This window comes from Spirosoma pomorum (assembly GCF_054776615.1).
Map to the genome: position 1 here is coordinate 1,325,850 of NZ_BAAHBP010000001.1, position 57,671 is coordinate 1,383,520.

48 protein-coding genes and 2 tRNA genes (2 of these 50 cut by a window edge) are annotated in these 57,671 nt (G+C 47.0%); 21 read left to right on the forward strand and 29 right to left on the reverse strand.

Annotation, left to right across the window (positions count from 1 at the left end):
- Both tatC and ACYVAD_RS05480 read right to left on the reverse strand, forming a co-directional pair.
- On the reverse strand, positions 1-250 hold the beginning of the coding sequence (tatC, locus tag ACYVAD_RS05475) for a twin-arginine translocase subunit TatC (protein WP_461138445.1). Its footprint begins 605 nt before the window's first position; the window shows 250 of its 855 coding nt (coding positions 1-250); it begins with the start codon at positions 248-250; its stop codon lies off the left edge, out of view.
- A 109-nt stretch (positions 251-359) separates the two neighbouring features.
- Positions 360-1,652, reverse strand: a complete 1,293-nt coding sequence (locus ACYVAD_RS05480) for a serine hydroxymethyltransferase (protein ID WP_461138446.1) — start codon at positions 1,650-1,652, stop codon at positions 360-362.
- Between the two features lie 211 nt (positions 1,653-1,863).
- On the opposite strand from ACYVAD_RS05480, the gene ACYVAD_RS05485 reads away from it, so the two are divergent.
- A complete protein-coding gene (locus tag ACYVAD_RS05485; protein WP_461138447.1) occupies positions 1,864-3,972 on the forward strand; it encodes a protein-disulfide reductase DsbD family protein in 2,109 nt (702 codons plus the stop codon).
- 78 nt (positions 3,973-4,050) lie between these two features.
- Here the strand turns inward: ACYVAD_RS05485 and ACYVAD_RS05490 are convergent, their stop codons facing one another.
- Positions 4,051-5,103: a cellulase family glycosylhydrolase gene (locus tag ACYVAD_RS05490; protein ID WP_461138448.1), complete on the reverse strand. Its 1,053-nt coding sequence runs from the start codon at positions 5,101-5,103 to the stop codon at positions 4,051-4,053.
- A gap of 570 nt (positions 5,104-5,673) precedes the next feature.
- Here ACYVAD_RS05490 and ACYVAD_RS05495 point away from each other — a divergent pair.
- Complete coding sequence (locus ACYVAD_RS05495; RefSeq protein ID WP_461138449.1) at positions 5,674-7,407, forward strand: hypothetical protein; 1,734 nt, start codon at positions 5,674-5,676, stop codon at positions 7,405-7,407.
- Between the two features lie 33 nt (positions 7,408-7,440).
- Here the strand turns inward: ACYVAD_RS05495 and ACYVAD_RS05500 are convergent, their stop codons facing one another.
- Complete coding sequence (locus tag ACYVAD_RS05500) at positions 7,441-8,160, reverse strand: class I SAM-dependent methyltransferase (protein ID WP_461138450.1); 720 nt, start codon at positions 8,158-8,160, stop codon at positions 7,441-7,443.
- A 521-nt stretch (positions 8,161-8,681) separates the two neighbouring features.
- Between ACYVAD_RS05500 and ACYVAD_RS05505 the strand changes: the two genes are divergently transcribed.
- Positions 8,682-10,013 carry a tyrosine-type recombinase/integrase gene (locus ACYVAD_RS05505; RefSeq protein WP_461138451.1) on the forward strand — a complete coding sequence of 444 codons (1,332 nt, stop codon included), beginning with the start codon at positions 8,682-8,684 and terminating at the stop codon, positions 10,011-10,013.
- Positions 10,014-10,029: 16 nt separating this feature from the next.
- On the forward strand, positions 10,030-12,567 hold the full coding sequence (locus ACYVAD_RS05510) for a COR domain-containing protein (protein WP_461138452.1): 2,538 nt from the start codon (positions 10,030-10,032) through the stop codon (positions 12,565-12,567).
- Positions 12,568-12,876: 309 nt separating this feature from the next.
- On the opposite strand, the gene ACYVAD_RS05515 is transcribed toward ACYVAD_RS05510, so the two are convergent.
- Together ACYVAD_RS05515 and ACYVAD_RS05520 are read right to left on the reverse strand one after the other, a co-directional pair.
- Complete coding sequence (locus tag ACYVAD_RS05515; protein WP_461138453.1) at positions 12,877-13,683, reverse strand: hypothetical protein; 807 nt, start codon at positions 13,681-13,683, stop codon at positions 12,877-12,879.
- A gap of 238 nt (positions 13,684-13,921) precedes the next feature.
- Positions 13,922-14,470, reverse strand: coding sequence for a hypothetical protein (locus ACYVAD_RS05520; RefSeq protein ID WP_461138454.1), 549 nt, complete (start codon positions 14,468-14,470; stop codon positions 13,922-13,924).
- A 243-nt stretch (positions 14,471-14,713) separates the two neighbouring features.
- Between ACYVAD_RS05520 and ACYVAD_RS05525 the strand changes: the two genes are divergently transcribed.
- Positions 14,714-14,932 carry a helix-turn-helix domain-containing protein gene (locus tag ACYVAD_RS05525; protein ID WP_461138455.1) on the forward strand — a complete coding sequence of 73 codons (219 nt, stop codon included), beginning with the start codon at positions 14,714-14,716 and terminating at the stop codon, positions 14,930-14,932.
- Positions 14,933-15,015: 83 nt separating this feature from the next.
- On the opposite strand, the gene ACYVAD_RS05530 is transcribed toward ACYVAD_RS05525, so the two are convergent.
- The 7 genes from ACYVAD_RS05530 to ACYVAD_RS05560 all read right to left on the reverse strand — a co-directional run bounded on the left by ACYVAD_RS05530 (position 15,016) and on the right by ACYVAD_RS05560 (position 21,998).
- Positions 15,016-15,954: a phage/plasmid replication domain-containing protein gene (locus ACYVAD_RS05530; RefSeq protein WP_461138456.1), complete on the reverse strand. Its 939-nt coding sequence runs from the start codon at positions 15,952-15,954 to the stop codon at positions 15,016-15,018.
- A 56-nt stretch (positions 15,955-16,010) separates the two neighbouring features.
- Positions 16,011-16,322: a helix-turn-helix transcriptional regulator gene (locus ACYVAD_RS05535; RefSeq protein WP_461138457.1), complete on the reverse strand. Its 312-nt coding sequence runs from the start codon at positions 16,320-16,322 to the stop codon at positions 16,011-16,013.
- 458 nt (positions 16,323-16,780) lie between these two features.
- Positions 16,781-16,864 (reverse strand) — tRNA-Leu (locus tag ACYVAD_RS05540).
- An 81-nt stretch (positions 16,865-16,945) separates the two neighbouring features.
- Complete coding sequence (locus tag ACYVAD_RS05545; RefSeq protein ID WP_461138458.1) at positions 16,946-18,283, reverse strand: dihydroorotase; 1,338 nt, start codon at positions 18,281-18,283, stop codon at positions 16,946-16,948.
- Positions 18,280-19,251, reverse strand: coding sequence for a porphobilinogen synthase (gene hemB / locus ACYVAD_RS05550; RefSeq protein WP_461138459.1), 972 nt, complete (start codon positions 19,249-19,251; stop codon positions 18,280-18,282). Before hemB ends, ACYVAD_RS05545 begins: the two co-directional genes overlap by 4 nt.
- Positions 19,252-19,326: 75 nt before the next feature.
- Positions 19,327-20,025, reverse strand: coding sequence for a response regulator transcription factor (locus ACYVAD_RS05555; protein WP_461138525.1), 699 nt, complete (start codon positions 20,023-20,025; stop codon positions 19,327-19,329).
- A 71-nt stretch (positions 20,026-20,096) separates the two neighbouring features.
- Positions 20,097-21,998: a sensor histidine kinase gene (locus ACYVAD_RS05560; protein ID WP_461138460.1), complete on the reverse strand. Its 1,902-nt coding sequence runs from the start codon at positions 21,996-21,998 to the stop codon at positions 20,097-20,099.
- A 177-nt stretch (positions 21,999-22,175) separates the two neighbouring features.
- Here ACYVAD_RS05560 and ACYVAD_RS05565 point away from each other — a divergent pair, with 177 nt between their 5' ends.
- The 9 genes from ACYVAD_RS05565 to ACYVAD_RS05605 all read left to right on the forward strand — a co-directional run bounded on the left by ACYVAD_RS05565 (position 22,176) and on the right by ACYVAD_RS05605 (position 33,876).
- Positions 22,176-22,985 carry a T9SS type A sorting domain-containing protein gene (locus ACYVAD_RS05565; protein WP_461138461.1) on the forward strand — a complete coding sequence of 270 codons (810 nt, stop codon included), beginning with the start codon at positions 22,176-22,178 and terminating at the stop codon, positions 22,983-22,985.
- Between the two features lie 125 nt (positions 22,986-23,110).
- Positions 23,111-23,356 carry a hypothetical protein gene (locus tag ACYVAD_RS05570; protein ID WP_461138462.1) on the forward strand — a complete coding sequence of 82 codons (246 nt, stop codon included), beginning with the start codon at positions 23,111-23,113 and terminating at the stop codon, positions 23,354-23,356.
- Between the two features lie 310 nt (positions 23,357-23,666).
- Positions 23,667-26,756 (forward strand): glycoside hydrolase family 3 N-terminal domain-containing protein, encoded by a 3,090-nt coding sequence (locus ACYVAD_RS05575; RefSeq protein WP_461138463.1) that lies wholly within the window; start codon positions 23,667-23,669, stop codon positions 26,754-26,756.
- A gap of 160 nt (positions 26,757-26,916) precedes the next feature.
- Positions 26,917-30,807: an Ig-like domain-containing protein gene (locus tag ACYVAD_RS05580; protein ID WP_461138464.1), complete on the forward strand. Its 3,891-nt coding sequence runs from the start codon at positions 26,917-26,919 to the stop codon at positions 30,805-30,807.
- A 48-nt stretch (positions 30,808-30,855) separates the two neighbouring features.
- Positions 30,856-31,293, forward strand: coding sequence for a nucleoside deaminase (locus ACYVAD_RS05585; RefSeq protein WP_461138526.1), 438 nt, complete (start codon positions 30,856-30,858; stop codon positions 31,291-31,293).
- 56 nt (positions 31,294-31,349) lie between these two features.
- Complete coding sequence (locus ACYVAD_RS05590; protein ID WP_461138465.1) at positions 31,350-31,970, forward strand: superoxide dismutase; 621 nt, start codon at positions 31,350-31,352, stop codon at positions 31,968-31,970.
- Positions 31,971-32,085: 115 nt separating this feature from the next.
- Positions 32,086-32,161: transfer RNA gene (locus tag ACYVAD_RS05595), tRNA-His, on the forward strand.
- Between the two features lie 75 nt (positions 32,162-32,236).
- Entirely contained in the window at positions 32,237-32,896 is a 660-nt protein-coding gene (locus ACYVAD_RS05600) for a carotenoid biosynthesis protein (RefSeq protein ID WP_461138466.1), read from the forward strand.
- Positions 32,897-33,000: 104 nt separating this feature from the next.
- Positions 33,001-33,876, forward strand: a complete 876-nt coding sequence (locus ACYVAD_RS05605) for a MerR family transcriptional regulator (protein WP_461138467.1) — start codon at positions 33,001-33,003, stop codon at positions 33,874-33,876.
- Between the two features lie 6 nt (positions 33,877-33,882).
- Here ACYVAD_RS05605 and ACYVAD_RS05610 read toward each other — a convergent pair whose 3' ends face one another.
- Positions 33,883-34,839 carry a D-2-hydroxyacid dehydrogenase gene (locus ACYVAD_RS05610; RefSeq protein ID WP_461138468.1) on the reverse strand — a complete coding sequence of 319 codons (957 nt, stop codon included), beginning with the start codon at positions 34,837-34,839 and terminating at the stop codon, positions 33,883-33,885.
- 4 nt (positions 34,840-34,843) lie between these two features.
- Positions 34,844-35,815, reverse strand: coding sequence for a YheT family hydrolase (locus ACYVAD_RS05615; protein ID WP_461138469.1), 972 nt, complete (start codon positions 35,813-35,815; stop codon positions 34,844-34,846).
- Between the two features lie 51 nt (positions 35,816-35,866).
- On the opposite strand from ACYVAD_RS05615, the gene ACYVAD_RS05620 reads away from it, so the two are divergent.
- Positions 35,867-36,313, forward strand: a complete 447-nt coding sequence (locus ACYVAD_RS05620; protein WP_461138470.1) for a hypothetical protein — start codon at positions 35,867-35,869, stop codon at positions 36,311-36,313.
- Here the strand turns inward: ACYVAD_RS05620 and ACYVAD_RS05625 are convergent.
- From ACYVAD_RS05625 to ACYVAD_RS05660, 8 genes are all read right to left on the reverse strand, one after another.
- Positions 36,310-37,080, reverse strand: a complete 771-nt coding sequence (locus tag ACYVAD_RS05625; RefSeq protein WP_461138471.1) for a glycosyltransferase family 2 protein — start codon at positions 37,078-37,080, stop codon at positions 36,310-36,312. The two genes, ACYVAD_RS05620 and ACYVAD_RS05625, sit on opposite strands and share 4 nt — an antisense overlap.
- 32 nt (positions 37,081-37,112) lie before the next feature.
- Positions 37,113-38,069 (reverse strand): glycosyltransferase family 2 protein, encoded by a 957-nt coding sequence (locus tag ACYVAD_RS05630; protein ID WP_461138472.1) that lies wholly within the window; start codon positions 38,067-38,069, stop codon positions 37,113-37,115.
- Between the two features lie 115 nt (positions 38,070-38,184).
- Positions 38,185-39,045 (reverse strand): hypothetical protein, encoded by an 861-nt coding sequence (locus ACYVAD_RS05635; protein ID WP_461138473.1) that lies wholly within the window; start codon positions 39,043-39,045, stop codon positions 38,185-38,187.
- Positions 39,046-39,169: 124 nt separating this feature from the next.
- Positions 39,170-40,123, reverse strand: a complete 954-nt coding sequence (locus tag ACYVAD_RS05640) for a glycoside hydrolase family protein (RefSeq protein ID WP_461138474.1) — start codon at positions 40,121-40,123, stop codon at positions 39,170-39,172.
- Positions 40,124-40,148: 25 nt separating this feature from the next.
- Positions 40,149-41,804, reverse strand: coding sequence for a hypothetical protein (locus ACYVAD_RS05645; protein ID WP_461138475.1), 1,656 nt, complete (start codon positions 41,802-41,804; stop codon positions 40,149-40,151).
- Positions 41,805-41,891: 87 nt separating this feature from the next.
- Positions 41,892-42,965 carry an NAD-dependent epimerase/dehydratase family protein gene (locus tag ACYVAD_RS05650; protein WP_461138476.1) on the reverse strand — a complete coding sequence of 358 codons (1,074 nt, stop codon included), beginning with the start codon at positions 42,963-42,965 and terminating at the stop codon, positions 41,892-41,894.
- Between the two features lie 189 nt (positions 42,966-43,154).
- Positions 43,155-43,433, reverse strand: a complete 279-nt coding sequence (locus tag ACYVAD_RS05655; RefSeq protein ID WP_461138477.1) for a hypothetical protein — start codon at positions 43,431-43,433, stop codon at positions 43,155-43,157.
- Between the two features lie 90 nt (positions 43,434-43,523).
- The gene (locus tag ACYVAD_RS05660; protein WP_461138478.1) at positions 43,524-45,257 is read right to left on the reverse strand and encodes a M3 family oligoendopeptidase; all 1,734 of its coding nucleotides are present in this window, start codon (positions 45,255-45,257) and stop codon (positions 43,524-43,526) included.
- Positions 45,258-45,470: 213 nt separating this feature from the next.
- Between ACYVAD_RS05660 and ACYVAD_RS05665 the strand changes: the two genes are divergently transcribed.
- Entirely contained in the window at positions 45,471-45,848 is a 378-nt protein-coding gene (locus ACYVAD_RS05665; protein ID WP_461138479.1) for a BlaI/MecI/CopY family transcriptional regulator, read from the forward strand.
- Positions 45,835-48,090, forward strand: coding sequence for a M56 family metallopeptidase (locus ACYVAD_RS05670; protein WP_461138480.1), 2,256 nt, complete (start codon positions 45,835-45,837; stop codon positions 48,088-48,090). Before ACYVAD_RS05665 ends, ACYVAD_RS05670 begins: the two co-directional genes overlap by 14 nt.
- 107 nt (positions 48,091-48,197) lie before the next feature.
- On the opposite strand, the gene ACYVAD_RS05675 is transcribed toward ACYVAD_RS05670, so the two are convergent.
- The 3 genes from ACYVAD_RS05675 to ACYVAD_RS05685 form a co-directional block, all read right to left on the reverse strand.
- Complete coding sequence (locus tag ACYVAD_RS05675) at positions 48,198-49,268, reverse strand: 2Fe-2S iron-sulfur cluster-binding protein (RefSeq protein WP_461138481.1); 1,071 nt, start codon at positions 49,266-49,268, stop codon at positions 48,198-48,200.
- 145 nt (positions 49,269-49,413) lie between these two features.
- The gene (locus ACYVAD_RS05680) at positions 49,414-50,259 is read right to left on the reverse strand and encodes an N-acetylglucosamine kinase (RefSeq protein ID WP_461138482.1); all 846 of its coding nucleotides are present in this window, start codon (positions 50,257-50,259) and stop codon (positions 49,414-49,416) included.
- Positions 50,260-50,264: 5 nt separating this feature from the next.
- Positions 50,265-50,519, reverse strand: a complete 255-nt coding sequence (locus ACYVAD_RS05685) for a cytochrome b5 domain-containing protein (protein ID WP_461138483.1) — start codon at positions 50,517-50,519, stop codon at positions 50,265-50,267.
- A gap of 96 nt (positions 50,520-50,615) precedes the next feature.
- On the opposite strand from ACYVAD_RS05685, the gene ACYVAD_RS05690 reads away from it, so the two are divergent.
- From ACYVAD_RS05690 to prfA, 3 genes are all read left to right on the forward strand, one after another.
- Positions 50,616-51,065 carry a hypothetical protein gene (locus tag ACYVAD_RS05690; RefSeq protein WP_461138484.1) on the forward strand — a complete coding sequence of 150 codons (450 nt, stop codon included), beginning with the start codon at positions 50,616-50,618 and terminating at the stop codon, positions 51,063-51,065.
- Between the two features lie 72 nt (positions 51,066-51,137).
- Positions 51,138-52,175 (forward strand): thiamine-phosphate kinase, encoded by a 1,038-nt coding sequence (thiL, locus tag ACYVAD_RS05695; RefSeq protein ID WP_461138485.1) that lies wholly within the window; start codon positions 51,138-51,140, stop codon positions 52,173-52,175.
- Positions 52,176-52,292: 117 nt separating this feature from the next.
- Positions 52,293-53,366, forward strand: coding sequence for a peptide chain release factor 1 (prfA, locus tag ACYVAD_RS05700; protein WP_461138486.1), 1,074 nt, complete (start codon positions 52,293-52,295; stop codon positions 53,364-53,366).
- A gap of 72 nt (positions 53,367-53,438) precedes the next feature.
- Here the strand turns inward: prfA and ACYVAD_RS05705 are convergent, their stop codons facing one another.
- The 3 genes from ACYVAD_RS05705 to ACYVAD_RS05715 all read right to left on the reverse strand — a co-directional run bounded on the left by ACYVAD_RS05705 (position 53,439) and on the right by ACYVAD_RS05715 (position 57,004).
- Complete coding sequence (locus tag ACYVAD_RS05705) at positions 53,439-54,197, reverse strand: succinate dehydrogenase/fumarate reductase iron-sulfur subunit (protein WP_461138487.1); 759 nt, start codon at positions 54,195-54,197, stop codon at positions 53,439-53,441.
- 95 nt (positions 54,198-54,292) lie between these two features.
- Positions 54,293-56,230, reverse strand: coding sequence for a fumarate reductase/succinate dehydrogenase flavoprotein subunit (locus tag ACYVAD_RS05710; protein ID WP_461138488.1), 1,938 nt, complete (start codon positions 56,228-56,230; stop codon positions 54,293-54,295).
- Between the two features lie 78 nt (positions 56,231-56,308).
- Complete coding sequence (locus ACYVAD_RS05715) at positions 56,309-57,004, reverse strand: succinate dehydrogenase cytochrome b subunit (RefSeq protein ID WP_461138489.1); 696 nt, start codon at positions 57,002-57,004, stop codon at positions 56,309-56,311.
- 368 nt (positions 57,005-57,372) lie between these two features.
- Between ACYVAD_RS05715 and fabD the strand changes: the two genes are divergently transcribed.
- Positions 57,373-57,671 carry the 5' portion of an ACP S-malonyltransferase gene (gene fabD, locus ACYVAD_RS05720; protein ID WP_461138490.1) on the forward strand. 598 nt of this gene lie beyond the right edge of the window, so the window shows 299 of its 897 coding nt (coding positions 1-299); its start codon is at positions 57,373-57,375; its stop codon lies off the right edge, out of view.

A 57,671-nucleotide genomic window follows, 5' to 3' on the forward strand; every position in this document is an offset into this window, starting at 1 on the left:
ACAAATCGGCATAGCCCGTATAATCCGCCAGTTTACACATCTGCTGGTAGGTCCAGAAGTTGGTCTTAGCGGGGGCCAGCAGAATGTTATCAAAAATCTCTTCGATGTAGACAAAGGCAGCAAGCATGAACACCAGGATGGCCCCGGCGGCTCGTACAATGTGCCAGCGAAGTTCTTCGAGGTGATCAAGAAAGGACATCTCTTTGCCTTCTTGGTCAATTTCTTCGTCGGTCAATTGGTCTAGTGGCATCGGTTTAATGAATGAGTGAATGAGTAATTGAGTGAATGAGTGAATAGGCTGACGCAAGTACTAGGCTGCCGGAAGGTATTCGCTCATTCACTCATTCGCTCATTCAAAATTAACTTTTATAGAGCGGGAATGCTTTCATCCACTCGTTGATTTCCTCTTTTACGGTCGAAAGGGTAGCCTCGTCGTCGTGGTTCATCAACACGCGGTCAATATATACGACAATCTGCTCCATATCCGATTCTTTCAAACCGCGAGTAGTCATCGCTGCCGTTCCCACGCGCATCCCCGACGTAACCATTGGCGACTTGTCGTCGAACGGCACCATGTTCTTGTTGATCGTGATATCGGCTTTGATCAGCGTGTTTTCAGCCAGTTTACCCGTCAGCCCTTTCGAGCGTAGATCGATCAGCATCAGGTGATTGTCTGTACCGCCCGAAATAATTTTATACCCGCGGCTCGTAAAGGCATTGGCCATTGCCTGCGCGTTGGCTTTCACCTGCACAGCATAATCGTAAAAATCGTCGGTTAGAGCCTCACCAAACGCAATTGCTTTAGCAGCAATAATATGTTCTAATGGTCCACCCTGCGTACCGGGGAACACGCCTGAATCCAGCAGTGACGACATCAGACGAGTTTCACCTTTCGGCGTTTTGATGCCGAATGGGTTTTCGAAATCATTCCGCATCATGATCATACCGCCCCGCGTACCACGCAGCGTTTTGTGCGTCGTTGTCGTTACTATGTGCGCGTACGCCAGCGGATCGTTCAATAGCCCCTTGGCAATCAAGCCGGCGGGGTGCGATACGTCGGCCAGCAGGATGGCTCCTACTTCGTCGGCAATGGTACGCAGCCGGGCGTAATCCCAGTCGCGGCTATATGCCGAAGCGCCACAAATCAACATTTTGGGTTTTTCCCGCTTGGCAGTTTCTTCGACGACGTCGTAGTTGATCGTACCGGTTTCCTCTTCAACCCCGTAGAAGGTTGGGCGGAAGTATTTACCCGAAATATTTACGGGAGAACCATGCGTCAGGTGACCACCGTGCGACAGGTTGAATCCCAGAATAGTATCACCGGGTTGGAGACAGGCCAGAAAAACGGCCGTATTCGCCTGGGCACCCGAGTGAGGCTGTACGTTTGCCCACGTAGCGCCAAACAGTTCTTTCGCACGATCAATAGCAATCTGCTCAATCTGATCGACCACTTCACAGCCGCCGTAATACCGTTTACCAGGAAGACCTTCGGCATATTTGTTTGTCAGGACACTGCCTGCCGCTTCCATCACCTGAGGTGACACGAAGTTTTCGGAGGCAATCAGTTCAATTCCCGACTCTTGCCGGTGTTGTTCTTTGGCAATCAGATCAAAAATCTGGGTATCGCGGGCCGATGTTGTAGCGGTTGTCATAGTCAATTGGCTAAAAGCAATTTTGGCTATACAAAAGTACAGCTTATTCAAATACACTGAATGAATTTTTGGACGTGGCAGCATACAGGCATGTCTCCTAACGCATTAATTTCGTGCGTCCTTATCGGTCCCCCAACAGGATACGCTAGTTTTGGAAATGTTTTTGCCCGAAACTTGTTGTTCTACCAAATCAACACTTACCCAAAGCGGTATGAAATCATTTTTTGCGTTTGTTGTAGGACTGCTAATCAGCGTTGCAGCAACTGCTCAGATCCTTAAACCAGCCAGTTGGACTTACGCACCCGCCAAATCGTCAGCAAAAGTCGGCGACATTGTCGATCTGAAGTTTACGGCCACTATCAAAAGCGGCTATCACATTTACTCATCGCAGGTAAACCCCAAGATTGACGGACCACTACCTACCGTTATCAGCTTCACCAAGAATGATACGTATGAACTGGTGGGTGGTGTTAAACCAACCAGTAAGGTAGAAACGAAATTCGAGGAGGTTTTCGAAGGCGATGTGTACCTGATGCATGGCCCCGCGCAGTTTGTGCAGCGGGTGAAGATCCTGAAAGAGAAACCGATTATTGCCGGAAACATTGACTACCAGGTTTGTACGGATAGTGATGGCCAGTGTATACCCGGCAATGATGATTTTACGATTGCGGGCCTAACCGTAACGGCTGGTCCAGCCAGCACCACCACGGCGGCCGTAGCTTCGGCCCCTAAAGCAACGTCTGCTGTTACAGAGCCGGTGTCGCAAACCGTTGTAGCGGCTAACACGACCAACGCTCCTGCACTAACTGCGACAGAGGGAGATACAACACCTACGGTCCAGGCAGCCGCTCAGGCACCAACAGCGACGCTCGACGCCGTAGCAGCCGCCGACACCCAGCCAACCGATGACTCGATGACGGGTTTTATCGTAGCGGCTTTCCTGTCAGGTCTGGTGGCGTTACTGACGCCCTGCGTGTTCCCGATCATTCCAATGACGGTGAGCTTTTTTACCAACCAGCAGGGCGGTCGCTGGAAAGCCTTATTATTTGGTGCATCCATCATTGGAATTTACGTTCTCGTCGGTACAGTCGTTTCTCGAATCAACGGCCCCGCCTTCGCCAACTTCGTGAGTACGCACTGGCTGCCGAACGTGTTGTTCTTCGTTATTTTTGTCTTTTTTGCCCTTTCTTTCCTCGGCTTGTTTGAGATTGTTCTGCCCAGTTCAATTGTCAACGGTGCTGATGCCCGTGCCGAGCGCGGTGGTCTGGGTGGCGTTTTCTTCATGGCTTTTACGTTAGTACTGGTCTCGTTTTCCTGCACCGGTCCCATTGTGGGAAGTCTGCTGGTCGCTTCGGCTGGTGGAGAGGTCATTAAACCTATTATCGGCATGACGGCTTTTTCGTCGGCCTTTGCGATTCCATTTACCCTGTTTGCTGCCTTTCCACAATGGCTCAAAAGCATGCCTAAGTCGGGGGGCTGGCTCAACTCTGTAAAAGTTATTCTTGGCTTCCTGGAGCTGGCGCTGGCGCTCAAGTTCCTCAGTATTGCCGATCAGGTCTACCATTGGGGCCTACTCGATCGGGAGGTGTTTCTCTCGTTCTGGATCGTGATTTTCGCGCTGATCGGTTTTTATTTCCTTGGCAAAGTAAAGCTGCCGCACGATAGTCCGATGGCGTCTATCAGTGTTCCCCGGCTGCTGATGGCCATCGTTACGTTCGCCTTTGTCGTGTACATGGTTCCTGGTCTGTGGGGGGCTCCGCTAAAAGCACTGGCGGGTTATCTCCCCCCGGCAACGTCGCAGGACTTCAATCTGACAAACCAGCAAACGGCTGGAGCAGAGCCAGTCAATCAACTCGGAGAAACGCCCAAATACGCTGATCTTTTCGAATTGCCACACGGCCTTCAAGGTTTCTTTGATTACAAGCAGGCGCTGGCTTACGCGAAGAAAAATAACAAGCCAGTCTTCATCGATTTTACAGGTCATGGCTGTGTAAACTGCCGCGAAATGGAACAACGAGTCTGGTCTGATCCGGCGGTATTGTCCCGTCTGAAAAATGATTTTGTCGTTGTAGCGCTCTACGTCGACGACAAAACTGAATTGCCCGAAAGCGATTGGTACACGTCGACCTACGACGGAAAAGTTAAAAAAACCATTGGCGCGCAAAACGCCGATCTCCAAATCACGAAGTACAACAACAACGCTCAGCCGCACTATTGCCTGGTCAACAGCGAGGGAAAGCTTTTAGTAGCCCCCAAGAATTATGATCGGAGTATCCAGCAGTTTATTACATTTCTGGATTCGGGTAAGGCAAAGAGCTAATTGTTACGTATTTACAAACACAAAAGGGCAATGGATATCCATTGCCCTTTTGTGTTTGTAAATACGTCGGTACGCACCTTACTTTTTCCCTGTCAACGCTTTTATTTTTTCGATCTCGTCCTGGCTGAAAGGCGTTTTATCCTGTCGATAAATGTCATGAAACCACAATTCCGGCTCTTTACCGTCCGGCATTGGCATATTCCAGGCGAAAATGGTGTTAGTTTTCCCCGATACAAAGCCCCAGTTGATGGCGCCAATGTTCTCCTGTTTCAACATCGGCATAATTGTCTGAAACAAACTACCATTCCGGCGAGCCATGTATTCAGTACAGATCAGCGGCCGGTTGTAAGCCCGGAATTCATTAATACGTTCTTTGTGCTTATCGATGTACTGATATTGGTGATACGTAACGACGTCCGAGTTTTCGAGCTGAAATTTATTGAGATCTTTGAAGCCGGCGTCCCAGTTCCAGACACCCGCACTGATCGGCTGCGACGGATTGACCTGACGGGCCCAGCCAAACACAGCTTTCAACAGGGGAAGGCTTTTGTTTAGGTAACCGCTATTACCCGGTTCGTTATACAGATCCCAAAGCAGAATGCGGTTGTCGTTCTTGAAGGTCGTCATGACGTCTTTTACGTATTGTTCCAGCACGCCCAGACTGTCGGGATGATTCAGCAGCATCGAGCCCGGATCACGAACCCATCCACTGTTGTGCACCCCTGGTTTTGGGGCAGGTTGCTTACCAGGACGGTATTCATCATTCCAGCAATCGTCAAAAAATACCAGAATTGTCTTAATGCCGTGCTTGTTCGCAATTTGAAGGTACTGGTCCAGACGCTTCTTAAAACCAGCTTTATCACTAGACCAGGCAACATGGTGCAGATACACCCGCATGGCGTTCAGTCCTAGTTCCTCAGCCCAGCCGAGTTCTTTGTCAATCGTTTGCGGATCAAACGTAGCGGCCTGGAACATTTCGAGCTGGTTGATAGCAGTACTAGGTTGAAAGTTACTCCCCCTCACCCAGCCCTGTTTCTTGTACCAGTCGTTGGCTTTCTGCGTGCTCCATTGGTTTTGTGCGTGTAGTTGCGTACCCAGCAGTATCAGGTAGATCCAGAGAATGTATTTCATACGTAAGAGGTAAACGGAATTGGCTAAAATGGATTGGTTTAACGCTGTTTTCGCAGTACTACTCGTGCTGGCAAGCGTAAGTAATACGCCCTAGAAAGACGTCTTCATCCGAAAAATTACTTGATCTTTTCTTTCAGATTGATGTGATCCTGTTTGTTCAAGCCAAGCAATCGACTCGTTCCTTTTGTTTTACTGTACCGATGCTCACTCATGGAGACAATATGACGGCATTATATACTCTCTTCCAAAAATTGATCTTGTTTTACCGGGTGAAGGCGAAACAAGGCTTGAGAAGTAAAACCTCGTACTTGATGCTACCGTCATTGCAGAGCGTCTATAAATTCTCAACAATCAGCTCAGATATAGATCAGTTACCTTGTATTGAATGACAGGATCTATAGGCCAACCAGTAACTTAGCCTATGGATATACCGCTGATTATCAGATACTTTTCATATTCGTTTCTTACAGATCGATTCGTGTTATCTGTCTTTAAAGGGACTCTGCTAGCTATTTATTGGAAAGCTCGTGCGAATTTTACCGCTTTGACCAACCGACGCTGTCGCCCCGTATGAATCGATTGTATACGTTGCTAGCTCGGCGCCCGCTGACGCTAGTGCTGTTGTTTCTGCCCATTTGCGTATTTTTTGTTTACTTCTTTGCCCTTCGCTACAACATACCCTGGTTTGACGAGTACGAGAGTATTTCTTTTTTCCTGAACAATTTTCTAACTGCCGATTCCATAGGTGGTAAATTGGACGCTCTGTTCCGTCCCAATAATGAGCACCGGCTGGTCTACGCCCGGTTAGTTGTCCTCAGTCAGTATCTGCTCACGGGTGGGTTGAATTTTTCGAATCTGATGCTTTGGGGCAATCTAGGTCTGGTTCTTATTTTCTGGCTGGCTTATAAAGCGCTCCGCCATGCCGACGATTTCTCCAGTACAGCTTTAACTCCCCGGGCCTTGGGCGACAAAGCTATAATAGGCATGCTTCCCCTGCCACTTCTACTATTTACCGCACAAGATTACCTGCTGACCTTTACGGCACTCTACACATTGCAGTACCTGGCCATCATTACCCTGTCCATGATCACGTTTTACATATTAGCTACGGATCGTCCAACAAACTTTGGTTTGGCACTGACCGCAGGGCTCTTCTCGACGTTTAGCATGGGAAATGGGCTGTTGATATGGCCGGCCGGCGCAGGTATGTTATTTATTCAGCGTCGGTGGATGGCGCTCGGGATCTGGATAGTAGTTGGCTCAGTAGGCGGATACCTATACTTCCTTGGCTATCCTGTTCAGCAGGGAAATGCCAGTGGCCTCGATTATGTACTCCAACATCCGCTTCAGACGATTGCTGGTTTTCTGGTTTTTGCCGGCAGTGTATTCGATTTGTTACCAATGCTCCCTGTTGCGCAGCGTAGCTACCTACCTTTTATGGGAGGGTTAATTCTGGTGCTGGGACTAGCCTATTGGTTTATCAAGATTCTTCTCCAATCGCCCAAAAGAAAACTTTCCTTCTTCGAAGTCTTCGTGGCAGGCTGTTTTCTATTCCTGCTCGCTAACATTGGTTTGATCGCTGTTTTCCGGATTCGGTTCTATTTCGGCATGGTTTTACACAGCTCTTACCGTGTCTATGCCTTAGTTCTGTGGGCGCTAGCCTGTTCATTACTTTTCAGCCAATTACACGAATCAAGACGGATGCAGATGTGGCCTGCAGTATGGTTACTTTTCTTGGTAGTGAGCATAATCACCTATATCACTTACGTCCCTGAAGCTGTCGAACGCCGAAAACATATGCAGGGAATGACCTTTAATCAGCGCTACAGCGATATTGGCCTGGGGGGCTCCTGGAACACGCCCCTAGCCGATTACATCAGCGGGCTCACGAAACTAATGCATGATAAAGGATGGTATGACATTCCGGATCCTACGATTACGCCCGATGAGAAAAAACTAATGGCAGCCGCAACAGCAGTCGACTCAAGCATAAATCTGCAAATTACCCAACGGTCGGATTACGTCGTCGTCGATAGTCAGGAGTCGGACTACCATATTGGCATGAACGAGGCAACTTATCTGGCTCTCAAGTCTGACAGCCACACTTTCCTGGTGCTCGCCAACCGCAATCGGCCTAAAGGACGGCGGTTCTGGCAGGCAGCTCCCGGTTTTTCAGCGGCTATGCCTACTGAGCTGGTTAAACCAGGTACGTACCGCATCGGTCTATTCCGTACATATCCCGATCACAGTCAAATTCAGTATACCAAATACGTTGTAAACATAGCCGAACGGCCAGGTAGGTAACGGCTAATGATAGCCCAAAAGCCGTAGGGTATGCTACGGCTTTTGGGCTATCATTAGAAGCGATTTTCCCAGCGAACGATTCAATATGGGATCGAGAGCGGTCGATACGGGGACTAAGAGCGAATCCCACGTACTAATTTGGGACGCGGTTGGTTGAGATTGGCGGAGCATTAGCTTATTGGCCGAAGATGCCAACAGGCCAACGCTATCCAGATAATGAAACCGTACGTGTTTCAATTCTGGAGGCATCACCTGCAATAGTCGAGACTTATTGTAGCGCCGGTAATGTCCAATAGCAGCATCAAACGGACTGAACAGCCACTGATGAGCTGGTACCAAAATAATAAGGTGGCCTCCGGGCCGCAGCAACGTAGCAGCTCGTTTCAGCTCAGCTCCATCATCTTCGATGTGTTCGATTACGTCAATGTAGAGCAAGCTTGAGTAAATACCTTGAGGAGGTAGATCATCGGTAGTACCAAGTTGTGTTTTGCACACAGCAGGGATTAGTCCCCGCTCCTGCTGTCCATTTAGTTGAGTAAGTAGTTCACTATCTGGCTCCAGACATGTCCATTGGCCTTTAAACGCAGGTGTACACAATTGCCGCGTAGTACCTCCCAGACCGGCCCCTACTTCAAGAACATTATCTCCCAGATAAGGAGTTACGAAAGATGACCAATACCGTTTCCAGTTAACGGCTTTTTCAAAGAGTGTTAATTCCTCCCCGATATACGTGGAAGTGGTTGGTTGTTGCATTCAGAATACGCTAGCGTAGTATGGTCCCTCTAAACGAAAAAGCACGAATCAGCTATTTCAATAGCCAAGTAACTCAATGGATTACTTCGTTATGTATCTTCCATTTGACTTAAGTCGGCAAGAATACGCATTTTTTATAATCAGAGTAACACGAAACATTCTGTCTTTGTCTTTTTCTAGTGACTAGACAGTATTTCTAGTTTCTAGTCACTGATTGTAACTGTAGTGTCAGGTTTCTATGTGATATCAGATTAATGGCCGTAAATGACAAAAGCCGCAACTGATTAAATCAGTTGCGGCTTTTCTGTGTGCCGAAGGCGAGACTCGAACCTACTTAATTCTCTTTCTTCTATACTCTGTACTTGAATGTCAAAAACCGGCCTTCTTTGCAATTGAAAGGCATTATTACCTAAATTATAGATAAAACATAATTAAGTAAGATTAAGATAAATAAACCAATACCGTACACCATTCCGTACACCAATTCAACATTATATTTGTATAATAATCATTCTCATACTATGCCACGTACATCTATCTCCCCGGTTACATACATTCTAAGAGATAAAAGAGCAAAAGGATTTACGCCTATAACCTGCATCATACGTTTCAATAATCAACGAATGAACATAGGTACAGGATACAAAGTAATGGTTAGCCAATGGAGTCTTTCTAAGCAACGTGTTAAGAATGTTGTTAATGCCGTTAATGGGGATTCAATCAACTACTTCCTTGACAAGCTGGAAAGTACAATCAAAGAATATATAGATGAAGCTAGAGCTAACCGTGTTCAACTAACAAAAGAGGCTTTGAAAAAGCAAATTGATGGCTACTTACATCCAGTAGTACAGAATGAAAAGCCAAAAACATTGATCGATTTTGTAAATTGGTATATTGAAACCTGTCCTAACCGCTTAGTCCGTGGGTCAAAAGCTAGGACAGGTAGATTTATATCTACGGACACTGTCCGGCGTTATAAGACAACCTTAAACGGTTTAATAGCATTCAGTACAACATACAAATACCCTTTATCTTTTGAAAATATAGATATCAATTTTTATAATAGTTTTACCGCATGGCTGATAGAAAAGAACTATGCTACTAATAATGTAAGCAAATATATTGAAAACGTAAAAGGATTTATGAGCGCAGCAGTTGATGAAGGACTTACGACAAACTTAGCCTATCGTAAATTCTCTAATCTAAGAGAAGATGTTGAAAATATATATTTAACAGAAGCAGAACTTCAACGCATATACGAATTAGACCTATCTAAGAATGTGCGATTAGATAAAGTACGTGATTCTTTTCTCTTTGCTTCTTGGACAGGGCTAAGATTTTCTGACTTTTCAAACTTACAAAAAGAACACATAAAAATAGATGAAAACGGAAACAAACATCTTGACTTAAAACAGCACAAAACGGGAATTAAAATTTATATACCTATTGTCAACGAAATTATCATTGAAATTCTTGATAAGTACAATAACTGTTTACCCGAAAGTATTTCTAACCAGAAGACTAACGATTATTTGAAAGAAATTTGTGCTATGGCGTCAATAAACGAAAGAATTCTAAAGCATACTACAAAAGGTGGTAAATCGGTAATAAAAACAGTTGACGGATGGGATACCAAATCTGATGGAGTTGAAAAATGGATGCTAGTTACAACACACACTGCGCGTAGATCGTTTGCAACTAACATGTTTAAAAGAGGAATGAAAACAATACTAATAATGAAACTAACTGGACACAAAAAAGAGAGTGAATTTTTAAAATACATAAAAATAGATACTCAGGAAACTTTGTCATTAATCAGTCAATATCTTACAAAGAACGCTCCCGTTCAATAACAGCGGACCTATACGTATGAACTTTCAGGATAACCAAGTCAATGATATAATAGCAAAAGCTAAATCATCTAAATCACAGTATCTAGATTTAAGCTGGTTGCATCTCAGGGATTTGCCTGATGAATTAGGAGAACTAGACTTTATTACTGAACTAGATCTGAGCCACAATAGCTTCTCTCATATTCCTAGTGTTCTCTATAAGTTACATAACTTACAAAAGCTAAATGTAAGTCATAATTATTTAACTATAGCTAGTGGCTTAGGCTTTCCAAATCCATGCTTACTACCTATCAGAGAAATTAATATTTCAAACAATAATTTCACAGAAATCCCAGACGATTTGTTTAATCTAAATGATTTGGAATATGTCGAACTAGGAGAACTCATATATGGAATACCTGATGTAATTTTAGAAGAAGGAATTTCGGCGTTAAAAAATTACACACAAGAAGTACGTTTATCAAAAACAACCGATAAAATATTTGAAGCAAAAATGATATTTGTCGGACAAGGAGAGGTCGGAAAGACTTCATTGATGAGAAAGCTATTAAATAAACACTACAAACTTGTTGAAGGAAAAGAGCCTACCACACATGGAATAAATATAAATAAATGGAACGTAGATATATCTTATTCTGACGATGAAATTTATGATAACTATTATTCATATGGAGAAGGCGTAAATGTCTTAAATGATGATTATTTATTTGATGATTATGATAATGCGTATAAGACGGCTACTATTAACATATGGGATTTTGGAGGGCAAGAAATATATTATTCAACACATCAGTTCTTTCTAACAAAAAGATCAATTTATATTTTTGTCTGGGATGCAAGAAGAGAAGAAGAATATAGAAGCTTTGAATATTGGTTTAACACAATAAATATTCTCAGCGAATCTAGTCCAGTTATAATTGTGATGAATAAATCAGATGTCAGAACTAAACATATAGATGAAAAATCCCTCCAAAAGAGATTTCCTAATATAAAAGGCTTTTACCAAGTAAGCTGTCTAGATGACAGTGGTTTAAATAAATTAAGTATTGGTATCGCAGATACTTTTAAAGAATTACCCCATTTAGGAGATAGACTACCTAAAGTTTGGGTTGATATTAGACAAGAACTAGTTTCCCAAGATAGTAACTATATAACTTATGATGAATATGCCACGATCTGCTTGATAAAAGGTATTAATAAAAATAGAGCAAAGTACTTAGCAGAATATTTTCACGACTTGGGTGACATATTACATTATGAACACGACCAAGTATTAAAAAACTTGGTCATATTAAATCCAGATTGGGCCACTAACGCTTTTTACAAATTAATTGATAGCAAGAAGATACAAAGAAATGATGGTCAGTTTTCATTAGAAGATTTGGAGGAGGTATGGGATAAAAAACAATACCCTCCAGCAAAGCACATCGAATTAATAAGATTGATGGAACGGTTTGAAATATGCTTTAATCTACTGGGTACGTTTAAATATATAATTCCAGAATTATTACCAACAGAAAATGACTTTGATATAAATAAAATAACAAAAAAAACAGAATTAAAATTTGATTATGAATTCAAATTTATGCCTGCTGGATTGATTCCAAAATTTATCTGTAGAAACTTTGCTTCTATTGAAAAAGGTAAACTCTGGAAAAATGGGGTTGTACTAAGGTTTGAAGAATCTACTGCATTAATAATTGGCAATCAAATAGACAGAAAAATAAAAATATTTGTGTATGGTGACGATAAAGAAAGTTTACTTGGAATAATAAGACGAGAATTTTCAATAGTTTTATCCTCAATTAAATTAATCAGAGATGTTGATTACTTTGAAATGGTACCTTGCATTTGTAAAATCTGCAAAAATGATGAGCATCCATACTTTTATAAGTTTAGTGTTTTGAAATTATTTCAGAAGAATAAAAGAGTAACTATAGACTGTCATCAAAGTGCGTTAGAAATACCTGTTGTTAAACTATTGAGAGGGTACGATAGCATTCGCGAAGGTGATAGAACCTTTGAACACTTAATGATTGCTTGTTCTCAATTACAAGGAAACTATAAAATAGTTGATAAAAAAGAGGATAGTAGAAATAGTTTTATTAGCAATGTACTTTCTAACAGAGGTCTTAAAGTAAAGGATCAAACAAGATGGGGTAGTTCTCCTTCGGGATTATCCCAGGGAGAAATTGATATAAAAGTTGAGGACGATAATGGCATTGCACTAAGTATTATTGAAGGATTAAATCTGTATAGTTTAGACACGAACAAAATAACTTCACATGTAAATAAAATATTCGATTACGACCCTAATGGTTTAGAAAATAACTATATAATATCTTACGTAGAATCAAAAAACTTTGTTGATATTTGGGGGAAATATATTGATGTTATTTTAAATATAAACTACAAATATCCTTTAAATAGAGGTTTTGTAGATTTGTCTGATACATATAGCTATGGGAGCCATTTAAAAATTGGGCTAACCTCTTATAATATTAACGAAAACACAAACAATATATATCATATATTTATAAAAATGATACACTGATATTTATTGTTTCTAACTATTTCTATTTTTCATTCAAAACACATAACAATTAAGCAGAAAATTATATCGTTTTCATTTTAACTAATAAATTACAAATACTTATTATTTTTATATACTTAGTGAAAAATATGACTTCTAATTTCAAATTAATTAATATAAGGAGATAGAATTTATATAATACAAACATAAACTACTATTGTTGCACAAGCGCTTTTATCTAGAAAAAGTAAACTTGTTACTATCTTATTATAGCGTTACTTTTTTTAATATATTCTTTTATATGGTTACTTACTTTCAGAAGTTTTATACTTACTCTGATCTATAGAAAGTATATTTTCCTAATAAGTAATCTCCAACTAGCGTATTATTATCTTTAAATGAAAGAAGCATTGGTAAACTACCTTCTAACGGTTTAATATATATCATCTCCTCTTCAATACTATAAGTAGTTGGAACTCTTACGCCCATAGTTGAGATTACTACTATTGTTTTACTTTTGAAATCTAATTCCATCCCAAACATATTATTACTTATAAATTTGCTTCCATTCAATAAAGACTTTATTAAATATTCTTTTTTCTTAGAAGGAGAAAGTGAGTGATACTCTGCTGTCAGTTTCAGTAGATTTTTCATTCGATCACTCGAAGTAAAGTTCGGATGTTCGGCATTTACGTAGGCAAGTAGGCCCATCGAATTCTTAGTTTGTTCAGCTTTATAAGCTCTCACATTTTCTACACTATCTATAGTAATGCTTTTTATTTTATTATTCTTAAATCTATATGAATTATGGACTATTAGCTTTATTTTAACATCAAGTAACGAATCTATAGCCGATGTCCATTGTTCAGTCGTTTTAATGACAGAATCAGATTTGCTAATACTAAATAATACTATCTTACCTCCTGTGTATTGAAAATCTGCTAAGTTCAAATTTTGATTCTCGCTCACAGGATTATTATAAATCATAAAGCTATCATCAATACTTTTTTTCACACTAGTAGTGTCGTATGAATTACTATATCGTAGATAATCTTCTACAATTTTTTTTTGATCCCGTTTACAGGATAGACTTGTACAAGCTAATACAAGAATGAGTAGTTGTAAACCTTTGTTCATGTTCTGTAAAATGTATATCGCAAGGAAGGCATTTATTTATGAAAACCTACAATATGTCCCAAACTTGAAAGAAATTGTCCCAAATAGAAATATATAACTATCACAATAACATATTTTCATATTATGAAAATTAAATAACAATAAGTAGCATAGAGAAGTATGTATGTTACATGAGTATATTACGGTAACTATTAATACATCTACTTTATTAGTACTTATTCAAATCACAGATAATGAGTTAGTGGGTATCATCCTCAGGAACATCCATTGGAAACATCGTATATGTAGTCTTTTTACCGTATACAGAATTTTCGCTTCTTACATTTATAACAAAATGTTTTTTCGTTGCACTATTAAGAAACGTTTTAACTAAAGCTCCATCTTTTGTAATAGTGCCATCATTTTTAAAGCCAATTAATGGTAAACGGTTTACTGCAATTCGATAAATTTCATTATTATCATGTTGATACGCTATAACTTTATCTTGAGTATTCGTTTCATCAAAAATATAAGATACTTGATAGTAGGCAGCATTATTTGATATTAGATTATGTACAAATATAATTTCTGTTCTTCCATCATCTCTTTGAGAAGTATTTAAATACTGCCAATTCCGAGCAGTTAAATATTCTTCAAATTTATTTAAATCACACGCTTGTAATAGTACTAATTGGTCTACAGTTAGGCTATGCTGTATTTTCAATTTTTCGTTTTTTGCTTTGATAGCTTGCAACTGATTTAGTGTCTCAGAATAACTATTCTGCTTATTTTTTCGGACTTGCGCCATGGAAGTAAAACCATATATAATTACTAAGGAAAATGTGAATGTAATTTTAAAATAGTACATTCTGCTTGAAGTTTATTGTTTAAAAATATACATATGCCTATAGATTTCCCTTTATCTTTTCAGACAGCAAACATTCATAGATTTCCATAAACACACAAATATATCGCAATATCAATATGTCAACAGATTCGATGACAAGTTTTTTTTATATGGTTACCAATTTGCCGAAGCTACGCTCTGGCAATGGAAAAGTATACCTTTTTAAAACTATTAGGCGACAAGATCGTAAGACTACGCTCAGATAAGAACTGGAGTCAGTCCGACTTAGCACGAGCTTGTGAAAAAGATAGACAGAGTATAGAAAGGTTAGAAAATGGAAAAGTAAATCCTTCAGTATTTTACCTTAAACAGGTTGCAGATGCCTTAGAACTTCCAATTTCAGAGTTATTCAAAACGGAATAGTACAAAATATTAACAAATTAATAATATTTTATAAAGTCTTGATTAATAAAAAGGAGGAAGTGTTATCTTCCCCTTTTGCTTATCTATCTTGTTCTTACTTGATTATACCACGCTAGTACCTTTTCATCTAGTTCGTTCATTAAATCCTCTTCTTCATATTTGTCTCGCAATTCATCAAAGGCATTTTTCACAGATTTGGCATATCTAGCTTTACTCTGCTTACTTATTAGTCCTATATTGTAACTGTGATTAATTGTATACATACAGTCATCGAAACCCGCCTTTGTTATGGTATAGTTCAATAAATCCTGTTTAGTTACAATTGGCTTAGTACTTATGCTATATTCTTTGTTCAGCTTGATGTACTCTTGATACCATATTTCTGGTAACAAATCTATATGCTCAATAATATCGCTTACAGTTGGCAGATTTGAGCCAAAATGCTTTTGAAACACATGACGTGCTTTTAGTTTTGCCTCCAATCGTAACAACTTATCAGGAATCTCTACGCTTTGTTTGTTTTTCTTTGATTTCTGTTTGGCCTCAGCGGTCTTATCGTATATTATCATTCCTCTTGAGCCATTACTAGTATCTATGGTTTGATCATTAAACCGTGTAGCATTTTTAGAATTGTTGCTGTGAATTTTGCTTATATATTCTGAGCATTTGTATTTCATTGGAAGATTTGTCCCAATCTCCATTTTTAGTACAAATGCTTTTCTAATGTCAATTAGTTGAACTAAGGCGCTATTAATTGAATCAAAAGCTTTAGGAATATCCTTTGTTAGTAATACCTGCACATTATTGCCCAAATAAAATCTATTTAGACTACCAGTTATATATATATAATCTACATTCATATATATTTTTAGGTTGTTGATTTCGGCACGATAAGATTTTATTCCTTCTGCATTTATTTCTTCTTTGTAATGAGAAGGATACTTACACTTCAAATGTCTTGCTAATTCTACTATATCAGTATCATAGCCTACATTATATCTCATTGCTATTTTATCTATCATATGATTATTTTATCAATCTTTGATATGTTTTTCTGCTTGTTATAGGAGTTTACTATCTATTTGTTCTTATTGTAACGCTTGATGGGAACAAGTGCATTTCGCACTTCGCCTTCTATATACCTTACTTTATTACCACCAAGGCGGTAAGACTGTAGAATGCCTCTGTTAGTCCAGTCAGTGAGTGTAGGTAGCGAAATTTTCAGCAATTCAGCAGTTTCTTCCCTCGTCAATATGTTATCACCATTTTCTGTCTTCGGTGCAACTGTATAGTACTGTGCTATAAACTCCTTTACGGATTGAAATTCGTCAAAGATTGTCTTGGCATCTAGTCCATCAACTGTAATTTGTCGGCTAATCTGTGTCATCATACGCTATTCGTTTAAAGTGAAAATTTGTTTTGTTCACACCGTCAACTAAAGCGAAATGTCTAAAGGTTCCAACCAATCAGAACTAAAATCAAGTAATCTAAAAATTATTTGATTATTTTAGAGGTAAATATAATATTTTCAAAATATTATTCTGTTTGTCTTTTAGGGGCAAATTGGTCATTTACATTTTATTTTGTTAAAGTGTTAAAAAAATTTTCCACTTTTTTTTGTGAGTTCAAAATAAATACTGTTATTTAGAATTAAATAAATTAATATGTATTCATATAAATACTCTTTAAATACTTGACTAAGCAAATTTTTTAGATTCGTACAAGTTGAGAATAGGTTATAGTAGCATTTTATATCAAAAAAAATGCTTTCCGTACACCATTCCGTACACGAGTAAAAAGGAAAAAGCCGCAACCACTTGATTAACAAATGATTGCGGCTTTTCTGTGTGCCGAAGGCGAGACTCGAACTCGCATGTCCGTAAAGACACACGCCCCTGAAACGTGCGTGTCTACCAATTTCACCACTTCGGCAACTCGTTCCCCTTACTATTGGGACTGCAAAGGTAGTATATGATAGAGCCTTCGCGCAAGTCTTTCCCGAAAAAATTTTTGCTACCGAGCAAAGGCTAACCGCTCTCCCGCCCGATCAGCCAAGAATTGGCCCTGCTGATACACCAATTGTCCAGATACCAGCGTATGCGTCACGGTCGAGCCGAAAGTATGCCCCAGCAGGGGCGACCAGCCACATTGGTATAAGATATTCTGCTTCGTTACGGTAGTTGATTGTTGTGGATCAACTAGAACCAGGTCAGCCCAATACCCCTCTCGTACGTACCCCCGCCGGTCAATCTGAAAGCAGTCAGCAGGCGCATGGCTCATTTTTCGAACGACGGTTTCAATCGTCAGCTTTCCCTGCGCCACAAAATCCAGCATCAGCAACAAAGGATGCTGCACCAGCGGTAAACCCGATGGCGCCTGCCAATAGGATTGCTGCTTCTCCGCCCAGGTATGGGGCGCGTGATCGGTGGCAATAATATCCAGTCGGTCATCCAGCAGCGCTGCCAGCAACGCTTCTTTATGATGAGCAGCTTTGATCGCCGGATTACATTTGATCTGGTTACCCAACGTCAGGTAATCGCGACTATCAAACCATAGGTGATGCACACATACTTCAGCAGTGATACGTTTCTCCGACAGCGGAATGTCATTGCGAAACAGCGCCAGTTCGTCGGCTGTGGTGATGTGCAGGATGTGTAGCCGGGCGTCGTGACGCTTAGCCAGTTCGACCGCCAACGAGGACGATAGCAAACAAGCCTCTTCCGAACGAATCAGTGGATGGATAGCTGCTGGGGCAGCATCGCCATACAGATTTCGGTAGCGTTCCGTGTTGGCTCGTATCATTGCTTCGTCTTCGCAATGAGTAGCAACGAGCATGGGGCTCTGTCGGAATAAGTCTTCCAGCACCTGCTCTTTATCGACCAGCATGTTGCCCGTTGACGATCCCATAAAGACTTTGATACCACAGACGGATTTAGGATCGGTCCGAAGCACTTCATCGAGATTGTCATTCGATGCTCCCATGAAGAAGGAGTAGTTTGCCATCGACGTTCCGGCTGCGATAGCGTATTTATCAGCCAGCAACTCCTGCGTCAGCGCGTTAGGAACGGTATTGGGCATTTCCATGAACGTAGTAACGCCCCCCGCTACCGCTGCCCGGGACTCCGATTGGATCGTAGCTTTGTGGGTTAATCCCGGCTCCCGAAAATGAACCTGATCATCAATAACACCAGGCAATAAGTACTGTCCCTTAGCATCAATCACCTGAGCGATTCCCTCATCTGACAATCCGGACTTAATCTGAGCAATAAAACCGTCTTCAATCAGGACATCGGTTTCGGTAATCTGGTTCTCGTTAACTAAGCGGGTATTTCTGATTAAAATTTTGTTCATATAAGACGGGCAGCTTCCTTCGCAAAGTACGTTAGAATTGACGTCGCACCGGCCCGTTTGATCGATAGTAAGGCTTCCATCATAGCCCGGTCGCCGTCGAGCCATCCCCGTTGTGCAGCCGCTTTAATCATGGCATACTCGCCACTCACGTTGTAGGCTGTAATAGGCAGATGGAAGTTATCTTTCAGGAGTTTGATGATATCGAGGTACGCCAGCGCGGGCTTTACCATCAAGAAATCAGCCCCTTCGGCAAAATCGAGCTGAGCTTCGATCAGAGCTTCGCGACTGTTAGCCGGGTTCATCTGATACGTTTTCTTGTCGCCAAACTTAGGCGCCGAATCCAATGCATCACGGAATGGGCCATAAAACGCACTGGCGTATTTAGCCGTATAGGCCATAATGGCTACATCATGGAAATTATTATCGTCCAGGATTTGACGTATATATCCTACGCGACCATCCATCATGTCTGATGGACCAACAATATCGGCTCCCGCCTGCGCCTGGGCCAGCGCCATTTTACCCAACACTTCCAAGGTCGGGTCGTTCAGAATTCTACCGTTTTCGACAATCCCATCGTGTCCGTCGGAACTGTAAGGGTCCATCGCTACGTCGGTCATGACCACCGCATCCGGGAAACGATCTTTGATCGCACGGATAGCATTCAAATACAGGCCATCTGAGTTATGGCTCTCGGTCGCGTACTTGTCTTTTTTCGATTCGGCAATATTGGGAAACAGATCAAACGACTTCACGCCCAGGTCCATACATTCCTGAATTTCCTCCAGCAGTAAGTCAAGCGACAACCGGTGAATACCGGGCATGGATGAGACTTCGGTACGTACGTTTTGCCCGTCGACAATAAATACTGGCAAGATGAAATCGGTGACAGACAGGCGCGTTTCCTGCACCATGTCGCGAATAGCAGCCGACTGGCGATTCCGGCGCGGACGACGAATAATATTCATAATTGATCGGGCAGCAGACAAAACGTTACGTATCTGCCACCACAAAACTAACGCCCGATAGCCGATGTCTGTTCCTTAACTGATGAGTTTAAACCCTTCGCCGTGCACATTGACGAGCTGGACAGCCGCGTCGTTCTTCAGATATTTCCGTAGTTTGGTGATGTACACATCCATACTACGCGCGTTGAAATATGAATCGTCGCCCCAGACCATTTTGAGCGCAAAGCTCCGACTAACGGGCTGGTTTAGATTCTGCGCCAGGAGTTTAAGCAGTTCTGACTCTTTACTGGTTAGCTTTTGGGGTTGGGGGTCTTCACCCGTTACGGTCTGGGTAAGTAGCTGATGCGGATAGTCGAACGAGAACGAGCCAATTTGATACGTTGTCGGCTCTACGCTATCCGAAGCAGTTCGCTGGTACCGACGTAAAATGGCCTGAATCCGTAACAACAGCTCCTCCATACTGAACGGCTTTGTCACGTAATCATCGCCCCCCACCTTGAACCCCTGAATGGTATCTTCCTGCATCGACTTGGCCGTCAGAAAGATGATGGGAACGTCGCGGTTAGACATGCGAACCTCCTTCGCCAGCGTGAAGCCATCTTTCTTAGGCATCATCACGTCGAAGATGCAGAGGTCATACGAGTGCGACATAAATTGTTGCAGCCCCTGGTTACCATCCGTCACGCGGTCGGTAGGGTATCCTTTCATTTCCAGATATTCCTCAACTAATTGCCCCAGGTTGGGGTCGTCTTCGACGAGTAGAATGGTCGGCATAGGTTCAAAGAGCGAAAGGGTGAACGAGTGAATGAGCGAAAGGCTGACGCGTGCTTCGCTCTTTCGCTCATTCACTCGTTCGCATGTTTATATGGTAAGATTACTTCGAATGAACTCCCTTTTCCTGGCTGGCTTTCTACACGAATCTGGCCGTTATGCTCTTCGACCATTTTCCGAACGTAACTTAATCCAAGACCAAAACCTTTAACATCGTGTCGGTTACCTGTTGGCACCCGATAGAATTTCTCAAAAATTCGGTTCGTTTGCTCCTTAGTCATCCCCAATCCTTTATCAGTTACCTTGATGCTGATACCATCGGGCAGATTTCGGGTTTGTAACGTAATGTGTAGCTGATCGGGAGAATATTTGATAGCGTTATCCAGCAGGTTGTACACGATGTTAGTCAGGTGAACGTCATCGGCTTCGATGATCTCATTTTCTGCTTCGAAATCCAGATCCACTTCCCCCTGGCGCTGTTCGATCTGTAAACCAATTGTGTTTAGGGCTCGCTCAATTACGTCATGGATATTGACCTGGGACAATTTTAATCGGATCTCCCCTCGGTCGAGCAGAGCCATTTGCAATACCTTTTCTACGTGCGATCCTAACCGACGCGTTTCATCACGGATGATCCCCATGTAGCGCGTCAATCGATCCGGCTCAGGAACAGCTGCCTTATTAGCGCCCCCGTACTGGTCTTGTACCATCTCCACGGCCAGCGAGATCGTCGAAATCGGCGTTTTGAACTCGTGGGTCATGTTATTAATGAAATCGTTCTTGATATCGGCCAGCTTCTTCTGCTGCACGATGGTACTGATCGCGATATAGAAACAAGCCAGAATGACCAGGATTAACACAACCGACGCGCCGAACGTAAAGCCTAGCCGATCCAGAATGAAAGCCTGCTGGGTCGGAAAATAAACGTACAAATAGTTACCCGTCTCGACCAAGTTCGTTGGGAATAAAGCTGCCTTGTAGCCATTGGTATTCAACTGCTCTGGCTCCGCCATGAGCGAGGTGAACAGAAAATTGGGCTGCTGGCGCGTTCGTACCCCATACGAAAACGGAATCGTGATACCCCGCTCAATCAGCGTTTGCCGAAGCAACGTATCAAGTGCCAGCCGGTTAACCCGTTCGGCAACGGGGCGATCGGACATAAGCAGTCCTTTCAGCATCCCCTTGATCATATCCGTATTCGCTTCAGCCTTAGCCTGGCTCATGTTAGCAGGACGGTTCACCTGCACCAGGCGAGCCGATGCCTTTTCAATCGAATCTTTCCGACGGGCTTTGTTTACCTGCGCGATACGCCGGAGCCGCTCCTTCGTCGCTTGTGCATCAGCCTTCTGCTTAACTGTTTTAGCGGCTACCTCCTCGTTAATCCGATGTAGCTCGTCGTTCATGATGTGCTCAAGCCAACGATCAAACTGCTGCTGTTGAGCCAGACGGGTCTGCCAGTCGCCCAGAGCCATCAGCTCATCCTGCTGCCGAAAAAACTCTTCGACAATCATCATCTGTTCGGCCGTCAAGGGGCGAACTGTTGGGTGAAGCACATCCGACTGCACAACCATAGCTCCAGCGGGCGCTATACTCGCGGATGACTGCCCCATCTGGCGGTCTGACAAAGAATTACCCGACCTTGAGTAGGCTGAACTGGTTGCCGGTTTTTCCCGCTGAGCCATTGCCATTGTTTCTGATCCAGACTCCTTTTCCGGAGTCTTCTTTTCTTCTTTCTTAGCAATGGCCATCAGGCGCTCTTGCTGCTCCTGACTGTGAATTTGCTGTTTCGTCTGGTACAAAATTTCCTGACGCTCCAGCGTACGTACTACTTCCTGGAGAGCATCGGTTACTTTATACGCAAACTGTTCCTGCTGGAGTCGCAGCGCACTGGCTATCCAGTAAAGCTGCAGCCCAACCAGGCCCAAAAGCCCGACGGTCATTAGCGCGACGATCCATCGTATCCGTTGTTTTGACATTTTTTCTCCTACGCATGCAACCTTCCTTTCTTTTTCTCATCTATGGAGAAAGTGGCTGGAACGGTCAGTAAAAATACAAATGCTCAGACGAATCGACTGGGCGTTAACAAACTTTAACAGGCTGATCGATACCTTCCTTACCGCCCATTTATTTCTTTGCTTATTCCATTTCTTACCATGAAAAAAACAGCTTTTGTCTGGACTCGGTTCGTTCCGGTCCTCCTGCTTACCGGTAGTCTCAGTGGAGTGGCCATAGCGCAGAAAGCCAAATCAACCACGCCAAAGTCTTCAGAAAGCGAGATGAACGTTCGGGTTATTGAACGTAACGGCAACGAGGTTCGCGAAATTGAACGCACGTATCGCATCGATGGTTTGTCAGATCCTGAACGTGATAAACTGGTAATGAAATTGGTGGACTCCTTGAAAGCAGCGCACAAAGGAGAGCGCAATCGACAAATGACGATCATCGTCGATGATAGCAACGGCGATCGAATTGTAACTCGGGAACGTAATCGGGTGCCGGGCGATGCATTGGCCCAGCGCAACTGGCAACCCCGAACGAACAACGGACCGTTTGGCGATAATCGCACCTGGCGGTACGAACTTCGGCGGGGAGCTGATTCGCTCGCTCTCAATCTGGATCGGCTACAATTTCAGTTTAAGGACCTGGATCGGCAATTCGTTCGCCCATTCGAAGATTGGAATCGGAATATGAATAGCAAGCCGTCGACCATTCGTGGTTTGGATGCCTACCCTAACAATCCGGATCACAATCAATTAAATCTTCGCTTCACGGCTCCCGCCAAAGGCGACGTCAATATCACTGTAACTAATACGAAGGGCAAAGAAATCGCCCGTCGGGAGCTCAAAGATTTCTCGGGTGAGTTTATCGGCCAAATTGACCTTGGCAAAAATTCACAGGGGACGTACTTCGTCACTGTTACACAGAATGAAGACGGAGCCGTCAAGCGAATAGTTGTCGACTAAAAATGCTTTTGGGGAAGGGCTACCCGTGTCCTTTCCCAAAATTTTAACAAAAATATAGTACTATGTATTGCAAGATACCAAACAAAGCCTATATCTTTGTGTTATCAAATTAACAGGCCAGAGATATGAAGAAGTTGCTCATCATCGGAACAGTACTGATTGGGATCAGCGGGGAAGCTCTTAGCATGGGCCACCCTCATAATCTTTTTGCCGCTCGCAAGGCCATGCGAGTAAAGTCTTCGGCTACGGTCCGTAAAAAATCTGACCTGTTGGAAGCTTGCAACTGGCAGCCTACCATTTGCGTTGACAAAGCAACATTCAGCAAGCGGCTGTTGGCTGCACTGGCGGAATTGAGTCCGCTCAACTCCTGATTTGTTTTCGTATTAACTTCTCATACACAGGTAGTTGTTTACGTCTATACATGTGCACCTACTCCCGGGCACTTCTGCCATCATTTTCCGAATAGTTTTCTCGTCTTAATGAATCTGCTCCCGGAAAATAGAATTATTACCTACTTGATCTTCATTTATTGTTACAACAGGGCTTGTAAATTGAACTATTTACAGTAAAAATTCTATATTTTAGATAGAATCAATGGTATCCAAGGCTAGTTGGCTAATTTTATCATCCAGCCTTACACCGTCTGAAACTGACTGTATTTAATTTACCTGTTGAGTACCCATGCGTAACAACGTTGTCCGGTCGCTGCTTGTCGTCGGTCTGCTGTCCATCAGCTTGTTAACCACCTTTGGTCTAACCAGACCAGGGCGTCTGCTGTGGCATCGCATTGCCCACTCCAGAAGTATTCATAAAGCTCATAAACGTCCCAATACCAAGCCGGTTTCCCGGACTACGGCAGCCCCTTACGTGGCAGGTCCAGCAGCCAATCCCGTAGAAGTATTTGCGCTGCCCGATAGTGGTCAAAATTGGGTTGACAGCGTCTTTCGTACGCTGACACCAGAACAAAAAATCGGGCAGTTCTTTATGGTGGCTACGTTCTCTAATCGGAACGAGAACCATTATCAGTACATCGACCATCTCATTCAGAGTTACAATATTGGCGGACTGATTTTCTTTCAGGGTGGCCCCTACCGACAGGCTGTACTGACCAACCGCTATCAAGCTCAGTCCAAAGTTCCGCTGCTTGTTGGAATAGATGGTGAGTGGGGCCTCGGCATGCGGCTGGACAGCGCGATGGATTTTCCTCGCCAGATGTCGCTGGGCGCTATCCGGGACAATCAACTGATTTACCGAATGGGCGCTGAGATCGGGCGGCAGTGTCAGCGACTGGGTATTCACATCAACTTTGCTCCCGTTTCGGATGTTAACAGCAACCCGGCGAATCCGGTTATCGGCACGCGTTCGTTTGGCGAATCGAAAGAGAACGTAGCGCTGAAAGCATCGGCTTACATGCGGGGACTGCAACAAACGCACGTTATCGCTACTGCCAAGCACTTCCCGGGGCACGGCGACACCAACGTAGATTCTCATCACACACTTCCTACGGTGAGCCGGTCATCGGAGCAAATGCGCGACATCGATCTGTATCCATTCCGGAAGCTAATTGCCGATAGTCTGATGGGAGTCGTAACGGGTCATTTGCACGTACCGGTCATCGACAACACGCCCGCGCTGGCGGCTACGTTATCGGAAAAGATCGTTACGGAACTGCTCAAAAAAGAGCTTGGTTTCCGAGGACTGGTCTTTACGGATGCCCTGAACATGGGAGGCATCAGTCGTTCGCCGAAGTCAATGGACGTTAACCTGCGGGCGTTGATAGCGGGCAACGACATTCTGCTTTATCCCGAAAACGTCCGGGAAGCCGCCCAGAACATTCTTAACGCCGTTCAACAGGGCGTTATCTCGCAGGAGTTTATTGACGAAAAGGTTAAGAAAATACTCCGGGCGAAATACTGGGTGGGGCTGAATCACTACAAACCAATCCAGTTGGGTGGGCTCTCGGCTGAAATCAACTCACCCGAAGCTGAATTACTGAAACAGGAACTCTGTGAGCAATCTATCACGGTGGCCAAGAATCAGGACGATCTGCTTCCACTAAAGCGACTAGATACCCTACGCCTGGCTTCAGTAGCCATCGGAGCCGAAGCGGGTAATGTTTTTCAAAAAACGCTTAATCAATACGCCCCTTTTCAGACGCTGGCTTTGCCCGATAAACCTATTTCGGACACGGAATTGAACAACATTGTGGCGCAGGTTGGTGATGCCAATACAGCGGTCATTAGCTTCCATCACATGAATGAGTCGGCCAATCGCAAGTTTGGTTTGACAAAAGCTTCTCTTGATCTTATTACGCGCCTGAAGCAGAAGGGCATTAAAGTAATTGTCACTGTTTTCGGCTCTCCGTACAGTATGCCGCTCTTCACGGGCGCCGACGCTTTGGTTTGCGCCTACCAGGAAATGGACGACATGCAAAAAGTCGCTCCGCAAATTCTGTTTGGCGGACTAGGCTCGCGTGGTATGCTCCCCGTTTCGACGGGTGAGTTTAAAGTCGGTGTAGGCGACTTGGTCAGTCCCGAAGGTCGTTTGTCAGCAGGTTCGCCCGAAAGCGTTGGTATGAAATCAGCCACGCTGGCCAAAATCGACGCCATCGTTCAGGGGGCGGTCAAAAGCAAGGTTGTACCAGGCTGTGAGGTACTGGTGGCCCGCAAAGGCAAGATTGTGTACAGCAAAAATTTTGGCGCGTTGACCTACAGTCCCGGTGCTCCTAAAGTCACGGATGAAACCTTGTACGACCTTGCGTCGCTGACGAAAGTGCTGGCGACACTACAATCGGTTATGGTGCTGCACGACCGGAAGGCTATCGATCTCACGCAGAAAGCATCCGCTTATTTGCCCGAACTGCGCGGTACGAACAAGCAAAATATTACGTTGCAGGATTTGCTCTGGCACCAGTCGGGTATGGTTTCCTTTTACCCAACTACTTGGGATCGTACCCGAACACCGGGTGGGGGTCTGAAAGCACAGTTTTATAATCCTACGCCCGATAGCTTATACACGATCCAGGTAGCCCCTAACCTTTGGGGAGTACCCGCCCTACGGGATTCAGTCTGGAAATGGGTCGTACAGTCGCCTATGTCGCGTAAGCTGGATGAAACCGGCAAAGCCGCCTATGTATACAGCGATCTGAATTTTCTGATGCTGCAGAAGATCGTGGAACGGGTGTCACGGCAGCCGCTGGACAGATTTGTCACTGAGAATGTGTACAAACCGCTTGGATTACACCAGTTAGGTTTTACGCCCCTGCAACGACTGAAAAATCCCGTCTGCGCCCCCACGGAACAGGATACGTATTATCGAAATCAGCTGTTGGTTGGTACAGTTCACGACCAGATGGCAGCCGTTCAGGGCGGTCTATCGGGTCATGCCGGGTTGTTCGGTAATGCCCGCGAGATAGCAACGCTCTTGCAAATGAATCTTCAGAAGGGCACTTACGGCGTACAGCGAATCCTGAATCCGCTAACCGTTCCTTACTTTACCCAGACCCTGAGCAACCGTAGTCATAGGGCGCTAGGTTGGGATAAGCCAAACCCTGAAAGTTCGACCAGCGTATATCTGGCCCCGCAGGCATCAGCCCGCTCTTTTGGCCATACTGGGTTTACCGGGAACGTCGTCTGGGTCGATCCTGATCAGGAATTGATCTTCGTTTTTCTCTCGAATCGAATCTACCCAACCGCAGGAAACAACTCTATTAACACGACCAAACTACGCCGGCGAATTCACGAGTTGATTTATTCGTCGATTGAACCGTAGTAGTTTTTCTACCTCAACAATCGAAAAAGCCCTGGCAGGATTGCCAGGGCTTTTTCGATTGTTGACACCTGACAGTCAATTCATATTTAGAATCAACCAGCGTTCTTTCGTTCATAAAATACTATCTTTATATCCCTATAATTTTCAGTTAGTCAGGTTTATGAATGGCCGTATCTTTTACGTTTACTTATTTGTCTGGTTGTATAGTTGCGGAACAGCCCTGACCGGTTGGGCGCAGACAATTACAGCAACTTCCCTTAACCCAACCAGCATTTGTCCGGGCGGGGCTGTTACGGTTACGTTTTCCACCAGTGGTACGTTTGGTACATCGAATACCTTTACGGCTCAACTCTCTGATCCCGCAGGCACGTTTTCAACAACGGTTGCTATTGGTAGTGCGACCAGTGGTACTGCCATTTCTGCAACAATTCCGGCTGGTGCAGCTGCTGGCTCCTACAAGGTTCGGGTTGTCGCCAGTAATCCTGCGACCGTTGGCCCAGCCAGCACACAAACGCTAGCCATTAACACGCCCAATAAGCCAGCCGTTGCTAACCCGGCGGCATACTGCGTGGGTAGTGAAGCCATTGTCTTATCAGCAACTGCGTCGGCGGGAGGTACGTTGACCTGGTATGGCACCAGTCAGACAGGAGGAACGGCTTCGTCAGTAGCTCCTAAACCAAGTACGACTGTAGCAGGTCCTACTTCTTACTACGTTAGTCAGACAGTCGATGGCTGCGAAAGTGCCCGGGCTGAAATCATTGTTACGGTGAAAGCTAGTCCATCAGCCCCCACCACTGCTCCAGTAACGCTTTGCGTCGGGCAGACTGCGAATGCCCTGACAGCCATTGTGAGCAGTGGTGGTATCTTGAACTGGTATGGTACCAGTCCAACAGGAGGTACCGCTTCAGCAACAGCCCCCACCCCACCAGCGTCGACCTCTGGTGTAACAACGTATTACGTCAGCCAAACCGTAGATGGGTGCGAAGGACCACGTGCAGCTTTAGCGGTTACGGTCAATCCCATTCCGGCTGCCCCTACAGCTGCCTCGCCTAATCCCTATTGTAAGGATTCCCCTGCTGTTCCGCTGACAGCGACAGGTACCAATCTGACTTGGTACACAGCCGCAACGGGTGGACCAGGAAGCAGCACGGCGATAACTCCGGCCACCAATACCGTAGTCCCGCAGACTTATTACGTTAGCCAGAAAGTCAATGGTTGCGAAAGCGCCCGGCTTGGTATTTCGGTCGTTGTCAAAGAATTACCGGCTGCGCCAATTCCAACGTCTGTATCTTTTTGTCAGGGAACAACCGCACCCGTCTTATCAGCAACTGCGTCGACGGGTGGAACGCTAAACTGGTACGGTACCAATGCGAGCGGGGGAACAGCCTCAGCAACTCCCCCAACCGTTTCAAACACCACGGCAGGGCAATTTACGTACTACGTTAGTCAGACCGTCGATGGCTGCGAAAGCCCCCGTGCTTCGCTCGTTGTAACGGTAAAACCGACGCCCTCAGTGCCAGGTGTTACGTCAGTTACAGCGTGTCAGAATCAGAGCGCGACTATTACGTTGACAGCAACACCGACAACGGGCGGAGCGCTAACCTGGTATGGCACTAGCCAGACAGGGGGTACGGCTTCAGCAACGGCCCCTACGCCGTCGTTAACCGCTGTCGGCACAACGACCTATTACGTTAGTCAGACGCTGGATGGCTGCGAGGGGCCTCGGGCGGCTTTATCTGTTTCGGTTAACACCGTTCCAGCTGCGCCAACGGCGACCGCACCAAATCCGTATTGTCGCACGGCAACTCCAGCCGCGCTGACGGCGACGGGCACGAACCTGACCTGGTATACTGCGGCTACAGGTGGGACAGGAAATAAGACGGCGATAACCCCTCTGACCAGTGCAGCAGGGTCAACTCCCTATTACGTTACTCAAACGGTTAACGGTTGCGAAAGCCCCCGTCAGATTATTACGGTTGTTGTCAAAGAATTGCCGGCAGCACCGTCGGTAACGGCTGTTGAATTTTGTCAGAATGCTACACTTCCTGTCTTGACGGCAACGGCATCGACCAGCGGTACGATAAGCTGGTACGGTACCAATCAAACGGGGGGTACTTCGTCCGCAACAGCTCCAACCGTTTCAACAACTACGGTTGGTACGACGACCTATTACGTCAGTCAGACTGTCGACGGCTGCGAAAGCCCTCGAGCAGGCTTAGCCGTAAAAGTGAAAGCCACACCAGCAGCGCCTACTACTACCCCCGTCAGTTATTGCAATAACGCTCAAACGCAACCGCTACAAGCATCAGGCTCCAGTTTGAAATGGTACGACACGTCTGGCTCATTGCTAGGGTCAACGGTTACACCACTATCCACCAACGTAGGCGCTCAGACGTATCAGGTAACTCAGACTTCAGCCGAAGGGTGCGAAAGTACCAGGGCATCCCTTGTCGTTACGATTAATGCTATTCCAGGTCAGCCTACGGTAAGTAATCTGAATTATTGTCAGGCACAGACCGATCAACCCAATCAGTCGGTTCAGCCATTAACAGCCGGTGGGGCCAACCTCCGGTGGTACGCAGCCTCGAATGCTTCAACAACAACCGCTCCTACCCCGGTTATCAGTCAGACGGGCGTGCAAACGTACCAGGTTACCCAGACAGTTAATAGTTGCGAGAGCGATAAAGCAACGATTCAGGTAACGGTCAATACGACGCCAGTACCTACAGTCGCTAAAACGCTCTATAACTACTGCATCGGTGACCAAGCTACCCCCTTGGAGGCTACCGCGTCAACGGGAGCTACGCTTCGCTGGGTTGATCCCTACGGGCGTTTGTACACCAACTCACCAGTACCAGCGACAGCGAATGCAAACGTTGATGCCTTCGGCGATCCTTTCTATGTGTACCAAATTGGATCGAACGGTTGTTACAGCCCACGCGCAACAGTCCGGGTTATTGTCAACACCACACCGTCGCTGGCCTTGATAACACCAACCAACAGTGTTAATCTGGGAGAAGCAGCTCAACTTCGCCTACAGTTTACGGGTTCAGCACCGTACAGTTATACGCTAACCGAAGGTTACTCCGGTGTTTCTCGTATCTCGGATACGACTATTTCTGTACTGCCCCGCGGGAACACAACGTATCAGATTCTGGCGGTACGGAATGGCTGTGGCACTGGCTCACCAGGAAGTCCGGCTACAGCAACCATTACGGTTCGGGTACCGACGATCACAACGAACGCGCTGACATCATCAACGCTGTGCACAGGCTTATCACTGTCCGTTCCTTTTGCCTCAACTGGCCAGTTTAACACGGGCAATAGTTTTCGGGTCGAGTTAGCCAGTGTGAGCGATACGACGAAGAAATACACAGTTCAATCAACATCAACGGGCTCGCCCGTTACGGCAACGTTGCCTACCAATATTCCAGGTGGTCAGTATTACGTCCGCGCCATAGCGTCGAATCCGTCTATTCCAATTATTGGTAGCAACAGTCCAACCGTCCTGACAATTCGCGGCCTACCAAGTGCTACGTTAACTGGTCATCAGACGGTGTATGAGGGTTCACCCGCGAATCTGACTATTGCGCTTGGGGGCGATGGTCCCTGGACGCTAACTTACGCCGATAGCTTGCGGACGTATTCAACCACCGCGACAACGAATCCGTACATAGCCGAAGCACGACCATCCCGCACAAGTACGTACCGACTCACTGCCGTGGCAAACGTGTGCGGTACCGGTACTGCATCCGGCACCGCTTTAGTCACCGTACTGCCCCTGCTGGCAGTGGAAGATACGTCGCTTGATCCCGTTGTTAAAGCGTATCCAATACCTACTTCAGCCGTCGTTACAATCGAATTAGATCTACCCTTAACGCGTGAACCCGCCATTTTATCAATGACGACGTTGAGTGGAAGGCTTATTCAACGACAGGTGACCCGAGCCCAGCGGAACGAACTAGATATGAGTAGTCAACCCGCAGGTACCTACTTATTGCGAATTCAGGTGGGTGACCGGCAAACAATCAAAAAAGTAGTTAAACTGTAAATGAATCGGGCTGATCAGTTGTTGATCAGCCCGATGTTTTCTCAGCCTATGTTCTCTGATGAGTATTTCATGAGCCTGGCGCTCGAACTGGCCGAAGAGGCCGCCGACGCTGGTGAAATTCCGGTGGGAGCTGTCGTTGTTTCCCGTAACCGGCCTATTGCCAAAACGCGCAACCAAACCGAGCAACTAAAGGACGTAACGGCTCATGCAGAACTGATGGCCATCACGGCAGCTACCCATTACCTGGGTGGTAAATACCTGACCGATTGCACTATGTACGTCACGCTGGAGCCCTGCGTCATGTGCGCAGGAGCCTTGTATTGGGCTCAATTAGGCCGATTGGTCATTGGCGCTCCTGATGAGAAACGCGGCTACAGTCGAATCGGGCCTTCGCTACTTCATCCCAAAACCCGGCTAGAAACAGGCGTGCTGGCTGACGAATGCCAGGCCGTGCTAGTAAACTTTTTCAAACGTCTAAGAACATAAACCGGTGAGGCTTTGTTTATCCAACCGAATATTCTTCCATTCTAACTAATAGTATAATGGCTTTTGTATTAGACCCACTACCTTATTCGAGCGACGCGCTGGAACCCAATTTCGATAAGCAGACCATGGAAATCCACCATGACAAACACCATAATGCTTACGTAACGAACCTGAACAACGCGATTGCAGGCACAGAACTGGAAAACAAAACCATTGAAGAAATTCTTGGTTCAATCAGCCAGTCACCGGCGGCCGTTCGGAATAATGGTGGTGGTCACTATAATCATACATTATTCTGGAATACGCTGTCGGGCAATGGTGGTGGCGAACCAACCGGCGAACTGGCTGACGCTATCAACCAGAAATTCGGCTCGTTCAGCAATTTTAAAGATGAGTTTACGAAAGCGGCCACTACCCGGTTTGGTTCGGGTTGGGCATGGCTGATCGTTACGTCGGAAGGAGAACTGGCCATTACGTCGACACCCAATCAGGACAATCCATTGATGGACATCGCTGATGTGAAAGGCTTTCCAATCATTGGCCTGGACGTTTGGGAGCACGCTTACTACCTCAAGTACCAAAACCGTCGCCCTGACTACATTGCCGCTTATTTCAATGTAGTTGATTGGGAAGCGGCTGAAAAACGCTACCAGACAGGTAAGAGTCAGGCGGCTTAGAATATTTTTTCGTTCTACTTTACTGATTCATAACTCGTTGTGATTAATCAGTAAAGTAGAACGAAAAAATATTGACTATTTGCTCGTCAGCAGCGTATATTTGCGAACTCAAAATGGTGATTGTAGCTCAGTTGGTTAGAGCGTCGGATTGTGGTTCCGAAGGTCGCGGGTTCGAGCCCCGTCTTTCACCCTACTAAAAGCCCCAAATCTGGGGCTTTTTCAGTTTCCAGCTTTTAACATTTACGCATACGAGCTGTTTTCCGTGTATGCTCCCAAGTAGTACTCCAGCCTTTCGCTATTACTCCATTATCAAAACTATACTGATTCTGGCGTATTTGACGGGAATGATTGGGTTGCAGATTCCCAGCCTGGCGACGTATTTACAGCCAATTACTCCCATTACGCTAGTGTGTTCGCTGGTATTTCTACTAGCGTATCACGTAGACTGGCGACCTACTTTTTATGCTTACGTTATACTAGCTGTCTTAGTCGGCTATTTTATCGAGTTACTAGGAGTGAAAACGGGAGTGATTTTCGGCGAATATGCCTATGGGCAGGGGCTAGGCGTAAAATTATGGGGCGTTCCGCTAGTGATAGGTCTTAACTGGCTAATGCTTTCGTACTGTTGCGGCTCAGTTTGCGCGAAACTACCGCTTCCCACTCCGCTAAAAGTTCTGATAGCCGCCACACTAATGGTCTTACTGGATCTCGTTATTGAGCCGGTGGCTGTGCAGCTGGATTTCTGGACTTGGTTCGGTCACCCCATTCCCTTACAAAATTACGTTGCCTGGTGGGTCATTTCGATTATTCTCTTCACTGCCTGGTTCTACTTCCCATTTAACAAGGCTAACAGACTAGCGAAATGGTTACTTTTGTCCCAGTTTGGCTTTTTTGGTGCTCAAGTTCTGTTTAGCTTTTTTGCATAACAGTTAAACAAAATAGTATATTACCTGTTCTTTTGCTGAATACCACCTCCCCGGTGGACTAGCGTTACGTCAGTTCATCTCCATTTCTATTTAGCGGATACCTCATGAGTACGTACTCGATAAAAGATTTAGAACAACTATCGGGCATTAAAGCACACACCCTACGTATTTGGGAGCAACGATATAATATCCTGGCTCCAAAACGAACCGATACAAACATTCGCACTTACGACGATCAAGATTTAAAGCTGGTCCTGAATATCTCGCTGCTGAAAGATCACGGCTATAAAATTTCCGAGATTGCTAAATTATCAGTCGAAGAGCTATACAACGAGGTTATCAAATTCTCGACCAGCCAGTTCAGTTACCCAGATCAGATTCATGCGCTCACTATTGCGATGGTTGACCTGGATGAGGAGCGCTTTGAAAAGATTATCAACACAAATACGCTACAGTTCGGCTTTGAAAATACGATGAACAATATTGTTTATCCATTTCTGAGCCGGATCGGTATGCTATGGGTAACTGGATCGGTGGGGCCGGCCCAGGAACATTTTATCACAAACCTGATCCGGCAAAAGATCATCGTAGCCATTGATGGACAGGTAAACAAACGCCAGTCCACGGGCAAGAAATACATGCTGTTTCTGCCCGAAGGGGAGCTGCATGAAATCAGCCTGCTGTTTGCTAACTACATCATTCGGGCGCGGCAGAACCAGGTTATCTACCTCGGCCAGAGTCTTCCGTTCGACGAACTGGTTTTTGCCTACAACATCCACAAACCGGATTACCTGATGACGGCGATAACGACTGTACCAGCTAATCATGCCGTTCAGCCGTTCGTCAACCGGATGGCCAAAAGCTTTCCTGAATCCCAGCTACTCCTTACAGGCTATCAGGTAGTGGGTCAGGATATCGATTTACCCGAAAATGCGACGGTCATCAATCAGATGGAAGATTTGATTCGCATAGCGGAGTAGCAACGACTACGGATTAACTACGTTCTGAGGAGCGTTAACCAAAAACGCCCGTACGTTATCAGCAACTAGGTGCATTAATCGTTGCCTGGCCTCGCGACTGGCCCAGGCAATATGGGGGGTGACGATACAGTTCTGAGCGGTCAGCAAAGGATTATCGGCTCGCGGTGGTTCAACAGCTAACACATCGAGTCCCGCCCCAGCCAGCTTTCCTTCGTTCAGAGCGTGAGCCAAATCAGCCTCATTAACCAGATTTCCGCGACTGGTATTGATAAAGTAAGCCGACGGTTTCATGAGCGATAACAACGCTTTGTTCACAAAGCCGACAGTATCCGGTGTGGCCGGGCAGTGCAGGGAAACAACATCGCTCTGACTAAACAGCGTTTTCAGGTCGACATACTGCGTTTCATTATCAGCTTCCTGTTTTGGATTCCGCCGATTAACGAGCACATTCATGCCAAAGGCGTTGGCGATGGCGGCTACCTTTTTGCCAATATCTCCGTATCCGACTAGACCAATTGTTTTACCAGCCAACTCAATCAGTGGTGATTTGCTGTACGAAAAATCAGTAGAAGCTACCCAATCGCCCGCATGTACACTCGTGTTATGGCATCCTACCTGAAGAGTCAACTCTAATAGTAAGGCAAACGTAACCTGGGCCACTGAATCTGAACTATAGCCACGTACGTTCGTCACCACAATACCTTTTTCGGTAGCCGCGGCCAGATCAATGATATCATAGCCCGTTGCCGTTACGCCGATATAGCGCAGTTTAGGAAGCTGCTCAATTACTTCTCGACCGAGCTTGACCTTGTTAACCAACACCAGCTCGGCGTCCTGAATACGGTCAATCAGTTCCGCGGGTGATGTCCGATCGTAAAATGTTACGTCGCCGAGTGCTTCAATGGGACTCCAGTCCAGGTCGCCAGGGTTCAGCGTATACGCGTCTGCGTAAACTAGTTTCATACGTTTAGCTGGTTATCAGCCCCTGCGCAAATGCTAGGGCGCGCCGTTCGGCGTAGGTATGAATATCACGAGCCACAGCAAAGCCAACGTGACCTCCTGTGCGTGGTGTTTCTAAGTAAATGGATGAGTGTTCTGACGCCAACCATTCTGGGGAACATTCGGGCGACAGAATCGGATCATTTAGCGCATTCAGCAGCAAGGTCGGTACCTGAATACCGGCCATAAAATTAACGGCTGACGCCTGTTGGTAAAAGTCATCCGCGTCAACGTAATCATTGACGGGAGCCGAAAAGAAATCATCAAAATCTTTCCAGCGCTTCACCTGACTAATTTTTGACATATCAAGCCGACCGGGAAAACTGGCAGCTTTCTGGCTAATTTTCACCAACAACTTCCGCCGGAATCGATCCCGATAAAACCGGTTCGCTGGGCGGTCGAGTAAGTGCGCACTAGCGCATAAATCCGTTGGTGACGAAATGGCGATACCGCAGGAAATGACACGGGGTATTTGCGCACCATGAACGCCCAGGTACTTTAACGTAATATTTCCGCCCATGCTGTAGCCGACCAGCGCGACCTCGTCGTACTGCGCGTTACTTAACGCATGGTTAATGACTTCACTCAGATCACCGATCTCCCCGTGGTTGTATAATCGGAAAGCGCGGTTCATTTCGCCACTGCACGACCGGCAATTCCAGGCTAGTACATCGTACTTATGCTGCGCAAAGAGTTTTGCGGTGCCCAGAATATATTGCCGATGACTATCTCCTTCCAGGCCGTGCGTTAGAATCACTAGTTTTCGTCGTCCAGCTTTGATCCAGTCGAGGTCAACAAAGTCTTCATCGGCCAAAGTCAAGCGCTCACGCTGATACGTTACGCCTGTTACCTTGCGTGTCAGACTGGGAAAAATGGTTTGCAGATGGCCGTTGTACTGATAAGCAGGTGCCCCCGGATAAGCAGAAGTAATAATCGGCATACAGAAACAACGGTTACTTTTGGGACGTTGTTGTAAAACAAAGTTAGTACCATGCTATACGCCCGTTACGTTCCCGTCATCCTGGCCAGTACATTGAAGTTTTTGGGCGGACCGCTAACTGGGCTGGCATTAGGGCTCCATTGGCTGGAAACGGCCATTTGTTCAGCGCTGGGTATGATGATCAGTGTTGTGCTCATTACGTATGCCGGAACGGCCCTGCGTACGCTCATTGCTCGGTTTCGTCCGCAAAAGCCAAAATTATTTACTAAACGAACCCGGCTGGCCGTGCGTATCTGGAAACGTTTTGGAATGGCAGGTATCGCTTTTCTAACTCCGCTTATGCTAACGCCCATCGGAGGCACCGCGTTAGCAGTCTCTTTTGGTGTTCATCGTGGGCAATTGCTGCTTTATATGCTCTTGAGCGGTATTGGCTGGGCCATTGTTCAAACCCTAGTTCTGTATCAGCTTCCGCTACTATACAGTCTGTTCAAACATTAACGGCTAACCGGTACGCTGGGCTTCGCTGCCGTTTTTTTCTGGTAATCACCCCGCGAAAAGTACTTTTCGATAAAACAGTACATGAGAATGAAGAAGTAACGGCTTCCCATCTCCTTGATCTTCAGCTTTGATTCACCGTATTTTCGGTTGGTCCAGCTGTTGGGTACCACAGCATAGCTGTAGCCACGTACAATCGCTTTGAGTGGCAGTTCCACCGTCAGATTGAAATGAGGAGCCAGAAAAGGCTTTATGCCCTCAATCGTTTCGCGTTTGTATAATTTGAAAGCGTTCGTCGTGTCGTTGTACTTGATGCCCATTATCATCCGGACAATGAAGTTAGCCACCCGATTAATGACTTTTTTGAGCGCCGGGTAATCAATCACCTTACCACCCGCTTCCCAGCGCGAGCCGAATACGGCATCGACATCGGTATCCAGCATCTTATTATAAAACTTCACCAAGTCTTCCGGATCGTCGGACATATCCGCCATAAAGACCGCTACGCAATCGCCGGAAAAGCGTTCCAATCCGTACCGAACCGCGTATCCAAAGCCGTTAGGGCCAGGATTAGTATAGTACACCAGCGTTGGAATCTCGGTTGCCGCCAATTGTTCCAGCACCCGCAGGGTTCCGTCTTTCGAATTATCGTTTGTTACGCAGATTTCATGCGGGATTCCGTGCTTGGCCAGCGTTTGATACAACGATCGCAGCGTTGGCGTAATGGATTCCTCTTCGTTATAGGCTGGTATGACAACGCTCAGTTTCATAAGATACTTGGTACTGGATGGATTTTTTTCCGTTAACGGTGTGGTAATAGACGAATGGTGCTGTATAGCTTACTTAGTGGCTTAGGAACGACGTAATCCCGCATAATTTTTCGAGCATCACGCCAGCCAGGTCGATTCAAATGCAGGTACTTGAGTGCATAGAAAGCCCGTCGAAAGTAACGATTTTTATACTGTTTCGCATCCAGCATCATCCGGTAATAACGAGATATATTCCGGCGCAGTACGCGGTCGTACTTATAATCCAGCTCGCGATTGATGTCGCGGTACATCTGAATCCGGTTACGCAGAAATAATTCGTCGTAGTAATTATCGGCGAAGCTCGCCCCTCCACGATTTTTCCGGTATACCGACATTATATCGGGTACGTAACCAATCTTGCCCAGTTTTGCTTTTAGAATTAGCCGTGGAATATCGCCACTGGACGATTCCCGAAACCAGTTTGGGTATTCTTTGATACTATTCCGATACATCGTACTGGAGGTAGCCATGAACCATATTTCATCCTCGCCGATCAGATCGTCGACGGTGTAATATGGTTTCATATCTGGCCCATTTAGTACGTGCTCAGGAGTCCCATCTTCGTAGGTGATGATGGCATTATGGAAGTTCATCGAGTAATCCGGGTGCGCATCCAGCTGATCGGCCTGCTTTTGCAGTTTAAGCGGATCGGTCCAGTAATCATCCCCGTCCATCAGGGCATAATATTCTCCCTTGGCTAATTTAAGCGTTTCCAGAAAATTGATTCCGCCGTTCTTCCCCATGTTACGTGGGTGCAATACACTGATAACCAGACCGGGATGAAACTGCTCATACTCCTGGATTATTTCCCGCGTACCGTCACTCGAAAAGTCGTCGCCAACCAGAATTTCGACAGGAAATGTGGTCTGCTGCATCAACGCGCTGTCGATAGCCTTTCGAATAAATTTATGCTGATTATAAGTAATAATCAGAACACTTACTTTAACCATAGATAAAAACAGACCCGGTTTTAACGCAACCTAGCGGGCGCTAAGACCGGGTCTTTTGTTGACCGTAAAATTACAACGAATGAGGCTTCGTTGTCACGTTGACTATTTTTCCTGACTAAACGGCCATTGTGGACGTAGCCGCAGTCGATTCGGTAGTTTCTTCGGTCGAATGCAGCTTCTCAGCCGTTTTTATGTGTGCTTTCCAGCCTTGTGGCTCGTCTTTGTCAGCCGGTGTCCCCCAGGGATTGTAGAAGGGCAGAATCGCTACCCAGCGTCCTGCCGGATCTTCCCAGCTAAACCGGTCGGCAAAGCTCGATGGACTCACCCAGTGCGGCAGATCATACCGGAACAGCAGCAAATCACCTTCATCCTGGTATCCCTCCGTTTCGATAATATGGTCGTTGATCACGTAGCCCGTACCACCGGAGTTATAATCCTTACCGTACTGGTTCAGCGCCAGAATCAGACCCACTTTCTGCGGGTTTAGCGGGTGCCAGTGCCGACCAAAGAAACTTCCTCCTAGTGGGTAATGCGTAATCTGCGGGTGGAGATACGGCTCACCTTTCCGAATACCAAATTCTTCGTTGTTACCCGTCAGGCTATTCCAGAATTTCCGCATGGGATCATGTACACCCATTAGCGTTTGCTGAAATTCGGGCTCTAAATCCAGAATAGCATCAAACGTATGATCGTGGAATAACTGAGGGGCTTGCTGAATCTTGGCGATGTGCAGCCGTTGCTTATGCTGGTTATTATCGAATGTATCTGGTCCTTCGGCCAGGGGGGTTTTGGCCGCCCACTCCCGCGTACCGTTAATGGCATTACGTAGCGTTTCTTTCGGAATACCAGTCTTGATGATAACGATGTTGGGTTCGTTCACCAACCGCATCACTTCCTCATACGGAATCTCCGGAACGATCTGACCATCCTTAAATTCAGCGTCAACTTTTATCAGGTACTTTGCGACTTCTTTCATGGTTGCTTACTTGACGGATTTACACAAATTAGCGCGCTGGTTATCATTAATGCAAACGTAACTTATCGTGTGTTACAGTTGATATGACTACAGCCTGATGGGCAACTGATTTTTATCAATACGGCTACTCTTCTACCGCATATCCGAAGCCGGATGCGCCGAAACCATTGCCATTGTAGAACATTGTCCATTTACCCTGATGCGGGAAAATGTGGCAATAGTCCATCATCAGCGAATCCCAGCCATCAGCCGAGCGTTCGATACCGGCTAACTCGTCTTTCCGCTCCCAGGTGATACCATCCTTCGATTCAGCGTAACCAATCCGGTAACTGCGTTGTACGTCAGTACGGTAGTTGGTCGCGTTCCGGTACGAAAAATACATTTTGTACAAATCACCGTCTTTGTAAACAGTCGGGCGGCCAATTGCATCCGTAAACTCATCGTATCCTACGCATACCTGCCCGGTCCGCTCCCAGTTGATACCGTCCTTCGACTCAGCGTATTTTACGTCGTAGAAAGGTTCGGGGTGGCCGTTGATCACTTCAATTTTCGTGCAGGATAAATACCACATCCGCCACCGAATCGAGCCATCGGCGTTCTCTTCCTGCATAACACAGGGCTGAGCTACCCACACCTGGTCATAGATTGAGCGATCCATCAGGGGGCCAGTGTACTTCCGCTCAAACGTCAGCCCACCATCGCGGCTGATGGCCAGACCGATCGCCAACCGGTAACTGGCGGTAGTGCTCACGTTCCAGCCGGTATAATACAGCCAGATTTCGTCGGTTCCGTCCTCCCCTTTCACCGGTAAAAACCAGGAAGGCATTGTTCCTGTTTCGTCGAACGTACCCACTTCGCCTTTCATCAGACAGGCCTTATCGTGGATATACGTTACGTTACTGAGGTCGTTCGGATCGAGTTCAACGAATGATACCGCCGATGAAACGTTCTCGTCTCGGGTTGAGAAATAAGCCCGCAGTTTCCCATCCATCGGATAACCAAAAGGCACTTGAGCATGCGTCCGGCTAAACGGCTTCGAACCGTCCGGTTTATAAATCAGTCCTTTTTTTGACCACATTGTTTTCTATGCTTTACGTTAATCGTTATTTATTCAGTCGCGCCCGATCATTCCGAACGTAAATTCGGGCATCATTAATCAGGCCGACGTATGTATAGTTACTGCGCACGTAATCCCCCAGCGGTTTTATCATTTCGTGCCCCTGTGTAGCTCGGTCGGTCATCCACAGGTTGAATTTCCCCACGGCATCAACAAAAACAGGTGGAGTAGAGCGGATAAAGTCCCGTACGTAACGCTGCTGATACGTTTCCAGAAGAGGGTGTTCAAAGGCGCTACGAATGGTATGGTTCTCGTTCACCCCCTGTGGCATTTGAGCCTGTACGTAATAATCGCACCGCCAACCCCAGACGACCAACTTCTCGCCGGGCTGCGCGTATTTTCTGACTTCTTTCGAAACGGGCGATTGTTGAACAACCCAGCCGTTCTGCCAGATTGATGGATAGGGGTTGATCGGCTGTTTGTTCTTATAAGTCATCACCACCTGCGCGCCGAAACCCAGCAGTATCAGAACCGAAGCCCCCAATCCTAGCCAAGATCTATGTTGAACGACTTGCTGCAACTGCGACCATCCGTACGCCATACCTAACAGCAGGGGTCCCATCAGAAAAAACAGATAATGCAGATAGCCAGACCCGGTCCGCGTAACAGAAAACAGCGTAGCCAGAAATAATAGCGTAATAAAGCCGGTTTGCTGAAAGCTAGCTTGTGTGAACTGAACCGAACGACGTAACGACGCCAGGCTACCCACCAACCAGGACAGCAACGCAAGCACGATGAACCAGCAGAGCGGGCCACTTTTGTAAAAATAGGCAGGCAGTTGCAGCAGCGTTTCCAGCTGGTTTGTATCGCTGCCGTACTTGAGGTTACCGACAATGTAAAAGGTTACAAAGTCGTTATAAACGCCACTTATCCACATAAAGCCTACAAACAGTAGTGGAAAAAGTATCGCTCCAGCACCCAGTGCGATCAATCGACCTATTTTAGCACTTACGGTTAATGTTGATTGAAGAAGGATATGTATCCCCACGAACAACCCAACTACAGCCGCTAATGGTACAGCCTGTAGCTTGCCAAATGGGACCATACCCAGCAGTATACCAATCAGAAAGATTCGAGCGATGCCAGACCTTTTCTGGGCTAGTAACGTAGCGTACAAATAGTAACTCAGACTTAGCAGCAGCACCGGTACCAGTTCACTGCTATAATGCAGAAAATCGCCGACCTGCGTCATGCCAAGGATAAAGATGAGAGGCAGCAGGGCAGCTATGGCGGCCGTTTCACCATACCAGAGCCGGGCAGTACGAGTTACCAGCCAGAGCGAAATGGCTATCAGCAGAAAAGCCGTTAGGTGAGCCGTAATGTAATCGAACGGTAACCCCAGTAGGCTAGGGAGAACAAGCGTATAGCTATCCAGCGGGCCAGCCGTTGTACCGTCAACTGATCGAAAATAGACGGGGTCCTGGCGTAACGTAAGCGCCTGAGTAATCATCTGACTTTCGTCAGGATTGATTTCATTATCGAAAACAATGCTGGGCAGCCGTAGCAGAAACATCAGGCCCAACGCTGCGGCCATGACTAATCCCAGTTTTGGCCGGAACCAGATGACGGCCCCTACCAGCAACCAGCAAAGCCCGTACGTAATAATCCAGTAGAGAGCTGGATTGGGGGAGAAAAGTGGCATTATACAAAATCCGGACACCCACGTCCGGCTCTGGCTTTTTCAACAAAGCCGGACGTGGGTGTCCGGACTACGTTATCCGGACGATTCTTATTTCGCAACGGCCAGCCGGGCAGCCATGCTGTCGTGGATCTGCACCATCGTCTCTTTCAGATCGTAGGTCCAGTTCCAGGCCGGATAGTGTTCTTTGAATTTATTCAGATTCGAAATGTACCAGATGTGGTCGCCACTGCGGTTGGTTTCCGAGTACTGGTAGTTCATCTTATTCCCCGAAATCTCCTCGCAAAGGGCAATCGCTTCCAGCATCGAGCAGTTGGCATAACGACCGCCACCGGCGTTGTACACTTCGCCCGCCCGTGGATTCTGGTAGAAGTGCCAGAACATATTCACCAGATCCCAGCTGTGGATGTTGTCACGAACCTGTTTGCCTTTATAGCCAAAAATGGTGTACTGGTTACCCGTAATAGCGCACTTCATCAGGTACGACAGAAAGCCGTGTAACTGCGCTCCCGAGTGGTTCGGTCCCGTCAGGCAACCGCCCCGAAAGACGCCCGTTTTCATACCGAAGTACCGACCGTACTCCTGGACCATGATATCAGCGGCTACTTTCGAAGCACCAAATACCGAGTGTTTGGTATGATCCAGACTCATGTATTCATCGATACCATCCTTGAAGTATGGGTGGTTCTGGTCGATTTCCCAACGCGTTTCGGTTTCGATCAACGGCAGGAAGTTAGGGTTATCCCCGTATACTTTATTAGTCGACGTAAAGATGAAGACTGCTTCGGGCGCGTGAAGCCGGGTCATCTCCAGCATGTTCAGCGTTCCAACCGCGTTGACACCAAAGTCAGTGAAGGGCTCACGAGCCGCCCAGTCGTGGCTTGGCTGAGCCGCCGTGTGCAACACCAATTTAATGTCAGTACCAAACTCCTGGAAGATTGTTTCCAACTGCGACACCTCCCGAATATCGGCCGAGCGGTGCTGGTAGTTTTTGTACATATCAGCCAGTCGGTTCCGGTTCCATTCGGTTGAGCCGTCGGCGCCAAAGAAATACTGGCGCATGTTGTTATCAATACCGACCACCAGGTCAAATTTATCAGCGAAGAATGCTACGGCTTCACTACCAATCAGCCCAGCCGAGCCCGTAACCAATGCAATATTCATACTATTTCTAGTGCGTAAAGCGGATTGAATACTCAAATAATGCTATTCGTCAGCAAACACCGACTCGACAAAGTAAAGCAAAATTCTGGTAGCCGCGTCAGATGAATCAACTACCTTATAATACGGGAGCGATGGACCCGCACTTTTGCGCCAATCCATCGCTCCCGTATTAGAATTGTAACTCGATATTTACGCGCCCTGATTGCTCAAACCAGCACCGAATAGTTTCTCGCGGATTTTCTGCGTACGAGCGTCCAGCGCAGGGTTTGGCGTGTATTTGTATTTCGTTTGTACAGCCGCCGAATCCTTACCTTTTCCGTACACTTGAGGATCACCAGCGCGGTAGTTAGCGCTGTAATCGTTAGCCCGGTAGTCGGCCTGACGAATCGTGTTATATTTCTGATAGTCGCAGGAAGCCAGTGATAGAACGGCCACCACTAACAACCCTATATTTAATACGCGTTTCATAGCCACTTGATTACACATTGATTCGGCAAAATTAAAGCAGGCCTGTAAGGTTTCCAAAGCCAGAACAGACAAGCCGGAACAAATTCTGATTTAGTCACGCAATTTATCGATTTCCTGTCGTACAAAATCCATCAGATCCCGAATGTAATCGCGCGAGAAATCAAACGGAACATCCGCGGCTGCGTAAATTTCCCGGATGGGTGCTTTATAACCTAGACTAAGCGCGGCTTTGTAACCCGTCAGACCAGCCGCTGGATCACGTCGGTAATTCCGCCACACGCCAATGGCCCCGAGTTGCGCAATACCGTACTCGATGTAGTAGAACGGCACTTCATACAGGTGCAGTTGCCGCTGCCAGATGTACTCTTTATAATACGTAATACCACTCCAGTCGGTTATCGAATCGGCAAACTCGTCGTAGATACGCACCCAGTTTTCACGCCGGTCGGCTACAGTATGCTCGGGGTTTTCGTAAATCCAGTGCTGAAACTTATCAATGGTGGCAACCCAGGGAAGCGTTTCGATGATCGACTCCAGATGCTGGAGTTTCGCCCGACGTAGCTCTCCTGGATCGGCAAAAAATACGTCCCAGTGGTCCATAGACAGCAGTTCCATACTCATCGAAGCTAGCTCGGCAACCTCCATCGGTGGATTGCGGAACGCTTTTAAGGGTAAGGTTCGCGTCAGGAACGAATGAACGGCGTGACCGCCTTCGTGTACCATAGTCACCAGATCGCGCAGACTCGATGTAGCGTTCATAAAGATAAACGGTACGCCAATTTCTTCGAGCGGGTAGTTGTAGCCGCCCGGCGCTTTCCCTTTCCGCGATTCAAGATCCAGGTGACCCATGGCCCGCATGATTCGCAGGTCGTCGCCCAGTTCTTTATCGAGCCGGTCGAAGCAGGTAATGGCTTTCTCAATCAGTTCGGCACCCGTAGCGAAGGGCTTCAGTGGTGGCCGACCATCTACATCTACTTTAGTATCCCAAGGACGTAACGGATCAACACCCAGCTTTTCTTTACGCTCTTCAGCCAGCTCATTCAGCATTGGCACAACGGCATCGGCCACCGACGCATGAAAATTAAAGCAATCCTGCGGGGTGTAGTCGAACCGACCCAAAGCCGCAAATGAGTAGTCCCGAAAGTTAGCGAAGCCAGCATTGACAGCAATCTGGTGCCGTAAATTACGTAGCCGGTCAAAAAGCTGATCGAGTACCTCATGGTCCTGAAAACGGCGTTCCCAAACTTTACGCCAAGCCTCCTCACGCACAGCCCGGTTTGTCGACTGGAGTCGATCGCTGGCTTCGGGAAGCGTCATTTCCTTACCGTCAATCGTTACGGTCATGGCTCCCGCAATGGCGCCGTACTTGCGCTCTTCAGTCTGCGCTTCGGTTTGCAGCGGTATGTTTTCGGCCCGAAAAATTTCGATGGCCTGTTTCATTCCCCGCACCATCACCTCGTACCCTTCGTCGGTCAACTGACTCAGAAACGGGCTATTTACCGCTTTCAGATCGAGGTCGTTACCATAGCTAGTCATAGGCGGCTGGATGGTTTCGATGAAAAAATTCAGTCGGTTCACCAGTTCCTCGTTTGCGGTATCGCAGGTCATGCGGATATACCGCCAGGCGAACTCTTCGGATAGATACGACTCCAGTTCGCTACGATCAAGCAGCCATTGCTGCAAATCATCGCTGTTTTGAATAGGCCGCTGCAGCAGTTCATCGAAAAAGGGCTTTACGTCATCCCAGCCCGCAAGTTGTACGTCTTCGCCGATAAAGCGCCGGTCGGGCCGGGTCAGTACGGCAATGGATTCATTCGCTGTCATCAAGTAATACTGAAATAGGTCAGTTTGTGAAGATACAACTTATTCGACGCGCTAATGTCTTTGAAAAGTTTACTAGACAAGGGTATAGCCGGGCGCGTTGGCTGTACTCCCGTCTACGCTTGACATCAGGCCATTTAAAAATCTTTTTATCAGACACTTGTAAGTACGAAAACCTTCGTATATGTTTACTACGAAATTATTCGTAGATACACTATGAAACCAACGGATAGCGAGCTGGAAATACTGCATGTACTGTGGGCAGCTGGTCCCAGCACCGTGCGCCAGGTCCATGAGAAACTAAGCGAAAACCGAGAAATCGGCTACACGACGGCATTGAAACTGATGCAGATTATGCACGAAAAGGGATTACTGACGCGCGACCAGGATAACCGTTCTCATACGTACACCGCAGCCGTCAGCGAAGAAGACACGCAGCGGGGCTTGCTAGACCGCTTTGTTGAAACTGCCTTCCGGGGATCAGCTTCGAAACTGGTCATGCAACTACTGGGACAGCATAAGGCCTCGAAAGAAGAACTGGACGAAATCAAAGATCTGCTAAACAAAATCGATTCTGACCATGAACCTCGTTAAGCTGTTGACCAGTCCTACTGCCGATGCGCTGGGCTGGACGTTGTTGCACGCTGTCTGGCAAGGTTTTGCCATCGTTCTACCAACGGCGGTCGCCCTGCATCTGCTACGTAACCGGAGTAGTGCGTTACGGTATCGACTAGGTATTCTGGCGCTGGCAACCCAGTTGCTAACATCGGTTAGTACGTTCAGCTATTACTTCGACCCTGCGGCAGTGTCTGTTAGCCCCAATGCGACACAGGTAATGGCTCGCGCCTGGCAACAGAGCGCTCAGGTATTGCCCTGGCACCAGCAGGTACGGCAATTCCTGGAAAGTAATCTTAGTCAATTTGTGGCCCTGTACCTGATTGGGCTGGTTGTTTTCGGACTTCGGCTGGCAGGAGGCTGGCTCTATCTCCAGCGACTAAGTCGGTCGGCCAACACGCCAGCAAACGCCCTCTGGAATACAGTTGTTAACCAGCTACGGGCGACGATGGCTCTCCGTCCAGTTATTCAGATTCGTGAGTCGGCCAGTATCGCGGTTCCAGTTGTTGTTGGGGCCATAAAACCGGTTTTATTAATTCCAATCGGACTAGCCACTAATCTATCCATACAGGAGATAGAAGCCGTTTTGGCTCATGAACTAGCCCACGTAAAACGGCAGGATTACGCTGTTAACCTGCTCCAGTCACTCGTTGACGTATTGTACTTCTTTCATCCGGCGCTCTGGTGGTTATCGGCACGGGTGCGGGAAGAGCGAGAACTCTGCTGCGATGACTTGGCTATTCAGGCCTGCGGGGGTGATGGTAGGCGGCTGGCGCAGGCCCTGGCTCACATTGAAGAGTTACGTCTGACCCAGGCAACGCCGACACCCACTCTGGCTATGGCTTTTGCCACAAAACGGCAGCAGTTGCTGCACCGCGTTCGTCGGATACTGGGCATACCCACTCGCCCAATCGTATCGACCAGAAGTCTCGCCGGACTAACGCTGGTAACGGTTCTGCTTGTCAGCGCGTCGGTTTACGCCGTTCAGCAACAACAGCCTAAACCCAAAGTGACTAGAACAAAGGCAAACGAACAATCGTCAAAGCCCAACGGTGGTTCCGAGTTACGCTTCGACGAAAAAAGAAACATCCAATACGTAACCTGGAAGGGCAAGAAGCTATCTGCTTCGCGCGTTGCCAGCCTTCAGCGACAATGGAACCAAGTCATGTCTGGCCAGCTTAATCTCGACGACGTAAATCAACCCGACCGGGATATTATACTGTCTATCATTGAATCGGACAGCGCACTGGAAAAAGAGAAGCATCGCGATATAACCGCATCAGCCCTGACCAATATTCCCCTCAGTCCTGACGGTACGGTGGAAGGCCTGGCGAAAGTGAACTATGATAGTATCATTAAACGAGCTTTCTCGTCTATAGATACATCTCGTTTATCCAGCCTCTTTCGTGAATCGGAAGTACAAAGTCTTTTCCAGAATCTGGAAGCAACCAGGAGTCAGTTAGTAGAAGCAACGCCTGATCGCCCTGCCAGCCTTTTCTTCGATGATCGGGCAAAACGTTTGCAGGATCATTCTGCCAGTCTTTTTCTCGATGACACAAACCGAAGAGCGATCGGTAAGAGTCGGGATTTGAGTCAGATTAATATTGCCATTCTAAAAGCACAGGCCGAACAGCAACGGTTTGCGGCTGAAGCGGCCAAGCGCCAGTTGGCTGTAATAGACGCTCAACGGTTCAGACTGGAACAGCAACGAATGGCCAATGCTATGGAGCAGCAACGAATCATCATGCAGACGCGTGTGGCCCGTTCAGACTCCGCTCAGGCAGTCCTATCCCGACAGATTGACGAAAGCGAACGGGCAATTCTCAAAGCAGAAGCAGAAATCGAGAAAGTAAATCAGCGGCTTATCGAAAAGCAAAAAGCGATTGAAGACGCAATGAAACCCATTCAGGAAACAGAAACCAAACTTCGCAAGCTCGGATACTCAGCCCAACAGGTGAACGCAAGTGTTAGCGCTTTCGGCGAGGCAGGCGTAATAACGCCACTCCCGTCTAGTCACTCTGTTATTGAGGGTCAAACAATTCATTGGGCTAAGCCAGCGATGCCACCAGCGGCACCAAGCAACAAAACCCAGTCGATCAAAAGCAATGCCATCAGACTTCCAAAACCACCTGTGCCACCCAAGGCGTTGACAATTGAATTCGCAACACCCGATCCCGCAGTAGCTCCGGTGCAAGACCCGAAACCTGCCTCGAAAAAATAAGGTAGTTGCGGTAAATCTCCGGGTGATACATAAACACCTCAGGGCATTCCGTCAATGTTAAAACATTGGCGGAATGCCCTGAGGTCATCTTATTATAAAGCATTCTCTTACTCGATCTCGATCACGACGTCGCGTCCCACAGGATGCGCGACGCAGGTAAGGACGTAACCGGCTTTTAATTCAGAGTCCGACAGGCCATCCTCCTCATCCAGTTTCACCGTACCGGAGACACAACGCCCCAGGCAGGCCGTACACATGCCCGCCTGACACGAATATGGCAGGTCAATATCTAGATCGAGAGCTGCTTCCAGAATGGTCTGATGCGGAGCTACAGCAAATTTGTATTCACTGCCTTCGTATAGGACAGTCACTTCCGGCGAACCACTATCCTCGGCATTAGCCGCATCTTCGATGACTTCGCCCACTGGAACGGGAGCTGTTGCGTAGCTCTCCTTGAACACCTGCGTGGTTGGTACCCCCATAATCGTCAGGGCTGAGCGGACTTCGGTCAGTAAGCCGTCAGGACCGCAGAGGTAGAAACTGGCGCTCTGAAGTTCTTTGGCCAATTGACCCTCCAGCAACCTGGTCAGGGTATGCTGATTCAGACGTCCTTCTAGCCCGTCCCAACCAGCGTCAGGCTGACTCAGTACGTGGGTAACCTGAAAACGCGATTTGCCATAGGCCTGCTCCATCGCGTCCAGATGCGCTTTGTAAATAATTGACGACTGATTGCGGTTGCCGTAAATTAGCCACACGCGGGTATTCGGCTCAACGTGCAGAATCGACTTCGCCATCGAAAACAGGGGCGTGATACCGCTTCCGGCCCCTATCAGGACAATCGTCCGGCGATTCTGGGGTTCCAATTTCGGCACGAAGGTACCCATAGGCTCCAGCGTTTCCAGAATATCGCCCGCTTTGGTCTGATCGCAGAGGTAGTTGGAGGCCAGGCCACCCGGTACGCGCTTGATCGACACTGCAAGCGATACGTCTACGTGGGGCGACGACGCCATCGAATACGAACGACGTAATTTTTGTCCGTTGATATTGAGCAGGAACGTTAAGAACTGACCTGGCTGATAGCGAACCTCTTCGTTAAGGGGGTGCCAGAATGTTATCGTCACGGCGTCGGGGGTTTCCCGAATCACCTCTTTTACTTTCAAAAAATACCGATTTGCCATTACTCATTCAGGTTGCGTACTCTCTTTACGTTGGATTGAAACAGAACGCCCAGCCTATCCAACGCTTATATACGGCATTTGTTGGTGCGCCTTCCCACAAAGGTACGGCAGCGCGGCCTTGGTTTAGATACGATCACCCATAAACTCAGTGGGTCTGGTGGTAGTCGGCGAGTCGATCAATGGGTGATTTGATTACTCTTCCCATTGTTAGCCCCAACTGCTCAACTACCTGCGCCAACTGCTCCTGAAAGTAGTGAGCTATTGAACCAACAAAATGGATTGGCAATGTTGACGCGTCCGGCAATCGAATAACGTACGTTTCCAGAAACAAGCGAAACGCTTCATGCACTAATTGTTGTACGTGTAAATGAGATAAATGTTCGGTCAGGAACGGCGTAAATGAGGCAAAATATCGGTTAGGATACGGTTTTTGATACGCGTTTTCCAACAGCGTTGGACGGTCGAGCGCATACTTTTGGTCGAACGTAACACGTAACTCATCGGGGAGCCGGTTTTGAAAGAAATCACGTACCAACGTTTTTCCTAGGTATCCCCCACTCCCTTCGTCGCCCAGCCAGAATCCTAGCGATAAAATTTCCTGGGTAATCTGCTTGCCATCGTATCGACAGGCGTTAGAGCCCGTTCCCAGAATGCAGACGATTCCTGACTCATTTCCCGCTGCCGCCCGGGCAGCCCCCAACATATCACTGTTCACGTCAACCGTTTGTATATCAGGGAACAACACTCGAATAGCGTTTTCGATAACGGGATTTACGGCCGGGCCACTACAACCAGCTCCGTAGAAAAACACGTCCGTGACGTCCTCAGTCGGCAGCTGGGGGAGAAGCTGAGTCTGTAACGTAGCATAAATCTGCTCCGTTGTCTGATAGTATGGGTTAAAACCGTCGGTCTGTACAATACGTTGAGATTGCAATCCATCTAGTAGTAACCAGTCCGTCTTCGTCGAACCACTGTCGGCAATCAGTATCATAAGGATTAGATCAGTTGCCCCACGATGGGGAATTTAGCAAACACCCAGTCGGCATGGGGTGCATCAGCTAACTCTTCGGTCAGATCCTGCCCCGCCCAATGCTCGTAATGTTTCCCGTTCCGCCAGAGCCGTGAGTTGGACACATCGTAAATAATTCCAGCGTAGGCACACCAGATTTCGTCACGATCCGTTCCATTACGAAGAGCCAGTTGCATCCGTGTGTATTGCTTAATGGGGTCCGTCTGAGTTACGTCGTACATTTTTATTAGGCCGAGTAAATATTGGGTACCATTTTTGCAGCCACTCACAAAATTAGTGTAACTTTAGCCACTTCTGATTTAAGGAATCAATTAACTATGAGAACGAATTCTCTCATTTCTTTTTTATTGGCGTTTGTACTAGTGGGCTTCCTCTCTGGCTGCGGTGGCAAAAAAGTTGCCCCCGTCTCAGAGCGAATTGCCAAGGTCTGGACCATCCAGAAAGCCGAAGAAAACAGCACGACGGTCTACACAAGAGGGGCAACTGGCAACGCGAAGCCTGGCTATTCAGGGTTTAAACTGGACCTGAGTAATCCTCCGGTGGCTCGGTACACGGCTTTCGACGGAAATTTGTTTGTTGGCCAGTATTCACTTTCCTCAGATACCCGGTTGGTATTATCTAACCTAAACCCTTCCCCATCGGATGCAAACGGTAGAGTAGAGTTTGATATCAGTGACCTTAACGACAATTCAGTAATTCTAACTCGAACAGAGGGTGACAGGAAAACCGGTGGTACTATTAACCGATATACTCTGTCGAATCCATAAGCTCGATCAAACCAATTTGGGCCGAAAGCCGTTCCGGAAAGCAAGCGGAACGGCTTTTTGTTTTTTTGCACTATGACTGATTTGAATACATTAGGGGAGTTTGGTCTGATCGAACGCATTCGTCAGGCAACGCCAGCCCCTACACATACTGAAACGATTCGGGGTATTGGCGACGATGCAGCCGTGTTTGACTGGGGCAATGAGTATGGCTTACTGGCAACGGATATGCTGGTCGAAGGTATTCACTTTGACCTGACGTACATGCCACTCAAGCACCTGGGATATAAGGCTGTTGCCATCAACGTATCGGATATTGCGGCCATGAACGGCCTGCCGATCCAAATCACGGTAAGTATTGGTTTAAGTAGCCGATTTCCGGTCGAAGCTGTGGACGAACTATACGAGGGTATCCGGGCAGCCTGCGAAGCGTACAATGTGGATCTGGTTGGGGGCGATACGTCGGCTTCCCGTTCTGGGTTGATTCTATCAGTATCAGTCTTGGGTAAGGTTCCTAAAGACGCTGTTACCTACCGGAACACGGCACAGCCCAACGATGTACTTTGCGTAACGGGCGACTTAGGCGCGGCTTATCTAGGACTCCAATTATTAGAACGGGAGAAACAGGTCTTCCTGGCCGATCCGAACATGCAACCTTCTCTTTCGGAAGAACGGAGTTATCTGATTCAGCGTCAGCTTCGTCCCGATGCACGCACCGACATTGTTCACGAGCTGCGCGATCTGGGCGTTAGGCCAACAGCGATGATCGATATTTCGGATGGATTAGCATCGGAGCTACTTCATCTGTGTCGTCAATCTGGCACGGGCGCGGTAATTTTCGATGAAAACATTCCCATCGACGATCAGACCCACTTGGCAGCCGAAGAATTTAAGATCAGCCCAATAACGGCGGCCCTGAATGGTGGAGAAGATTACGAACTTCTGTTTACAGTTCGCCCACAGGAATTCGAGAAGCTCTCAACCAACGCACGCATTACAGCTATTGGCTATCTGACAGCCGATCCTGCTCAGGTTATACTGGCGACTAAAGCCGGGCAGCAAACACCGATCCGCGCGCAGGGCTGGGGTAGCGGTAGCGACCCGGCTCAATAGTTTGGTCCGTGTTAGCCGGCTTGACGCCGGTAGCGGTAAGTGGCAGGATTTTCGTAATTTTGTACTTTATTAATCAGTACGTTCGCTGCTATACACAGCAGTTTAGCCATATACGTTATGCTTGATCAGTTAGAAGCCATCAGCGAGCGCTTCAACGAAGTTTCTCAGCAAATCGTGCAGCCCGAAGTAGTTTCGGACCAGAAGCGATTCATGAAGCTGAGTAAGGAATATAAAGACTTGGAGAAGATTGTTACGCAGTATCAAAGCTACACGCAACTGCTCCAGGAGATCGAAAATGCCAAGCAGATTCTGGCTACCGAAAAAGACGAGGATTTCCGGGAAATGGCCAAGGCTGAGCTGGACGAATTAGTGCCGCGTCGGGAAACGCAGGAAGAGTTGCTGAAGGAAATGCTGATCCCGAAAGATCCAAATGACAGCAAAAACGTCATTCTGGAGATCCGGGGTGGCACGGGTGGTGACGAAGCTGCCATTTTCGCCGGTGACCTCTTCCGGATGTACCAGCGTTTCTGCGAGAAAATGGGCTGGCGGATGTCGCTGGTCGATTACACTGAAGGGACATCGGGCGGCTACAAAGAGATTATTACTGAAGTGGAAGGCGAAGACGTGTACGGCAAACTCAAGTTTGAGTCGGGTGTCCATCGGGTTCAACGCGTACCTGCCACTGAGACCCAGGGCCGGATTCATACCTCGGCAGCCAGTGTGGCCGTTCTGCCCGAAGCGGAGGAAGTGGACGTAGAAATCAACATGAACGACATCCGGAAAGATACGTTCTGTTCGTCGGGAGCAGGTGGTCAGTCCGTTAACACAACGTACTCGGCCGTTCGTCTGACCCACATCCCAACAGGTCTGGTTGTACAGTGTCAGGATGAACGTTCGCAGTTGAAGAACCTGGACAAAGCCATGACCGTACTCCGGTCGCGGTTATACGAAATTGAGTTGCAGAAACACAACGACGCTATTGCTTCACAGCGGAAAACAATGGTGGGCAGTGGTGATCGTTCCGACAAAATCCGGACGTACAATTATCCCCAAAGCCGCGTCACAGATCATCGGATTGGTATGACGGTGTACAACTTAACCGCGGTCATGGACGGCGACATCGGCGAATTCATTGAACAGTTACGGATCACCGAAAACGCCGAACGACTGAAAGAAGGCGCGACGGCTTAGTTGTCTATATAATTCCCATAAAAAGAAAGCCTGCTCAGTGTGAGCAGGCTTTCTTTTTATGGGAATTTCAGCTTACCCCTGAACGTTGTCAGAGGCTAATTTTGCTCCTAAATATTCCCGGTTTAGACGGGCAATGTGATCCAGCGAGATTGACTTTGGACACTCCACCGAACAGGCACCGGTGAATGAGCAGGCACCAAAGCCCTCGGAATCCATCTGCGCCACCATACGCTCAGCCCGTTCGCGCTGTTCAGCCTGTCCCTGCGGCAGCAAAGCCAGTTGCGACACTTTCGCCGAAACGAATAGCATCGCCGACGCATTCTTACAGGCCGCTACGCAGGCGCCACAACCAATACAGGCGGCCGCATCCATAGCCTCATCGGCGATGGTACGAGGAATCAAGATTTCGTTAGCGTCCCGAGCCGAACCGGTATTAACCGATACGTAACCACCCGCTTGGATTACCCGGTCAAAAGCGGACCGGTCGACCATCAGATCTTTAACGACTGGGAAAGCCCGCGCACGCCAGGGCTCGACAACGATCGTATCACCGTCGCTGAACGAACGCATGTGCAACTGGCAGGTTGTTGCACCGGTTTGTGGACCATGCGCCCGGCCGTTGATGTACATGGAACACGTACCGCAAATCCCTTCGCGGCAATCGTGGTCGAACGTAACCGGATCTTCACCTTTGCGGGTTAGGGAATCGTTCAGTACATCGAACATTTCCAGGAACGACATATCCTCAGATACGTTGTCCAGTTGGTAATCAACTAGTTTTCCTGGTGTATTGCTATTTTTCTGTCTCCAGACTTTTAGATTAATTTTCATCTTCTTAAGAAGTTCTAAAGCTGCATAGTCATAGCGTTATAAAGTTCTGTTTCACACAAGCTAAACAACTTTATAACCCTAAAACTTTATAACTCTTACTTATAGCTCCGTTGTGTTAGTTTCACATTCTCGAACTCTAAGATTTCTTTATTGAGTACTTCAGGTTGATTTTCTCCTGCGTACTCCCAGGCTGCTACGTACGTGTAATTTTCATCATCGCGTAGTGCTTCGCCGTCTGGTGTCTGGTACTCCTCACGGAAGTGACCTCCACAGGACTCATTCCGGTTCAGTGCGTCGTCGACCATTAGTTCGCCCAACTCGATAAAGTCAGCCACGCGACCAGCTGCTTCGAGTGCTTGGTTCATTTCTTCGGCGTCACCCAGAATTTTTACGTTCGACCAGAATTCTTTTTTCAGCGCCTGAATCTTGCCTTTCGCAATCTTTAGCCCCTCAGCCGTACGCGACATACCGCAGTATTCCCACATGATATGACCCAGCTCTTTGTGTAAGTCGTCAACCGGGCGCTCCCCTTTGATTGACAGCAGCTGTTTGATCTGGTCATTTACTTTTTTCTCAGCCTCTTTGAAGGCAGGGGAATCAACAGGAATCTTATCGGCAGGACCAATCGTAGCCAAGTAGTCACCAATGGTATATGGAATAACGAAGTAGCCATCAGCCAGCCCCTGCATCAGCGCCGAAGCACCCAGCCGGTTCGCGCCGTGGTCTGAGAAGTTAGCTTCGCCCAGTGCGTACAAACCAGGAATGTTCGTCATCAGGTTGTAATCAACCCAAAGACCACCCATGGTGTAGTGTACAGCAGGATAAATCATCATCGGCGTTTCGTATGGATTCTCGCCGGTGATTTTTTCGTACATCTCAAACAGGTTACCGTATTTCGCTTCGATCGTTTTCAGACCATCCCGCTTGATCGCATCCGCAAAGTCCAGATAAACTGCCAGACCCGTTTTAGCCACACCACGGCCTTCGTCGCACATGTTTTTGGCGTTACGCGACGCCACGTCACGAGGAACCAGGTTACCAAACGAAGGATAACGACGTTCGAGGAAGTAATCTCGCTTGTCTTCGGACAGATCCGCAGGTTTCAATTGCCCTTTCCGGATTCTTTCGGCGTCTTCTACCGTTTTTGGTACCCATACCCGGCCATCATTACGTAGCGATTCTGACATTAGCGTCAGTTTCGACTGGTAGTGGCCTGATACAGGAATACAGGTTGGGTGAATCTGCGTAAAGCATGGATTTGCGAAAAACGCTCCTTTTTTGTGAGCCCGCCAGGCCGCCGTTACGTTCGACCCCATAGCGTTGGTCGACAGGTAAAATACGTTACCGTAGCCACCCGTGCACAGCAGTACAGCATGCCCCGAATGCGATTCGATTTTACCGGTGATCAGGTTCCGTGTAATGATCCCCCGTGCTTTACCGCCTTCTACGACGAGATCAAGCATTTCAGTACGTGGGTACAGTTTCACTTTACCGTTAGCCACCTGCCGACTTAGCGACGAGTAAGCGCCAAGTAACAACTGCTGCCCTGTTTGACCACGAGCATAGAATGTACGCGATACCTGAGCTCCACCGAATGAACGGTTGGCCAGCAAACCGCCGTACTCACGCGCAAAAGGTACACCCTGCGCTACGCACTGGTCGATAATATTGACACTCACTTCGGCCAGGCGATACACGTTCCCTTCGCGAGCCCGGTAATCCCCCCCTTTGATCGTATCATAGAACAGACGGAACACGCTGTCGCCGTCATTCTGATAGTTCTTAGCAGCGTTGATTCCACCCTGTGCAGCAATTGAGTGCGCACGACGTGGACTGTCCTGGAAGCAGAATACTTTTACGTTGTAACCAAGTTCAGCTAGCGAAGAAGCAGCCGACGCCCCAGCCAGACCAGTTCCAACGATGATGATATCATACTTCCGTTTATTAGCTGGGTTGACCAGTTTTAAACTGAATTTTTGCCGTGACCATTTTTCGGGCAACGGTCCTTCGGGAATTTTAGACTCCAGTTTCATAATTTAAAGAGCGAAAGAGTGAAAGAGCGGAGGAGTGAAAAAGCTACTCGCAATTTCAATTCTTCGCTCTTCCACTCTTTAAATTATATGGTGAACCTGTAAAAACACATAGACTGGCATAGCCGCGAATGCCAGTGGAATAATAATAGCGAAGAAATATGTACCGAGCGCTTCGATCAGCGGAGTATACTTCTTGTGCCGAATTCCCATCGTTTGGAATGCACTCTGGAAGCCGTGGGCCAGGTGATAACCCAGAGCAGCCATACAGATTACATACAGTAACACGTACCACCATTCGCCAAAAGCGACCTGCACAACTGAGTACAGATCTTTGTACTCTTTGCCATCGTACTCAGCCATAGGAACGGCCCCGAAGTGCATCTCATACCAGAACGTGCGCATATGGATGATGATGAACAACAGCAGAACTGTGCCCAAAATACCCATGTTTCGTGACGACCAAGCGCTGTTCGCTTCTGGTTTTGTATACGCATACTGAACTGGACGCGACTCGCGGTTGTGGCGCGTCAGAATGAGTGCCATCAGTGCGTGAACCAGAATCGACGTGTAAAGCAGATACGATACAGTGATGATAAGCGGATTGTGAGTCATGAAGTACGTGTACTCATTGAATGCCCGGCCACCGTCGCCCTTAAAGAGCTGTAAATTACCGGCCATATGCACAATTAGAAACGTACTGAGAAAAAGTCCCGTCAGCGACATAATGACCTTGCGACCGAGGGAGCTGGATAGTGTTTGTGTTACCCAAGCCATAGGATGAACGACACGAAAATTTAGTGTAAACGGTTGAAAAAAAGCCGCTTTGTACGGCGCACCAAAACTAAACCACAAAGGCGTTGGAAACAAGATTAGCGGCCCATTTCACTTATTTTGAACCTTATTTACAGTCAGTAAAAATAGCGGTGCTACCATTAGAGAAACACTACATATAATGGCTTTGTTCGCCATGTGATCTTGCGTCATCGATTTTTTGTGTACATACATGTTATAGTCTAACAACCTCAGTAAATTTCTGACTATCAAGCTATTGATAGTCCTCGTTTCATTCCGTTTGGTGAACCGTTTTGCAGGGGCTTATTTTGTGCCATTAGTTAGTGACACTATACATCAATAACAACGGCATGAAAGCATTCGTATTCCCCGGACAGGGATCTCAATTTAAAGGCATGGGTCTGGATCTGTACCAGAATCCGGATCAGAAAACTCAGGATGGCCAATCGGCCCGTCAGTTATTCGACCAAGCTAATGAAATTCTAGGCTATGATCTGAATAAGATCATGTTTGAAGGAACCGACGAAGAGTTAAAACAAACTATCTACACGCAACCCGCCGTCTTCCTGCATGGAGTGGTGCTTGCTTTGACTACAGAATCATTTGCTCCGGACATGGTAGCAGGTCACTCCCTTGGTGAGCTAGCTGC

Bases quoted from the DNA above. Each gene is read 5' to 3' on its own strand.
- ACYVAD_RS05480 (WP_461138446.1), bottom strand. From the start codon at position 1,652: ATGACAACCGCTACAACATCGGCCCGCGATACCCAGATTTTTGATCTG.
- ACYVAD_RS05485 (WP_461138447.1), top strand. From the start codon at position 1,864: ATGAAATCATTTTTTGCGTTTGTTGTAGGACTGCTAATCAGCGTTGCA.
- ACYVAD_RS05490 (WP_461138448.1), bottom strand. From the start codon at position 5,103: ATGAAATACATTCTCTGGATCTACCTGATACTGCTGGGTACGCAACTA.
- ACYVAD_RS05495 (WP_461138449.1), top strand. From the start codon at position 5,674: ATGAATCGATTGTATACGTTGCTAGCTCGGCGCCCGCTGACGCTAGTG.
- ACYVAD_RS05500 (WP_461138450.1), bottom strand. From the start codon at position 8,160: ATGCAACAACCAACCACTTCCACGTATATCGGGGAGGAATTAACACTC.
- ACYVAD_RS05505 (WP_461138451.1), top strand. From the start codon at position 8,682: ATGCCACGTACATCTATCTCCCCGGTTACATACATTCTAAGAGATAAA.
- ACYVAD_RS05510 (WP_461138452.1), top strand. From the start codon at position 10,030: ATGAACTTTCAGGATAACCAAGTCAATGATATAATAGCAAAAGCTAAA.
- ACYVAD_RS05515 (WP_461138453.1), bottom strand. From the start codon at position 13,683: ATGAACAAAGGTTTACAACTACTCATTCTTGTATTAGCTTGTACAAGT.
- ACYVAD_RS05520 (WP_461138454.1), bottom strand. From the start codon at position 14,470: ATGGCGCAAGTCCGAAAAAATAAGCAGAATAGTTATTCTGAGACACTA.
- ACYVAD_RS05525 (WP_461138455.1), top strand. From the start codon at position 14,714: ATGGAAAAGTATACCTTTTTAAAACTATTAGGCGACAAGATCGTAAGA.
- ACYVAD_RS05530 (WP_461138456.1), bottom strand. From the start codon at position 15,954: ATGATAGATAAAATAGCAATGAGATATAATGTAGGCTATGATACTGAT.
- ACYVAD_RS05535 (WP_461138457.1), bottom strand. From the start codon at position 16,322: ATGATGACACAGATTAGCCGACAAATTACAGTTGATGGACTAGATGCC.
- ACYVAD_RS05545 (WP_461138458.1), bottom strand. From the start codon at position 18,283: ATGAACAAAATTTTAATCAGAAATACCCGCTTAGTTAACGAGAACCAG.
- hemB (WP_461138459.1), bottom strand. From the start codon at position 19,251: ATGAATATTATTCGTCGTCCGCGCCGGAATCGCCAGTCGGCTGCTATT.
- ACYVAD_RS05555 (WP_461138525.1), bottom strand. From the start codon at position 20,025: ATGCCGACCATTCTACTCGTCGAAGACGACCCCAACCTGGGGCAATTA.
- ACYVAD_RS05560 (WP_461138460.1), bottom strand. From the start codon at position 21,998: ATGTCAAAACAACGGATACGATGGATCGTCGCGCTAATGACCGTCGGG.
- ACYVAD_RS05565 (WP_461138461.1), top strand. From the start codon at position 22,176: ATGAAAAAAACAGCTTTTGTCTGGACTCGGTTCGTTCCGGTCCTCCTG.
- ACYVAD_RS05570 (WP_461138462.1), top strand. From the start codon at position 23,111: ATGAAGAAGTTGCTCATCATCGGAACAGTACTGATTGGGATCAGCGGG.
- ACYVAD_RS05575 (WP_461138463.1), top strand. From the start codon at position 23,667: ATGCGTAACAACGTTGTCCGGTCGCTGCTTGTCGTCGGTCTGCTGTCC.
- ACYVAD_RS05580 (WP_461138464.1), top strand. From the start codon at position 26,917: ATGAATGGCCGTATCTTTTACGTTTACTTATTTGTCTGGTTGTATAGT.
- ACYVAD_RS05585 (WP_461138526.1), top strand. From the start codon at position 30,856: ATGTTCTCTGATGAGTATTTCATGAGCCTGGCGCTCGAACTGGCCGAA.
- ACYVAD_RS05590 (WP_461138465.1), top strand. From the start codon at position 31,350: ATGGCTTTTGTATTAGACCCACTACCTTATTCGAGCGACGCGCTGGAA.
- ACYVAD_RS05600 (WP_461138466.1), top strand. From the start codon at position 32,237: ATGCTCCCAAGTAGTACTCCAGCCTTTCGCTATTACTCCATTATCAAA.
- ACYVAD_RS05605 (WP_461138467.1), top strand. From the start codon at position 33,001: ATGAGTACGTACTCGATAAAAGATTTAGAACAACTATCGGGCATTAAA.
- ACYVAD_RS05610 (WP_461138468.1), bottom strand. From the start codon at position 34,839: ATGAAACTAGTTTACGCAGACGCGTATACGCTGAACCCTGGCGACCTG.
- ACYVAD_RS05615 (WP_461138469.1), bottom strand. From the start codon at position 35,815: ATGCCGATTATTACTTCTGCTTATCCGGGGGCACCTGCTTATCAGTAC.
- ACYVAD_RS05620 (WP_461138470.1), top strand. From the start codon at position 35,867: ATGCTATACGCCCGTTACGTTCCCGTCATCCTGGCCAGTACATTGAAG.
- ACYVAD_RS05625 (WP_461138471.1), bottom strand. From the start codon at position 37,080: ATGAAACTGAGCGTTGTCATACCAGCCTATAACGAAGAGGAATCCATT.
- ACYVAD_RS05630 (WP_461138472.1), bottom strand. From the start codon at position 38,069: ATGGTTAAAGTAAGTGTTCTGATTATTACTTATAATCAGCATAAATTT.
- ACYVAD_RS05635 (WP_461138473.1), bottom strand. From the start codon at position 39,045: ATGAAAGAAGTCGCAAAGTACCTGATAAAAGTTGACGCTGAATTTAAG.
- ACYVAD_RS05640 (WP_461138474.1), bottom strand. From the start codon at position 40,123: ATGTGGTCAAAAAAAGGACTGATTTATAAACCGGACGGTTCGAAGCCG.
- ACYVAD_RS05645 (WP_461138475.1), bottom strand. From the start codon at position 41,804: ATGCCACTTTTCTCCCCCAATCCAGCTCTCTACTGGATTATTACGTAC.
- ACYVAD_RS05650 (WP_461138476.1), bottom strand. From the start codon at position 42,965: ATGAATATTGCATTGGTTACGGGCTCGGCTGGGCTGATTGGTAGTGAA.
- ACYVAD_RS05655 (WP_461138477.1), bottom strand. From the start codon at position 43,433: ATGAAACGCGTATTAAATATAGGGTTGTTAGTGGTGGCCGTTCTATCA.
- ACYVAD_RS05660 (WP_461138478.1), bottom strand. From the start codon at position 45,257: ATGACAGCGAATGAATCCATTGCCGTACTGACCCGGCCCGACCGGCGC.
- ACYVAD_RS05665 (WP_461138479.1), top strand. From the start codon at position 45,471: ATGAAACCAACGGATAGCGAGCTGGAAATACTGCATGTACTGTGGGCA.
- ACYVAD_RS05670 (WP_461138480.1), top strand. From the start codon at position 45,835: ATGAACCTCGTTAAGCTGTTGACCAGTCCTACTGCCGATGCGCTGGGC.
- ACYVAD_RS05675 (WP_461138481.1), bottom strand. From the start codon at position 49,268: ATGGCAAATCGGTATTTTTTGAAAGTAAAAGAGGTGATTCGGGAAACC.
- ACYVAD_RS05680 (WP_461138482.1), bottom strand. From the start codon at position 50,259: ATGATACTGATTGCCGACAGTGGTTCGACGAAGACGGACTGGTTACTA.
- ACYVAD_RS05685 (WP_461138483.1), bottom strand. From the start codon at position 50,519: ATGTACGACGTAACTCAGACGGACCCCATTAAGCAATACACACGGATG.
- ACYVAD_RS05690 (WP_461138484.1), top strand. From the start codon at position 50,616: ATGAGAACGAATTCTCTCATTTCTTTTTTATTGGCGTTTGTACTAGTG.
- thiL (WP_461138485.1), top strand. From the start codon at position 51,138: ATGACTGATTTGAATACATTAGGGGAGTTTGGTCTGATCGAACGCATT.
- prfA (WP_461138486.1), top strand. From the start codon at position 52,293: ATGCTTGATCAGTTAGAAGCCATCAGCGAGCGCTTCAACGAAGTTTCT.
- ACYVAD_RS05705 (WP_461138487.1), bottom strand. From the start codon at position 54,197: ATGAAAATTAATCTAAAAGTCTGGAGACAGAAAAATAGCAATACACCA.
- ACYVAD_RS05710 (WP_461138488.1), bottom strand. From the start codon at position 56,230: ATGAAACTGGAGTCTAAAATTCCCGAAGGACCGTTGCCCGAAAAATGG.
- ACYVAD_RS05715 (WP_461138489.1), bottom strand. From the start codon at position 57,004: ATGGCTTGGGTAACACAAACACTATCCAGCTCCCTCGGTCGCAAGGTC.